The following is a 56,168-nucleotide window of genomic DNA, read 5'->3' on the forward strand; positions in this document are numbered from 1 at the left end:
TTGGAATGATGGCTTTTCGCGCGAGTCGGTGAACTGGCCATCCTCTCACATCACGCCGCCCGACTGCGCATCCATTGATTCAAACCCGCGCACAACACGAGCAGCGAAGCGGTCACGAAAAATACCGGTTGCAGGCCGATGTGCGCGCCGATACTTCCGCCGATCAACGGTCCGACGACTTGCCCGGTGAATTGGGCCGATTGCAGATAGCCCAAGGTCGTGCCGGAGCTGTGTTCGTCGACCGAATGGCGCACCAGCTTCGCGATTGAAGGCAACAGGCCGGCGATCGTCATGCCCATGACGCCGCGCAGCGCGGCCAATTGCCACCAGTGGGTGACGAACGCTTGCGGCAGCATCGCCAGCGCCGTGGCGATCAGGCAGCCGATAATCACATTCCAGCTGCCGATCCGGTCCGCGAGTGCGCCGAGCCGCGACGCGGTCAGCATGCTGCCGAACGCCGAGCACGCCATCACGATGCCGGCCACGCGCGCGAGATGCGCATGCGGCACGCCCAGGCCGCCGATATACACCGTGATAATCGGCTCGATGGACATATTGGCGAGCAGGACCATCATCGCCGTGACGAGCAGCGCGGGAATCACCGCGCGGTTCGGCTTCGCGCCGGACTGTTCTTTCGCGACCGGCTTTGCTTTTGCGTCCACGTCGCTGTTGAAATTTTCGCGCACCAGCGCGATCGTCGCGACGGCCGCCACGGCAATCATCGCGCCACCGACGAAGAACGTGCCGCGAATCCCCACCCACGTCGGCAGAAAGCCGCCCACCAGCGGCCCGATCAGGTTACCGGCCAATGCACCGGTCGACAGCACGCCGAGCGCCCAGCCGGCGCGCTCGCGCGGCACCTGGGTTCCGATCATGACGATCGAAGCCGACGCGTAGCCGCCGATCAGCCCGGCCGCGAGTCGCAATACGACCAGCTCCGTTACGTTGTGAGCGAGGCCGATCAGCGACATCACGACCGCCATGCCGATCGCGGCACGCACGAGCATCGGCTTGCGGCCATAGCGGGTAGCGAGACGCCCCCAAAGCGGCGCGGTGATCGCGGTGCCGAAAAACGTCGCGCCGAACGCCACCCCCGACCACTGGACGATCGCGCCCGGCGCATGGACACCGAGTTGCTCGACGTACAACGGCAGAAACGGCAGCAGCATGCTCAAGCTCACCAGCGTCGTGAACGATCCGAACACGCAGACCACCAGGTTGCGTTGCCAGTAGGCGCCGTTGCGCGCCGCGTAACTGTGGGGATCGGAATGCGGCGACGCTGCGTTGAGGGCGTTGGCAGGAATGGACATGGTGTGGTTCCTCGGGAGTGCCGGGATGCGCGGGCGGCGTGTTTCGGTCGAAACCGTCCGTCTGCGGTGTTCCCAATGCCTGCAGCATACGCACGACCATCCATCTAGAAAAATGAATTTATCTGATTGGAACATTCCTTTTTTCGGATACCTGGATGGCTGCGCCGCGGCATGAAAATCGTCGCTGTTGATTGGCGACGACGCCGAACTTCCCGCGCTTAAAACTGACCAATAGCAGGTCAGCGGTGGAGAAGAGTTCGGTATGGCAAGTGTTCTGCTGGTGGATGATGATCTCGAAGCGTTAGCGGCATGGAGCGCCTGCTGCGCCGCGGACGGATACGAAGTAACGACGGCGAGCAACGGCCAGTTGGCGTTGGCTCGGTTCATCGATTTCCCCGTCGATATCGTGGTGGCGGACTGGCGCATGCCGGTCATGTCGGGTAGCGAACTGTGTCACCGGTTGCGCACGCTGCCGGACATACCCGACGTCGCGTTCATTCTCGTTTCCGGCGAACCGAGTCCGCCCGCCTTCGTCAGCTATGACGGCTTCCTGCGCAAGCCGGTGGAGGGTCCACTGCTGCTTGCCACCATGCGACGGCTGATCGCCGACCACGCGTCTCATCGACAGTCGCCCGGTCGAGACAAACCCGCCTGAAATGCGGGCCGGCAATCGCTAGCATCTTCAATGCCCGCTTCGGCTGCATCGACAGGAATCCCGGCAATGCGACAGTGCCGCGGACCTGCTCACCTTGATAGCTACGTGACCCACGCAAGCTGTCTACATTACGTCGGCGACAGCGTGATTCCGCGATGTCCACGCTGTGACGGTCTTCGATCCGCGCGCCCGTTCGAGCCTGAATCACGCTTCCGCTGTCGGCTCGCGTAATGTGGGAAACGCTTTTTTCCTGGAGAAACACATGGCTCAGCAAGGCGTATTCAATCTCCCTCCCAACATCCGTTTTGGTGTGACCGGCTTCGCTAATTCGTCCGGCGTTCAGACGATCCAGGTCTTCGTCGACAACGAGGTCCGCGCCACGTTCAACGGTCAAAGCACCGACAACAAAGTCATCGGCACGCAAGTGCTCAATTCGGGCCACGGCGCCGTGCAGATCAAGGTATCGGTCAACGGCCGGCAGTCGGACCTCGTGTCGGTTCAGACAACGCTCGCGAACAAGCTGAATTTCGCGCTGGTAGGCTCGGAGGACGGTAGCGACGGCGACTATAACGACGGCATCGCCGTGCTCAACTGGCCGATCGGCTAAGCGGCGCGCCAGCAGTGACAAAACGCGGCGCTGGCCGATGCTGTGCAGCATGGCCGGCGCCGCGTTTTCGTTTTGAACGACCGTGATCGGTACGGGCATGCCTGGCACCGAACGTTCGCCTCGACTCGTTCAGCTCGTTCAGCTCATTCAGGAATCGCGCCGCTGTCGGCCAGCAAGACCTCGGTCACCGCTTCGGAAAACCGCCTCGCCCGACCTTCAATAACAACTCGCTCTGGATCCGCCGGATCTTGCGCCACTGAAGGAAGTCCGTGAGCTTTGAGAGCGCGGGCACAGCCAATCCAATCTCGATTGCCGGACTCGCCCGACCCGTCCGGCTCGCCAAGCGAAGCCCAGGACAGCGTGCCGAGCACGTCGTCGCCAAAGCCGTGGCGTTCGCGCCAGCTCGCGCCGTGAGCGAGCAGAAACGCGGTCAGCTCCGCGTTGCCATGAAAGACGGCGTGGTTGAGCGCCGTCGCATCCCAGTCTCCGCCACGCGCCGCGATCGGCCAGCCGAGTTCGACCATGACCTTGACTGCGGCGCTCGATCCCCATGCCGCGGTGTCGGGCATTAACCTGAGCTGATCGTCCGATAGCGAGCCCGGCAGCGTGGGATGGCGTACCTGAATCCGACGCGCTTCGACGGCATCGGCGCGGCCACAGGCGGCGATGAAATCGTCTTCCGCGGTGAGGTTTTCTTGCACGCCGTGGGCACGCAGCAACTCCGTGACCTCTTTTAGCCCCACTTGCATTGCCAATCGATAAGCACTGATGCCGGCGCCCGTTTGCGCGGTTGCATCCGCGCCGGCAGTGAGCAACGCGGCAATATGGCCGCGTGATCGGCGCACCGCGATCGCGCGCAGTAACGGCGTTCGCCAGGCGTGCGTCACGCCAGATCCCGCCGGCTCGTTGGCGTCGCCGCCGTGAGCCAGCAGCAGTTCGAGCGCGGCCGGATCCGGCATGTCGAGCGCTCGCCACACGGCATTCGTGCCGGCGACGCGCGCGCCACGTTGCAGCAGCAGACGCGTGCAGTCGGGATTTTCCAGCGAGTGATAGAGCGATTCGCCGTCGTCGGGATCGGCGCCGGCCGTGAGGAGCATCTCGGTGAGAACCGGATCGCGGAGCACACCCGCCGCGCCGTAAAGGGCGGATAAGGGTTCCGTGTCGTCAGGCGTTGCGAGGGAAGCCGGTGGCAAGCGGTTGCCGATACGCTGATTCGGATGAGCCCCAGCGCGAAGCAGATGCTGTGCGCATTCGCGCAGTCCCGCAGCAAATTCCGGCAGCCGTCCCAGGCACGAGTGCGTTACCGCGACGAGCGGCGGAAGCTTGAGCGCCCCGCCCGCGCGGTTGATCCAGTGCGGATCGGCGGTCGTCGTTTGCGAGATCACGTCGAGACGTCCCATCGCGCAGGCCGCGTACGGATCGCTGGCGAGAAGATCGGCGTGGTCCCTTAAGAGTTGCGCAGCGACGCGTGGCCGTGCCGCGTCGTAGCTGCCGGTCACGTCGCCGCCATAGGCCAGACTCAGCCAGCGGCGTATCAGCACCGCCTGTTCCTGATACGCGAAAGCGCTAGCCTCGACATAAGGGGCGAGATCCGCCCAGGAAGAAAAACCATATTCGCGTGCGATGCAGGACTGCGCATCGTGCAGGCGAAGTTGAAGCGCCAGCACTTCATTCTTCGTGCGGCGCGCGGCGGCGGGAAGATGAGTGACAAAGCGTGCGATGGCGGCGGCGTCGCCATGGCGGTAGAGTCGCAACAACTCTTTCGCCTGCTTCTTCAGATGGTCGAGATTGGCCTTGGGAGGCAACGTGTTCATGACGGATCCTCGTGCATTGAATGGCCGAAGGTCCGCAATACCGCCAGCACAAAGGATGGGGAGATCGTTGAAGCGCTCCTACAGGTGGGTTCAACCCTTTCCGCGGACCCGGAAGCGGCCTGCACCGCTAACCGTGATGCTATGCGATGGGGTGCGGGGGCGTCAACCTGGGGGATGAGGTGCGTTCGACAGCGCCGCCGAGGTCGTCAACAATCCGATATCCGCCGAACCACGCCTGTTGCATTCAGCTCGCAGTCACCGACACGGGCGTCGATCCGCTTGTGTGTCGCTATCAGGATCAACGTATGACCCGCTCCGAACGTCTCCTCAACCTCCTGCAACTATTGCGGCGTTACCGACGCGCCGTGAGTGCTCAGGTATTGGCCGATGAACTCGGCGTGAGCATCCGCACGCTGTACCGGGACATCGCCAGTTTGCAAGCGCAAGGCGCCATGATCGAAGGAGAACCGGGCGTGGGTTATGTGATGAAACCGGGGTTCATGCTGCCGCCCATGATGTTCAGCTCGGAGGAACTCGACGCGCTGGTTCTTGGCATGCGCTGGGTCGCCGATCGCGGCGGCAAGACCCTGGCGGCCGGCGCGCTGAGCACACTGGCGAAGGTTGCCGCCGTGCTGCCCACGGAACTGCGCCGCGAACTGGAGGAATCGTCGCTGCTGGTGGGGGCGCCGCTGAAAAGACCTGCCCACAAGGTGTCCACCGATCTTCTGCGTGCCGCGGTCCGCGCAGAGCAAAAGCTCAACATCACCTACGTGGACGGCGGCGGCATTCTTTCACAGCGTGTAGTTTGGCCCTTTGCACTGGTCTATTTCGACCAGGCGCGGGTGCTGATGTGCTGGTGCGAGCGTCGGGCGGATTTTCGGCATTTCCGCTCGGACCGGATCTCCGCCGTCGAGCCGCTGGAGGAGCGCTACCCGAAAAGACGATCGACGCTGCTTCGCGAGTGGCGCAAGGCCAACGATGTGGCGAGTCGCACCATACTGCCAGAATCTGACAGTGTCGGCCTTTAAGCTGAGTCTCCTTTCTTAATCAGGAGCTCACCATGAAATTCGCATCTGTTCGCGTCGTTACCCGGAATCTCGAAGGGCTGGTCGAGTTTTATCAAAGGCTTTCCGGTATCGAGGCCGTACGGCCGGCCGATGGGTTTGCCGAAGTGCGTTTCGAAGGAGCGGTGCTCGCGATTTCGTCCGAGCAACTGATCCAACGCTTTAATGTCGGCGCGGCGATTGCGGCGGCGAATCGGTCGGCCATCCTGGAGTTCGAAGTGGCGGACGTCGACGCCGTGTTCGAACGGATGAATACGCTGGGGACACCGGTCGTGATGCCGACCACATTGATGCCGTGGGGAAATCGCTCGCTGCTGTTGCGTGACCCGGATGAGAATCTCGTCAATGTGTTTTCCCGGGCTTGAGTGTTGGGGTGGCTCGGATCGGGGTGATCTTTTTTGTTGGACTTCAGGTTTTTATCCCGGCCGTGTGGCGCTTTCATTGTGGGGCGCCGGCCGGTTGAATTGGCGGTCGCGATCGGTCTTTCGGCGGACTCTCGGGTGCGCACAGGCCGGACGCGGCCTCGCGATCGCGCGTTTCGTTTGCGCCCGGTGTGCCCGCCGCACACGACTTGAGCGCTACATCGTCGCGAGTACGGCACCCCAGGTGAAGCCGCCGCCCACCGCGTTCATCAGGACGTGCTGGCCGGCACGGATGCGGCCGTCCCGCACGCCCGTGTCGAATGCGAGCGGGATCGATGCCGCGGAGGTGTTGCCGTGCTGGTCCACCGTGACGAGCACCCGTTCGTCGGGAATACGCAGCCGCTTCGCGGTGCCATGAATAATGCGGATGTTGGCTTGATGTGGAATCAGCCAGCTAAGCTCGTCCACGGTGATCGACGCGAGAGCGAGCGTGTCGCGCGCCACCTGTTCGAGCACTTCGATACCGAGCTTGAACACGGTGCGGCCATCCATGTGCAGAAAGGGCGCATCGATCAGCGCACCGTTGCGAAGACTGCCGGGTATGCACAAAATGTCAGCCTGCCGGCCGTCGGCCTGCATCTTCGCCGAGCGAATCCCGGGCTCTCGCGAAGCCGACAGCACGAAGGCGCCGGCGCCATCGCCGAACAGCACGCAAGTACTGCGGTCGTTGAAATCGAGCAGCCGCGAGAACACTTCCGCGCCGATCACCAGTGCGTTGCGGTGCATGCCGGTGCGGATCAAACTGTCCGCGATCGACAGCGCGTAGACGAAGCCGCTGCATACCGCCGACACGTCGAATGCAGCACCGCCGTTGGTTATGCCGAGTTTTTTCTGGACGATGCACGCGGTACTCGGAAAGCCGCCCAGATGATCCGGCGTGGAGGTCGCGACAATGACGAGATCGATCTCGTCGGCGCGCAGCCCCGCCATCTCCAGCGCCTGCTGCGCGGCGCGAGTGGCCAGGTCGCTGGTCATGGTGTCGGCGTCGGCATAGTGGCGCGCCGAAATGCCGCTGCGCGACACGATCCACTCGTCCGATGTCTCGATACCGCGTTGCGCGAGCATCTCGGTGATGTCGTGATTGGTCAGCCGGCGCGGCGGAAGGCAGCGTCCGGTTCCGGTGATTCTGCTGTGCAAAGTCATATTGAATGCGCTCGACAAAGTGGCGATCCACCCTCTGCTCCTGCTGCGGAACGGAGGGCGGCCAGATCCGCGCGCCGGCCGTGGAACGCACGATAGCTGCCGGCAAAGCGGTGCTGCATTGTTATGTGAGCGCCATGATCAAGCAACTTCCAATGCCATGCGCATAGCGTCGGCCGGCAGTTTCACTAACGGCCGACGCGGGCGCGCCGGGCGACATCGAATCGAACTAGGCAGCAACGACCGTAAATTCAACCCCGGACTCAAAGCCCAGTGTCGTGGTCGAAAAGCGCGGATTGCCTTCAAGATACTGCTTGTAGTACCAAACGGCGTCCTCGGCGGTGTACATGTTGTCGGCGAGAACGATCGAGCCCGGACGCAGCAGACGCTCGATGTCCCGGAACAGATCCAGATACGCGTCGGCCCACACGTCCATGAACACCATGTCGAACGGTCCGTCCAGTTCGGCAACGGTCTGGAATACGTCGCCTTCTCTCAGATCGACGTAAGCGTCCACACCCGCCGCTCTCACGTGGTCCCGAAGCTGTGCGCACTTCCCAGGATCAAGTTCGGTCGCGACGACAACGCCGCGGCCTATCCTGCGAAGGGCGTCGGCGAGATACAGCGTGGACACGCCACAGGAACTGCCGAGTTCGAGAATTCGAGCCGGCCTGTGCGCAAGCACCATGTTGCGTAAAAACTCCCCCATTGCCGGGCTAATCGCTAACGACAGCGCAGCGCCTGGGGAGGATTCGAAGTCTTCGGTAGTCAGGCCATGCGACTCGAGAAATCGTCCGCGCAATCGAGGGGCGAGCATGTCGTATTCGTCGGCGAGTGCCATGAACTCCTCACTCGATCCGTGGAACTGCGACCGCGCGCGGGCCATGATTTCTGTCAGGCTCTGTTCGTGAAGTCGCTGCAGAAGCGCCGTGGTGGTTGACGTCATAGGTTCTCCTTGGGCTCAATCTCGCGGATGAAGTATCCGGACCCTGGGGAGACGTTTCAGAAGCGCGAATATTTTGGCTGACTTCGAAAAATTTTTGCTTCAGCGGCGGTGCGTTTCCTCAGGTGGACTCACGCCTCCGCGGGTTCACCAAACCATCGCGACACCGCCTGAGCGACCTCGTCATGATCCGTAGTAGCCTCACCGACCCACGCGACGAAACCGTCAGGACGCACGAGTACCGCACTCAAGCCGAGCCGATCGTTGACGTCGCTGCCGACGTACGCAATCCGGCCACCCCAGCGGCTCGCCAGTGCCTGAAGCGCCGGACGCGACTCAAAGTCCAGCAACAGGCCGCCGCCACTCACGAGAAGCTGGCCGAGCGTCGTCCCGTCGATCAACTCGAAATCGGGCGCGCTGCGGCCCACGAGCGGATGATTACCGCCGAGGTCGTAGCGCAGCGCCGTGCCCCAAACGCGCTCGGCGAAGTAGGTCGCGCCATCGCGCGTGTCGATGAGATCGCGAATGATGGCTTCGAGCGCGCGCGAACTGCGGCTCGGCCGCATGAGCGCAACCTGGGCGCGCGACCAGTCGAGAACCTGCGCGCCCACCGGATGCCTTTCATTCGTATAACTGTCGAGCAGACCCGCCGGCGCGTCGCCGCGAAGCGTAGCGGCAAGCTTCCACGCAAGGTTCATCGCGTCGCCGAGACCGAGGTTGAGGCCCTGCCCGCCTAACGGCGAATGGATATGCGCGGCATCGCCCGCGAGCAACACGCGCCCTTTGCGGTAAGTTGTGGCGTGATAGGCGCGATCGGTCCAGGTCGTGGCGAGTTGGAGCGCGGTCACGGTGACATCCGTGCTGGAGACCCGGCGCAACACCGTCTGCACCTGATCGAGCGTAATCAGCTCGGTGCGATGAAAAGCGCCGCCGTCGAAATCGACCATCGCAATGGTGCCGGGCTTCTGATAGGTGTACATGCCCGCCGGCGTGTAGTGACGGCCTGCCTTGAGCTGATCCGGATCGGCCATCTCGACCTGAACGGAATAACCGGTGAATTCTGGATCAGTGCCGACGAACTCAAACCCACCCACCTTGCGCACGGCGCTGCGGCCGCCGTCACAACCCACGAGCCATCGTCCGTGAAAAACTTCGCTGCCCGCGCGAACGGTCACGCCTTCTTCCGACTGCTCGAAACCGTCGACGCCGACACCGCGTCTGATCTCCGCCCCCAACGCGGTGGCGCGGGTGGACAGCACGGATTCGAGGTACGCCATCTCCACCGCCGTGCTGGTGCCTGCCGGCGTTGGCAGACGGTACTGCCACGTCGACGTGTCGATGTTGTCGTGAAAGAACTGAATGCCCGCGAAATGTCCGCCGGGCCGGCGCGCCTGTTGCGCCCAATGCGCGGCATTCGGCACGCTGCTGCCCGCGCTATCTTTCGCGCGCTGCGGCGCTTCAATGTCGTTCAGTAAGCCGCGCCGATAGAAGGCGTCGAGCGTGGGCGCCGACAGGCCGCGCAATCCGAACGGCAACCGCTTCAACGGAGAGGCTGGGTTTTCGGCCTGCTCCAGCACTAACACCGAGAGACCGGCAAGGCGTAACTCACAGGCCAGAAAACAGCCGACGGGGCCGGCACCGGCAATCACTACATCATGGATCAACGTACAAACTCCTCAAGCGCGCTGGCCGCCACCGTGACCGTCGCATCGTCATGACAAAACCGCCCGGCCAGCGGCCGGGCAGTCTTGACGGATTCAACCTAGATTTCAGCGTAATCGATACCCGTGAGCGGGCCCAGATGAGCCACCGTGGTGAAGTGCGACTCCTCGTTCGTGTCGATATCCAGCTCGCGCACATTGCCGCCCAGATCGGTCACGAATGCGCGCCGCCCCTGCGGGTCCAGCGATACGCCGATACCTTCTTTCAACTCGCGGGCCAGGACTTCGCGATCGACCAATCCCGCCGCCGTGATTTTCGCGCGATTGAGCGTATTGCCGTCGTGCGTATCGTCGCCGCGGTCGGTCCAATAAAGCACGCCGTCGTGGTGATCGAGATCGAGATCGATCGGCTCGGGCAGATCGGCTAGCAAACATTCGACATCCGGACGCTGATCGGGTCGCGCGCCGGCAGGCAGTTCGATGCCCGCTCTGAAGATGCGGCCCTTGCCTGCATCCGGCGGTCCCTTCTGCGTCCAATAGACATGCCCGTTGGCCTTGTCCAGGACGATGCCGACACAATGGCGGGTTGCGTCGGCCGTGTCGTCGGGGAAATTCCCCGTGCGCACGAGTTCCGTCACCTCCGTCCCATCCAGCCGCGCGCGCATCACGCGCATGCCTTCGCGATCGCACCAGTACAGGTGGCCACTTTCCTTGTCGAGCACGAGTTCTTTCGGTGTGCCGGCCTGCCCGGACGGCACCAGCACGCGATGCTCGCTGCCGTCGAGCTTTGCGCTTTCGATCGTGCCGTCGTTCGGCGGCACCGCGCCGGAAGCCGGATCGCCGTCGATCAGATGGATGCCGGTTCCCATATTGGTCCAGTAGACCACCTGGTCTTCGGCATCGACCTTGATGCCGTCGGGTGTGCGCGTCAGGTTCGCGAGAACGACTTCGTGCGAACCGTCAGGCGACAAAGCGATGATCGCAGGCGGACGTGCCTGCAGGACATACAGCGTACCGCCGTTCTTCGTAGCCACAGTAAGTACCCTCCATCTGGTCACTGAAAACGTTGCCATCAAGCCGGAATCGATCCGTCAGCTCGCTGCTGCTGGATCGCTTGCGAAAGACTACCTTAGGTTGCCGGCTTCTGCGCTGAACGGTGGCTTGATTGGCGGGCACGCGGTGTCGGCGGGTTCTCACTCTTCCCCGGCGTGGCACTCGCCCACTCTTCATCATCGCGATCCCAGGGAGGGACGCCGCCAAACGCTTCGACCAGATAGTCGATCATGACGCGCACTCTCGCGCTCATGTGCCGACGACTCGGGTACAGGGCGAGTATGTCGATCTCGGGCAGACGATACTCAGGCAACACGTGAACGAGTTTGCCGGTACGCAGATCGTTGCCGATCAGGAAGGTGGGTTGCCAGATCACGCCTTGCCCGGCGAGCGCGGCGGCGCGCGCGGTATCGCCGTTGTTGGTATGCATATGACAGTCGACCCTCACCGCATGCGTCTTGCCGTGACCGTCGATCAATTGCCACTCGTCGCCGGTGGCCGCATAGGTGTAGCCGATACAGCGATGTACGGTCAGATCCGTGGGCGCGCCCGGATACCCGGCGCGTGCCAGATAGTCCGGCGACGCGCACAGAATGTTTTGCGACGTCGCCAGCTTGCGCGCCGCGTGGCTGGCCGAGCCGGCGCGTGAAATGCGAATCGCGAGATCGTAGCCTTCATCGACGATATCGACCACGCGGTCGATCAACGCCACGTCGAGTTCAATGCCAGGATGCCTGCGCATGAACGCCGGCCACAGCGGCGCGAGATACCGAATGCCGAAGCTCACCGGCGCATTGATGCGCAGCCGTCCACGCGGCTCGACCGACGCGGACGATACCAGCCCCTCCGTGTCCGCGACATCGTCGAGAATGGACTTGCAGCGGGCGTAAAGCGTCTCGCCGCCATCGGTAAGAGAAAGCGTACGTGACGTGCGATTCAGCAAACGCGTGCCCAGATGCGCTTCCAGTTCGTTCACGTAACGGGTGACGTTGGCGGGCGACGTGCCGAGTGCTTCCGCTGCGCGCGCAAAGCCGCCTCGACTCACTACCGTGACGAAGACCTCGAAAGCGCGTAGGCGGTCCATATCTTTCTCCATCATTCACAAAAACTGAACGATAGAACCATGTTTTAGGTCTTTCGGCAATCAGAACTGAAGCCTATATTTCTTTCACGGCCAAGGCATCGGGCACTGGCCAACGCAAAACACACCGGAGAATAAACATGCAACGCTTGACAGGAAAAGTCGCCATCGTCACGGGCGCCAGCTCAGGAATTGGCCGTGCCACGGCAAAGCTGTTCGCGAAGGAAGGCGCCAAGGTCGTCATCGCGGCGCGTCGTGAGACGGAACTCGAAGCGCTGGTTGCGGAGATCGTCGGCGAAGGCGGCGAAGCGGCGTATCTGGCCGGCGACGTGCAATCGGAAGACTTCGCGAAGGCACTCGTCGCATTCACCGTGAGCCGTTTCGGGCGTCTGGATATCGCCTACAACAACGCCGGCACGCTCGGCGAGATGGGCCCCACCACGGGCATTTCCGAAGCCGGCTGGAATGCCGCGCTGGCAACCAATCTGACCAGCGCTTTCCTGGGCGCGAAGCATCAGATTCCCGAAATGTTGAAGCAAGGTGGCGGCTCAATCATCTTCACGTCGACATTCGTCGGTTACTCGTTCGCCTTTCCCGGCACCGCGGCCTACGCGGCGAGCAAGGCTGGGCTGATCGGCCTGACCCAGGCCCTCGCCGCCGAGTACGGCGCGCAAGGCGTGCGCGTCAATGCGGTATTGCCGGGCGCCGTGGACACGGAGATGTATCGCGGCATGAACGACAGCCACGAATCGCAGGCTTTCGTGACCGGACTGCATGCGCTCAAGCGGGTGGCGAAGCCGGAAGAACTGGCGCGCTCGGTCCTTTATCTCGCGTCGGACGACTCGTCTTTCGTGACCGGCACGGCTTCACTGGTCGATGGCGGCGCATCGATTACGCGGACCTGAACAAGGCGCTCGCGCACAAGGTGACCGGACCCGCGCGAGCGTCAAGGAAGTCGCCTCTCCGTTCCGGCGGAACCTTAGTCGAGATAGGCGGCTTCGCCGTGCAATTCGGTATCGAGTCCGCGCTCCTCGGCAGCGGCGTGGACCTTGACCGGCGTTGCGCGATCGATCAGCCACAACATGGCCCAGGTAAACGCGAACGCCCAGACACCGGATACGACCACCGCCACGCACTGTTTGAAGAAGAAATCCACGCCGCCGAGCAGAAGCCCGTCGGCGCCGTTCGGATTCCACGCCTTCGACGCGAAGATCCCCAGCATGATCGTGCCGATCAAGCCGCCAACGCCGTGTACGCCCCACACGTCGAGTGCGTCGTCGAGGCCGAGGCGGTTTTTCAGGGCAACGGCGTAATAGCAGACCAGACCCGCGGTAATCCCGATGATAGACGCCGTGCCGAGCGACACATAGCCGGCTGCGGGCGTGATCGTCGCCAGGCCCGCCACCGAGCCTGTCAGCAAGCCGATGAACTTCGGTTGCCGGGCATTCAGCCATTCGATCACCAGCCAGGTAATGGCGGCAAACGACGCGGCGACGTCGGTATTGAGAAACGACGACGCCGTGATCGCATCGACACGAAGTTCCGAACCGGCGTTGAAGCCATACCAGCCGAACCACAGGAGGCCCGTGCCCAATGCAATGAGCGGCACGTTATGGGGTTTGTGCGTCATCACGTGGCGACGGCCCACGTAGAGCACCGAAGCCAGCGCCGCAAAGCCGGCGGTGTTGTGCACCACGATACCGCCCGCGTAGTCGAGTACGCCCCACTTCGCGAACAGGCCATCCGGACTCCAGACCATGTGCACGAACGGAAAGTACACCAGCACGAGCCAACCGGTGAGGAACAGGAAATAGGCCTTGAAGGTCACGCGGTTGGTAAATGCGCCGGTAATCAGAGCGGGGGTGATGATGGCGAACATCATCTGATAGGCGACGTGAACCACGAGCGGGATACCGGCGTCGTTGCCCGTGTACATGGTCTGCAAGGTCACGCCGCGCAGGAACGCGTAATAGGTCGGATCGCCGATGATGCCGTGCCAGCTCGGTCCAAAGCACATGGAGTAGCCGAACGCGAACCAGAGCACGGTTGTCCATGCGAGCGAGATGAAGCTCTGCATCATGATCGACAGCACGTTCTTGCGCTCGACCAGGCCGCCATAGAAGAACGCGAGCCCTGGCGTCATCAACATGACCAAACTCGCGCAGAGCAGCATGAATGCAGTATTGCCGACATTGATCGGCATCGTTCCGGAAAGCACTGATCGTCTCCTTGATTGTCGTTGCGACGGCGGACCGGATCGTGGGCCGCCACTGCACCTTTCGCTGCGACGCCGAGCGTTCGTCATCGGGCGCTAACGGCTGCCGAAAAATATTCCCGCATGAGTCGAGGCGCAATACGCGTGAGCGCTATAGTGGGATTCGCGTGAAGGTTATGGCGACCGCCCGACAAGACGCCGCGAGATTGGCGCGCGGGTAAACGACGAGCCGGAACGACTTCGAATAAAGCGCGTTGAAAGGCGTTATTCGAAGGGGCGTAAGGGAAAGGAATGATCGCGCGTAATCTTCAGATCGTGCGCAACGACAGCACGGCCACCGGACGGGCAGTTCCTGCCAATCGTTGCACGGTGTTTATCGGCGATGTTCTGGCGAGCGCCACGCATTGCCACTGGACCAAAGTCATGATCCGCAAACCCGTACGCATTCCGTGGGTGGCTGTAGCAGCGGCGGCTTTGTCGGCTTGCGTGCAGACCGGTCCAACGTACTCCGTGCCGGCGCCGCAGCAGGTGATCGGCGGCAATGACGCGGCACAGTCAGACGGCGACCGCGCTCTCTCGAAGGCCGTCCGGCTGGCGCTGGCTAGGGCGCCCGGTTTCAATGTGGCCGGTGTGTTTGTCCGTGCGCGCGACGGCGCGGTGTTCCTGAGCGGGACGGTGCATAGCGCCGATCAGATCCGCCAGGCCGAGCAGATTGCGCGGACCGTGCCGGGCGTCCTTGTCGTGTCGAACAAGCTGACGCTGTGGCACGGCGGAAATGGTTAGGCGCCAGCGTAGCGCTCTTTAGCGAAGCGCCGCCGCCACCGCCTCGTCGATCTGCAGCGCAAAGCGCGCTTCGACATTGGGCACCGCGTAGCCAATCGACAGCTCCAGATACGCGTCGCCCAACACCAACTGAACGAATGTCGCCGAGCGCAATGCGGCCGTCGATTCATCGAATCGACTGCGCAGAATTTTTGCCGCGAAGGCGCGCACGACCTTCGCCCCGTTTTCGTAAAACACCTGACCGAGTTCCGGCAGACGCTCGGCCTCGGCGACGATAGCCCGGTAAAGCCGCAGATAATCCGGCTCGATCAGGATTTGTGCCAACACCCATCCCAGCTCGCGCAACGCGACCTCGGGCGAGCCGTCGGATTGCTCGTCCAGCGCACCGACAAGCACGCCACCCACCTCGGCGCACATCGCGCTCACCAGACCCACGAAGAGCGCCTCTTTCGACTTGAAGTGGCGGTAGACCGTCTGTTTGCCGACGCCGGCGGCCGCGGCGACATCGTCCATCGTGGCGAGGCCGAAACCCTGCCTTAAAAAAACGGTTTTCGCACCGTCGAGGATGGCGGACCGCTTTCGGCGCTGCAGCGGGCTCAGGTCGGGGAGAGAGGACGTGTTCATCCCCCTATAAGTAACAGATCGTTCGGCAGTTGACAAGACTGGCCAGTCTCGTTTAGATTTGCGGAAACGAGACTAACTAGTCTCGTTATTCTGACTTATCGACTTCGCGGACACTCATCGAGGAAAACGCTATGGAACTGTTCATGACAGGTGGCACGGGCTACATCGGGCAAGCGGTCGCGCGCAAGGCAATCAGCCTCGGCCATCAGGTGACGGCGCTGGTGCGCGACGAGAGGTCGTCGGCTGCGAGCACGCTGGCACGTCTCGGCGTGAAACTGCATGGCGGCGACTTGCGTGAGCCGCAGTCTTTCGCAGCGACTGCCGGGAACGCCGACGGCGTGATGCACATCGCGTCGACCAACGACGCCTCCGCCGCCGCTGCTGACAAAGCCGCCGTCGAGGCGATGCTTTCGCATTTGCGGCCGGGCGCGGCGTTTGTCTATACGTCGGGCACCTGGGTCTACGGCCATACGATGGGCGAGCCCGCGACTGAAGCAGCGGCGTTGAACCCGACACCGCTCGTCGCCTGGCGGCCCGCCGTGGAGCAACACGTCTTGGCGCTCGCGGCACGCCGCTCGATTGCCGCGGCGATCCTCAGGCCGGCGATGGTGCACGGGTACGGCGGCGGCGTCTTCGGCATGCTTGCCGGCATGGCTCGTCAGACCGGCGGTGTGAGGCTCGTCGGCGAGGGTCGCAATCACTGGCCTGCCGTGCACGTCGACGATCTCGCCGCTGCCTATCTGAGCGCGGTGGAGCGGCTGGCGAACGGAGACGATCAAGTCACGGGACAAATCCTCAATGTGGTCGCGGAAGAGGCCGTTGCCGTCGCCGACATGGGCGAAGCGATTCGGGCCTCGGTCGGTGCCGAGCGCGTCGAATGCTGGCCGCTCGACGAGGCTCGTCTATCGTTTGGGCCATTTGCCGACGCGCTGGCGCTCGACCAGACGGTAAGCGGCCAGCATGCCCGGCAAGTTCTTGCGTGGGAACCTCGCGGCCCCGGCCTGATTGCGGATCTCTCCGCGCAGAACTTTCGGCAAGACAACGGAGCATGACGATGGCATTCAACACTGCATCTTTCGAATCGATTCTCGCGACGATCGCAGCGGTGCTGTTCGCGATTGCCGGAGTGGTCAATCTCTCGGGACGCGGCGCGGTGAAGCATGACTTCGCGCGTTGGGGTTACCCGGCATGGTTTCATTTGCTCTGTGGCGCGCTCGAACTGTTGAGTGCAGCGCTTCTTTTTGGACCACAAACCAGAGTTTTAGGCCTGCTGCTGGCCGGTGCGATCATGCTCGGCGCGCTCGTCACGTTGCTGCGAAATCGGGAACCGTTCGGGCATCTCGCGCCGGCGCTGATCTTCGCGGCTGTCGTGGTGGCGACTGCGGTGGTGCGTAGTTGAGGCGCCGTCGCTCGCTGCGCGAGTGAGCGACGGACGCCAGGCCTGGAACCGCCATTTCACATCGAAATGTGCGATCGCGATTTATCAGGCGAACTTGACCAGGTCCTTAAAAATCAGGTGACCCCAGCTATTCCCGCGCCCCTGCACCAGCAGTCCGCCTTCCGAAAGGCCGCCAAGTTCGATCGGTGAAAAGCCGAGATTTTCCGCAAGCGCACCGATCTCCGCAGCGGCGCCGTCGTCGTCGCTCGCCAAAAACACGACGCGCCTGCCGCCGTGTACGGCTGGATCCTGACCAAGGACGGTCGCGCCCAGATGATTGAAGCCCTTAACCAGTCTGCCGCCAGTGAAGGCCTGCGCGACGACCTTGGCCGACGGTTGTCCCCCGAGTTGCTCAGGAGGCACGCCGTAGGCATTGGTCACATCGACAATGATCTTGCCCTTCCATGTAGGCAGCGCCTTCGCGACATCCCCGTGCGCCTCGAAACGGACCGCCAGAAAGACGATGTCCGCGTTGACCGCTTCCGCCAGCGTTTTGGGAATGACCCCGGGTCCGATCGCGGCTGCGGCGGATGCAAAGCTTTCCGGATCGCGAGTGGTTGCAACGGATACGTCGATGCCGCTTCGGGCAAAGGCCTTGGCAAGCGCCTGGCCGATCTTGCCGAAGCCAATAATTGCGTAGTTCATCTATTTTCCTTCGGTGTGCCACGCCCTACCGGCTCCGGGTATCGAATGGAGTGACCGGCCGGGCGTAGCGTGTCAGAGTTGCGCAAGGCCGCCGTCCACGGCGAGCTCGCTGGCGGTCATGAAACTGCTGTCCGGCGACGCCGGCCGATGCCGGTCGCGCCACCGGTGATCACGGCGGTTTTTCCATTCAGTCTGTTCATGTCATGCGTCCTTCGTTAGCGTTGTTCCGAGCGACAACACGATTCTGAAGGTCTTGATTCATGAAGCCAATTGACTAAATATCTATCCTTACCATCTATTCTTTGGATATGTATGCTCGATAACGTCACCATCAATCAGCTTCGGGCCTTCGTGGCGGTGTGTGACCAGGGAAGCTTTTCCGGCGCTGCACGGGAGCTCAGACGCGCGCAGTCGGCGATCAGTCACGCGATCGCCGCGCTCGAAAGCGCCTTCGACGTGATGCTGTTCGAACGCAACGCTCGCAAGGCGACGCTGACGGCCGCGGGCCGCAGCCTTCTGCCCGATGCTCGTGGGGTGATCTCACGCACCGAGGAAATGAAGATGCGCGCGGTGGCGATTGCCGAAGCCGGCGTACCCCAGGTCTCGATTGCAGTGGATACCTATTTTCCGCGCGCGCACCTGATTGAATGCCTGCGCAGCCTGCAGTCGGACTTTCCAACCGTTGCAATCAATCTGCGCATGACGACCATGCAAGGCGGCGAGCGTCTGGTTCTCGACGGCACGTGCGCGTTGGCGGTGACCATCGCCGACGTGCCGGAGCTGAGCCCAGCTACGATTGAAAGGCTGCATTTATGTGAAGCGCAAATGGTGACCGTCTGTGCGCCGTCGCATCCGCTGGCCGCCATCGCGGGGCCGATCCCGCGTGAGGAATTTGGCCGGCACATCCAGCTCGTCGTAACCGACAATCAACCCGATGCGGAAAAGACACAACAGGGGGTCGCCGGTGAACGCCAGTGGCTGGTGAATGACCTCGGCGCGAAGCACGATTTGCTCAAGGGAAGCTTATGCTGGGGGCACATGCCGCATCATGTCGTGGCGGAAGATCTCGCGAATGGAACGCTGGTCGAACTTCAACGGCGCGCATGGCACATGCGCGCCCTCACGTTCATGATCTCGCAGCGGCGCGGCTACTCGTTTTCCGAAAGCGAGACACGGCTGGTCGAGCTCCTTGGCAATCGTCATCGCTTCTCAAAGAATGCCGGCAAGCGCTCGGTCTCACGCAAAGGCAAAAGAGCGTGACGTGTTGCAGGAATGATAGGAATCAGTTATAAAAAAGTGTCCGGGCCACAAGCTGGATCAGTTGTTTTCTCCCATCTACCTTAGGAGGATGCTATGTCACCGTTAAACGTAACGACCCGCTGAACGCCGCCACGGCGCTCCTGTATTCCTGTCGTTCCCGCCTCATGCGCCTGTGTCGCTGCGCACAGTTTCATTCAAACGCCTCTGCCATACCATCCGGCCAGTTCGTCGCCGGTTCTCGTTGCGACCTCTTCCCGCCGTCGCCCGATATTGCCTCCGCTTGCGGCATGGCACGCGGTTTCCCACTGGCAAACCGCATTCCCGGCAAACCGAAACTCGAAGGGATTGAAGAGCGCTGGACCCTTCAATGGGAAAACGAGCGCACGTACGCGTTCGATCGCCTTGCTGAACGTAACGCCGTTTACTCCATCGACACGCCGCCCCCCACTGTTTCGGGTTCTCTGCACGTCGGCCATGTGTTCAGCTATACGCATACGGACATCATCGCGCGCTTCCAGAGAATGACGGGCAAGACGGTTTTTTATCCGATGGGTTGGGACGACAACGGCTTGCCTACGGAGCGGCGTGTGGAGAACTACTACGGCGTCGTTTGCGATCCGGACGCGGCCTATGATCCAGACTATTGCGCGTCCGCTGTCGCGCCGTCCCAGCGATCGTCGTTTGCGCGGATTAGCCGGCGCAATTTCCTCGAACTATGTCATCGGTTGACGAAGATCGATGAAGTTGCGTTCCGCGATCTGTTCATCCGTCTCGGCATTTCAGTCGACTGGCGCCTCACCTATGCGACGATCGACGAACGCGCACAGCGCGCCAGTCAGCGAGCGTTGCTGCGAAATCTGCAACGCGGCGAACTCTATAGCCAGCAGGCTCCATGTCTTTGGGACGTGACGTTTCAGACGGCCATCGCACAAGCCGAACTGGAAGATCGCGACGTTGCGAGCGCCTATCACGATCTTCGTTTTGTCGACGCCGACGGCAACGGCGTGATGGTGTCCACCACGCGGCCGGAACTGCTACCGTCCTGTGTCGCGCTGATTGCGCATCCCGAGGACGAGCGTTATCGCTCATTAATCGGCGGGCGGGTCCGCTGTCCGTTATTTGGCATGGACGTGCCCGTGATGGCCCATACCCTCGCGGACCCTGCCAAAGGAACAGGGCTCGCGATGACCTGTACCTTTGGTGATCTCACGGACGTGATCTGGTGGCGGGAACTGAATTTGCCGACCCGCGCCGTGATCGGCAAGGACGGTCGCCTTGAGCGCGCTGCGCCGGACTGGATCGAACGGCCGGCGGGTCGCGCGTCGTACCTGCAAATCGCCGGCTGTACCGTCGCGGAAGCACGTCGCCGGATCGTCGACATGCTGACATCCAGCGGCGATTTGATGGGTTCGCCACGTCCGCTGACGCACGCCGTCAAGTTTTTCGAAAAGGGTGACCGTCCGCTCGAGATTATCGCCACGCGTCAATGGTATCTGCGCAACGGCGGCCGTGACGCGGCGCTACGCGATGAACTGCTGAGGTCTGGTGAGGCGCTTCGCTGGTATCCCGGTTTCATGGGGAGCCGGTACGCGAACTGGGTCGGCGGTCTGAACGGAGATTGGCTCATCAGCCGTCAACGGGTTTTCGGCGTGCCGATTCCGCTGTGGTATCCGCTCGATTCGCAAGGTCAGCCTGACTTTGGCGCCCCCATCTGTCCGGACGAGTCGACGCTGCCGATCGACCCGCGGTCGCATGTTCCGCCGGGATTCGCCGAACATCAGCGGGGGCAAGCCGGCGGATTCATCGGCGAAACCGACATCATGGACACGTGGGCGACAAGCTCGCTGACGCCCCAGATCGCAGCACGCTGGGAGGAGGCGGACGGCTGCTTCGAGCGTGTTTTTCCCATGGATCTCCGCCCGCAGGGGCACGACATCATCCGGACATGGCTGTTTTCGACTATCGTCAGATCGCGTCTGGAAACGAAGCAGTTGCCGTGGAAAAACGCGATGCTGTCGGGTTGGATTCTGGATCCCGACCGGAAGAAAATGGCGAAGTCGAAGGGCAACGTGGTGACGCCGATCGCGCTGCTCGACGCATACGGCTCCGACGGTGTGCGCTATTGGGCGGCATTGGGACGTCCGGGTATGGACGCGGTCTTTGACGAAACGCAGATGAAGAACGGCCGGCGGCTGGCGTTGAAACTGTTGAATGTGTCGAAGTTCGCGCTAGGCTTTGCGCATACCTCTGTCGGCAGTCTCACCGAGTCGTTGGACCGCGCAATGATGGCGCGTCTCTCGAAGATCGTCGAACTCGCTACCACGGCGCTTGCCTCGCTCGACTACAGCAAGGCGATCGAGCAAACGGAAGCCTTTTTCTGGTGGTATTGCGACGATTATGTGGAACTGGTGAAGAGCCGGGCACATGGCACGGGAAGCGGCGCGGCGTCCGTTCATCGGGCGCTCGCGGAATCCCTTTCGGTCCTGCAGAGGCTGTTCGCGCCGTTTCTACCGTTTGCCGCGGAGGAATGCTGGTCATGGTGGAACGGACAGTCCATTCATCGCGCGCCGTGGCCGGACGTTCGCTCGATCGAGGCGCACGCCGGGCCGGCGGAGTCCGTTGCCACGGTCGACGTTGTCTCCGATGTTTTGCGGGAGATTCGCCGAGTCAAATCAGAATCGAGGCTGTCGATGAAAGCGCGTGTCGCCCGGTTGAGCGTCAGCGATTGCGCGCAGCGGCTGGCGCTTTTACGATCCGCGGAGCACGATTTGTGTAGTGCCGGGCAGGTTGACTGGATGGAAATGATTGCATCGGATTCGTTTCGGGTCAGCGTAACCATTGCCTAGCGGTGAGTCACACCATCACCGCCCGACCAAAAAAACGGCACCTTCATCCGTCATCAAGACACCATCAAGGTTTCGGCACCCGGATCCGACTGATCATCAACGAACCGGACAGACCGAAAAGCAGTGTCAACGGATGGAGCGTGCCGCCAGGCAACTGAATTTTGCCGAACCACATGTTCGAGCCGATCGCATCGAACCATGCAGCAACGACCAACATCAGCACGAGAACAATCGACGTGGGAATAGGCGTGCCCTCGAAATAGGACACTTTGCCGGTTTCGAGCGATAGGTCTTCCGCCGTCACGTTATAGCGGGCCAGTCTCGACACGCCACAGGCCACAAAATAGACGAGCAGGAATCGATCGTACAGTCCTCTCATGCCGCACCCATAACCGATGATGGCGGGCGCTACGCCGAACGAAATCACATCGGCCAGCGAGTCCAGCTCGCGTCCCAACACCGACGACTTCTGTCGCCAGCGGGCGATTCTTCCGTCGAGAACGTCGAAAACCAACGCGGCGAAAATCAGAGCCGCGGCGTAATACACGTGCAGGACGTCGGCGCTTGCAATGTATGAAATGATCGAGAAGAGGGCACTGGTACCGCACACCGCATTACCGAGTGTGAACCAATCAGCCAGATGAAATTCGCGGATCATCGAAAAGCGCCGGGCAGGTCGTGTGGAGTTCATGGCGGTCGATCAGGTTTGGAAGCCGTCATGCTATCAGGCGGGTGGCCGCCCTCCGCGTCATGCTCACCAACTCCTCGACAAGTTCTGCAACACAACCCGAATATTTCCACGGGTTACGCCCGATGACAGCACTCACGGCACAAGTCCACCCACCTTACCGCCTCCGTTACGCCCGAAACATTCTCCAATAATCGATCCATTGCTGCGCCCTGCCGTCGCTGCTGTAATACGCCGCTAACAAGAGACACCGGGCGGCGAGATGGGCGATCAGGCAGGCAGCGACGACGCAGCGATCGCCCAGTGCATGGCAGACGTGTACGGTGAGCGCCCGCTGCGACTCGAGCGCCAGGCGTTCGCCCACAGCGGCAATGCGGTGTACCGCGCCCATATGCCTGGTGGCCGTTCACTGGCCTTACGTGTCAGCCCCCACGCACAAACGTTTCTGCACACCGGTTCGAATCTCGCCGCACTGCACGACCTCGGCCTGCCGGTGCAGACCGTGCTGTCACAAGGCACCACGCCCGCCGGTGGAGATTTCGTCGTGCTCGACTGGCTGCCCGGCCGCGATCTCTTCCACGTGTTCGACTCGCTCGATGCCAGCCAAGCCCAACGGATTGCCGAAGCCGTGATCGCATTCCAGTGCCGCGTGGCGCAACAGCTGCCCGCTGCCGCGCAGGGTGGTTTCGGCTGGACCGCGATCGGCGCGCGTGCGCCTCGGGCACGCTGGACTGACATCTTCGACGAGCCTACGCCAATTGCATCTCACGTCGCGACACTCGCGCGCCCGGACGCTTCGCCGCTCGACCGGTTTCGCGCACGACTCGGCCTCGTGCGCGCCTCGCTCGAAGACTACTTCGATACACTGCGCCCGGTCTGCTTTCTCCACGATCTCACGATCAAGAACGTCCTCGTGGACGACAACGAACTAAGCGGGCTGATCGACTTCGACTCGGTGTGCTACGGCGATCCGCTGCTCGTGCTGGGCACGACGCTCGCGCACATCGACACGCTGGTCGGAGAACGCGGCCGCCTCTATGCCGAGGCACTGCTGCGCTGCTGGGCGCCGCAAGGCGAACGCCGGCGCGCGACGGGGTTCTATGCGTCGCTCTGGGTTATCGGCTTTCTTTCTGCCGCGATCGAACAAGGCAACGCCGTGAGCGTGCACTTTCTCACGCCGGTTCTCGATCAACTGTTGAGAGTGGCGGAACGCGCGTGAACGCCCAAGCTCTGATGCCTGACGCGGTGCATGTATAGAAGCTCCAGGCGTCGCACCGTGTCGCTCGCTTCATTTGCCGCCGGTGACATCGAGGAACGTACCGGTGACAAACGAAGCCTCGGCGCTCGCCAGCCATAGAATCGCCTGCGCAACCTCTTCGGGTTGACCGCCACGTCCCATGGGGATCGAGTCCTTGACGCGATCTACCCGTCCCGGCTCTCCGCCGCTAGCATGCATGTCGGTGTAAATGTGTCCGGGGCGAATACAGTTAACGCGGATTCCGTCTCGCGCGACTTCTTTGGCGAAACCGATGGTGAATGTCTCAAGCGCACCCTTCGACGCGGCATAGTCGACATACTCGTTTGGACTACCGAGTCGGGCCGATGCCGACGAGACGTTGATCACTACGCCGCCTCGACCATTGTGACGACGCGACATCCGCTTCGTCGCCTGCTGTGCACAGAGAATCGGGCCGATCGAATTGACCGCGAAAATACGCTGCATCCGCGCTAATTCGAGGTCCTCCAGCCGCGACTGCGGTGCAATGATCGCGGCGTTATTCACCAACACATCGATCCGGCCGAATTTCCGGTCGATCGCGGCGAATAGCTGAACGACCTGCTCCGGATCTGCACTATCCGCACGCATGGCTAAGGCGCGCCGCCCGGCGGCTTCCACATCAGCCGCGACAGCAAGGGCGGCCGATTCGCTGGAGACGAAGCTTATCGCCACATCGTAGCCCCGCGCGGCAGCGAGTCGCGCAGTCGCCGCGCCTACGCCACGAGCGCCACCGGTTATGAGAATCAACGGGGACTGCGAAACAACATTCATTGGAACCCCAGACACACCGCCCCAGCCGCGACGACCACACACGCGAGCCAGCGCTTTGCGCTGACCGTCTCCCGCAAAAACATCCGGCCGATCAGCACCGCGAAGACCACGCTGGTTTCGCGCAATGCCGATACCGCGCCCATCGCACCCGAATCCAGCGCCCAGATCACGATGCCGTACGCCGCGATGGAAACTACGCCACCCACCAGCGACGAACTCACCGACCAAGGCTCCGCCCTCATTGGCGCCCACAACGCCGCTAGTCCTCGCATCGCGACGAACAGTACCGGCATCAGCCAATAGAACAGAAACATCCACGCGGTGTACGCGAGTGTCTGGCCGTCGGACAGACGCACGCCGATGCCGTCGATCACGGTATAAACGGCAATTGTCGCGCCGGTGGTCAATGCGGCCAGCACACCGGCGCGCGACACGCGACTCCCGTCCAGCGCGATCGCCATGATGCCGCCCGAAATCATCACGATCCCCAACACGTGCAAAGGCCCGATCGTTTCGTGCGCGAATAGCGCCGCACCTAGCGAGACGAGCAACGGCGATGAACCACGCGCGATCGGATACGCCTGCCCCAGATCGTTACGGCGGTACGAGCGCACGAGCGTGATGTTGTAAAGGGTATGCACGAGCCCCGATGCAATGATGTACGGCCACGCCGCGCTGGCCGGCCGCGGTGTAATGAACACCACCGCGAGCGTGGCGACCGTCGCGATCGCAATACTCATCCACGTCATCGAGAGAAAGCGGTCGCGATTGCCGTGCAGCATCGCGTTCCAGCTCGCGTGGAGCAAGGCGGCAAAGAGGACGAAGCCGCCGGTATAACTCAGCATGCGAATTCCAAGCCAGAAAAGAAGGGATAGATTGAGGCCAGTAAATAGAATATCTATCTTGCGATACGCGAACAACCCAGATAAATTCGCAGTTCACGTTAGATAAACTACTGCGAATGAAACGGCTATTGCCTCCGCTCAATGCTCTGCGCGCTTTCGAAGCCGCGGGTCGGCTCGGCAGCTTCAAGGAGGCCGCCGCCGAATTGCACGTCACGCAAGGCGCGGTGAGCCAGCAGGTGCGTCTGCTCGAGGAATGGCTTGGTGCATCGCTGTTTGAACGGCACAACCGGCGCGTGGCATTGACTCCGGCGGCCGTGGCCTACCTGGCGGAAATCGGCCCGCTACTCGAACGCATCGCGCAAGCAAGCGCGAAATATGGTCTGCCTCAACCAGTCTCGCGAACACTCTCCGTGAACGCGCCTGCCACATTCACGTTGCGTTGGCTCGTGCCGAGACTGGCGACATTTCGCGCCGCGCATCCCGATGTGGACGTCAAGGTAGAAACGTCGAATGAGCCGGTGGAAAGCTTGCCGGGGAGCGATGAAGTCATCATCCGTGGCGGTCCGGACACGTTCTACGGCTATTCGATGCGGCCATTCCTGGCCGAAGAGCGGATCCCGGTCTGCAGTCCGGCGCTGTTGCAGCGCCTGCCGCTGCAAACACCTGAAGACATTCGGCAGCACACGTTGCTGCATACGTCGAGCCTGCCGCGTCTCTGGCCGGACTGGCTGGCGAGGGCGAACATTGCCGCACTCACGCCGGCTGCGGCGCTGACCTTCGACCACTTCTATCTGACGTTGCAAGCCGCGGTCGACGGAATCGGCATCGCGATGGGGCCGACCGCGCTGATCGCCGACGATCTCGCCGCCGGTCGACTTGTCATGCCTTTCGCGGGCCCTCGCCTGGCGTCGCGCAGCTATTGCACGTACGTGCCGGATGAGAAGTCCGCCGATGAACTGGTGACGCTGTTTCGCACATGGCTCGAATACGAGGGTGCGGATTCACGCGTCTGGGCCTCCGCAAACGCCGGAGTCGGATCTCGTGGCCGGCGCGCTGGCACTTCCGGGAAAACATAGGCATGGTGCCGGCAGACTGTCACGTCACGCCCACCGTGGCCGGCACCGGCAACCGCTCTCTCATCATTGCATTGCCCGATGAACATTGTGTCGCCGAAGTGCGTTCAGATTGTCCGGCGAACCGCAATCCGAAACACCGCACCTCACCGCTTCAACCTCGCACCGGAAAAACCCATGACAGACCGCGAATTGATCATCCCGCCGACGATGCAAAACATCGTCGACCGTGCAGGCTATGTCCCCGCCGTGAAAGTCGGCGCGACGGTTTTCTGCGCCGGCCAGGTCGGCCGTACTGCAGATCTCGACGTCATCGCCGATCCCGAGGCGCAATTCCTGGCCTGCTGGGAAAACCTGCGCGTAGTACTACAAGCGGCCGGCTGTACGTTCGACGACGTTGTCGACATGACGACGTACCACGTACAAATGAGCACCCATATGCCCGTATTCCGCGAGGTCAAGAATCGCGTGTTTCCGCGAGGCACTTATGCATGGACCGCCATCGGCGTGTCCGAACTCGCCCGCGCGGGCTTGCTGGTCGAGATAAAGTGCGTCGCGATCAAGCGAGACGCGGCGAGACTCGACTTTCCGTAAATCAGGAACTCGACACACGGGATCGTGTCAGCAAAAGAGCCAACTGTCTCGAACAATGTGGACCTTTGGCACCTGCTTCGAAACCAGTCGATAGTGCGAGTTTCTACAAGGAGAGTGCAATGGCCGAGCTAGTAACATGCCTGTGGTTCGATCAAGGCAAAGCACGTGAGGCGGCGGAATTTTATGCCGCGACCTTCCCGGATAGTCATGTCAGTGCAGGCCATCCATCCCCGATACCGGGCGTGGGCCAGGGCGCGGATCTGACGGTCGAGTTCACCGTGCTCGGGCGGCGCTTCGTGGGGCTGAACGGCGGCCCCCACTACAAGCCGAACGAGGCAATCAGTTTCATGGTCGAGACAGAGACCCAGGAAGAAACCGACCGCTATTGGAACGCCGTTGTCGGCAACGGTGGCGCGGAAGCGCCTTGCGGATGGTGCAAGGACCGCTGGGGCTTTTCGTGGCAGATCACGCCCAGGCGTTTGCTCGAACTCGTCACCGGGTCCGATCGCGAAGCCGGCAAACGCGCGATGGAAGCCATGATGACCATGAAAAAAATCGACATTGCCGCGATAGAACGCGCAGCAGCAACGAAATAAACGTCACGTCGTTTTACCGAACCGTCATTGCCAATCGGCCCATTTCCGCCCGGTCGGCAATGACGGTTTATTCATTCAAAATCGCGTGGCATTTGACCGCCGGCAATCTGCTAATCACCCTCGCCGCGACCCACACACCTTGTTATAATTCTCTCATCAAACCGTACAAAACATAACTATCTTCCACATCGCGCGACAGGACCTCCATGCTGAAACCCTATCGCCTCCGCGCCCTCGCCGAAGCGCTGGCCAAGCAGAATGTGATGCGCTTGCGCGACGCAGCAAGCCTGCTAAACGTTTCGGAAATGACTGTCCGCCGCGATATTGCCGGCAGTCCCGAACGGTTCACCTATCTCGGCGGTTACATCGTCAGCGCGACCGACGTGCCGAATAACGCCGGTTACTCGCTCGAAGAAGAGAAAGATCATTTCGCGCAGGCCAAAGCAGAAGCATCCGCCGTGGCGGCGGGTCTTATTGGCGACAACGAAACGCTGTTTATCGATTGCGGAACGACGCTCACCACGTTGGCGCGGCTGATTCCCGTTGAACGCCACGTGACCGTGGTGTGTTATTCGCTAAACGTCGCGGAGATTTTGCGGCGCAAGCCGAATGTGCGCATGATTCTGCTAGGTGGCGTCTACATTCCTTCTTCGGATTCATTCGCAGGCGAAGAAAGCCTGGAAATGCTGCGCCGCATGGGTATCAACAAGGCGTTCATTTCAGCGGGCGGCGTGGACACCGCGCGCGGCGTCACCTGCTGGAATTTCCATGAAGTCGCACTCAAACAGGCCGCAATGGCGAGCGCCGTGGAAAGTCATCTGGTGGTGGACAAGAGCAAGTTCGGCGTCGTCAAGGCCGTGCGTTTCTCGCAGGTCGACGACTTCGATTCAATCATCACCGAAGCCGGTCAAACGCCGCGCAAACGTAAATAAGCCGTTTGCCACGCGGCGTTCAAACCCCGCCGCATTCAGTTCTTGCGCTGAAACGCGAACAGCGTGCCGGCGATCAGAATGAACGCGCCGATAATCACCTTCTGCCACGTACTCGGCACCCCCACCAGAATCAGCACGTTGTTGATCAAGGTCACGAGCACCACGCCGAGCAGCGTGCCCGCCACCGTCCCCGTGCCGCCGGTAATGCGCGCGCCGCCCAGAATCACCGCGGCGATCACGTCGAGTTCCGAACCCACCAGGTCGAATGGATTCGCGAGCCGGTTGTTCGATACGTGCAGAATGCCCGCAATGCCGGCCAGCATGCCGGTATAGCCGAACACGAACAGATGGATTGCGCGCAGGTTGTAGCCGAGCCGCTCGGCAATCGCGAGACTGCCGCCCATCGCGTAGACGCCGCGCCCCATCATCGTCCGGTTCAGCAGCCACCACGTCAGCAGTGCAGCCGCCACCAGCGCCACCACCGAAACCGGCAACACCGCGCGCAAGCCATCCGCCGTTTGATAAAACATCAGCGGAATGCGGCCAAAGCGATCCATGCTGTGCGGAATGTTCATGAAGAACGACGTGCCGATGAAAGTCAGCAACAGCCCGCGATACAGGTACTGCGTGCCGATCGTGACGATCAGCGAGGGCGCTTTCAACCGATGCACCAGCAAACCGTTGATCACGCCCAGCATGACACCGCCAATCGCGCCGGTAATCAGGATCAGCGCAAACGGCGCATCGGGCCACCAGGCGAATACCGCCTTCGTGATGCCGTACATGGTCAGCGCCGCAATGGCGGTGAACGACACGTCGATCCCGCCGGACGCGAGCACGACCAGCGTGCCTAGTGCGAACAGCGATGTCGTGGTAGCCGAATGCAGCAGATCGAACAGCGTGGCCAGTTGAAAGAAGCGCGGATTGATTGCGCCGACAATCACGCACGTCACCACGATCAGCCCGACGGTGAACCACTCGGGATTGCGCGCAAGTTTGGCCCGCAAGCTCGGCGGCTTGACCTCCGGTGCGACTTCGACGACGGTCGGTGTGGTCATGGTCTGGTTCATGCGCGAATGGATGCGCGAGTTCATGAGTAGGACGTCCTTTCTGCAGCGTGTGTGCTTAAGCAGCAGCTTCCGACAGCAACGCGTGGTACAGGTCCGCTTCGCTCAACGTGTCGGCCTGATATTCGTTCGCCACGCGGCCCTTCTTCATCATCAGGATGCGGTCGCAGTTCTGCAGCAGTTCGGGCAAGTCGTCGCTGATCAGAATAATGCCGATCCCGCGTTGCGACAAACGCTGCATGATGCGATAGATGATGTCTTTTGAACCGACGTCGACACCAACGGTCGGCCCATGCAGAATCAGCACGCGCGGATCGATGGCGAGCCAGCGGCCGATCAGCACGCGCTGCTGATTGCCGCCCGACAGCGACTGCACGGGCTTATCGACTCCGGGGGTCGCGATCTGCAGATCCTTCACCGTCTGTTCCGAGAGGGCCATCGCACGCGTTCGGTCGATCTGGCCAAAGCGGTCGCGCAAACTGGAGATCATCGCGGTAATCACGTTGTCGCGAATCGGCTTGTCGAGGAATAGCCCTTCATTCAGGCGATCTTCCGGCACATAGCCGATGCGATGATTTTTCGCGTCCGAAGGCGTGCGTAACGTAATGCTCTTTCCGTCGAGCACCACTTGCCCCGTTTGCGCCGGCGCCACGCCCGCGAGTGCGCGCGCGAGTTCGTTGCGGCCGGAATCGAGCAGACCGGTGACGCCCAGAATTTCACCGGCGTGCAGCGCGAACGAGACGTCGCTGAACTGGCCGCTACGCGCAAGACCCCGTACCTCCAGCACAACGTCTTGCCCCACCGCACCCTCGCGATAACGCTCGGTGGACAAATGGCGGCCGGTCATCAGCTCACTGATCTGCGCCTTGGTGAATTGCGCGATTTGTCCTTGCGCCATGGTCTGTCCGTCGCGCAGCACGATCACTTCACCGCCTATCGCATAGCACTCGTCGAGCTTGTGGCTCACGAACAGCACCGTCACGTCCTGTGCGCGCAGATTGGCGAGCACCGCGATCAGGTTGTCGACTTCCTTTTGTGTCAGCGACGTGGTCGGCTCGTCCATGATGACGAACTTCGCCTCGCTGGCAATCGCGCGAGCAATCGCCACGAGTTGACGCGTGGCGAGCGGCAGTTGTTCGATCAGCGTCGACTGGAATCCGGCGTCGCCGGGCAGGCCGACCGATTCGAGCGCACGCGCCGCCGTGCGCGCAAGCGCGCGGCGGTCGAACGTGCGGGCGAGTTTGCCCGCGTGCCCGGCCAGCTCGGCGGTCAACGCGACGTTTTCCGCCACGCTCATATTGGGCAGCAGCGAGAGATCCTGATAAACGGTTTCGATGCCGGCCGCGAGCGATTCGAGCGCCGAGAGCCGCGCGTGACGAACGCCTTCGATCACGAGTTCGCCTTCGTCGGGCGGCTGCGCGCCGGAGATGATCTTGATGAGCGTGCTCTTGCCGCAGCCATTTTCACCCAGCAGGTGATAGATCTGACCACGCTCGAACGACAGGCTCACACCGCGCAAAGCATGCACGCCGGTAAAACGTTTGTGTACGCCGATCACCTGCAAAAACGGCTGCGCGGCGTGGGAACGGGCTGAAGTTACGTCTTGATTCATGGTGCGATTCGTCGTGACGTGAAACTGTTGCGGCGTCCCCGCGGGAAATCCCTTGAGGACGCCGTGACCGACCCGGCAAACTGCGCCACGCGATCAGAACGGATACTGCTTGTAGTTCGACTTGTCGACGTTCACCCAGCCCTGACCGCGCACGATAATGCCCTTACCCGGCCCTTTCGCGACGGTGACCTTCGTGTAACCCGGAATGCCGAGATCGGCACCGTTTTCGACCGTCTTGCCATCGATCAACATCTGCGCGATCTTGTTCATCGCAATGCCCGCCAGTTTCGGATCCCAGAACGCAATGCCGTTGATCGCACCGCTTTCGAGGAACTTGCCCGCTTCCGTCGGCAGTCCCGTGCCATACACGCAGATCTTGCCCTGCATGCCGGCTTCCTCGACCGCGCGGCCAATGCCGATCACGTCCAGCGACGACGAACCCTGGAATCCCTTCAGATCCGGATGCTTGCGCAGCACTTCTTTCGCGACTTCATAGGCGCGCTCGCCGTCGTTATTGGTTTCGAGCTTCGGTTCGACCAGATCCATTTTCGGATACTTGGTCTTCGCGTTGCCGATCCCGCCATCGGCCCACTGCACCTGCGAACGGCTGCCGAGCGAGCCGACCAGCACGGCCCATTTGCCCTCGTCGTGCATGCACGAAGCAAGCCGTTCGTTCAGGCCCGCGCCGTACGCGGTGTTGTCGAACGCTTCGATGTCGACCATCGTGTTCTTTTCGTTGTCGGCCTCATGCGTCACCACCTTGATGCCGCGATCCATCGCCTTCTTCAGCGCGGGTTCGAGGGTGGGCGGATCGTAGGGCACCACGGCAATGGCCGTGACCTTCTTCGCGATCAGGTCTTCGATGATCTTGAGCTGCTGTGCCGCATCCGCGCGGCCCGGACCGGTCTGATAGGCGGTCACGCCCGGATTGTCTTTTGCGAATTGCTTGACGCCGTCGTCCATCCGGTTGAACCAGTTGATGCCGGTCACCTTGACGACGGTCACGATCGTCTCATTGGTCGCCGCATGTGCCGCCGCGATCACGCCTACCGCAAGCGCGCCGGCTGTCAACGCGGCGCTCAGTCGAGTCAGTTTCATGCCAAGTCTCCTTTATTCGTTCGATGTCGCCCACTTAATCGCGACGGACAGCCAGGGCTCGTTGTCCGCTGTGTACTGAATCCCTGATCGAGCGCGCCGGCGCTCGCTAACGTTTCTGCGCGGCGCCTGGGGCTGGCGCTGAGCCGGCACTCGCCGCACCCGTCCCGCCGCCACCGAATCCAAAAATCGCCCGCACCCGCTCGCCCCCCGCAAACGCGAGCGACAACAGCAACAGAAAGCCCCATGCGCAATCGCCGAAGAACTGCGATACGCCCATCAGATTGAACAGGCTCGACAGAAATTGCAGCACGGTCGCGGCAAAAAACACGCAGATGATGCGGCCATGACCGCCGGCCGGATTCACGCCGCCCATCACCGCGATCAGAATCGCGATCAGCAGATAGGAGTTGCCGTAGTCCCATTTCGCGCTGGACGTATGCGTCGCGCTGATCAGTCCAGCCAGCGACGCGAGCACGCCGCACATGGCATACGTGGTGATCAGCATGCGCGCGCGCGGAATGCCGGCGTAGAACGCGGCTTTGGGATTGGTGCCCATCAGATAGAGACGCAAGCCGAACGGGCTGCGCCTGAGCAACCAGCCGAGCACGATCACGGCGGCGATAAAGATGCAGAACGCGATCGGTACCTGAAACACCGTACCGTTACCGATATCCGACAGCGGATCGACATAGTCCACATGCACCGAGGCGCCATTGCTGAGCACCACCGCGAAACCCGTGAACAGCAGTTGCGTGCCGAGCGTGCAGAGAATCGGCGTGAGCCTGAGCCGCGCGATCACCACGCCGTTCAGCAGTCCGCCGAGCAAACCCATCACCACCACGATCACGCAGAACAGCGCGGTGTAGAGCGCGGGCGAATCGTCGCCATTGACGAAATGCGGCACGATCAGCGCCGCGACCATGCCGGACAGGTTCGCGAGTCCGACGCCGGACAGATCGATACCGCCGTTGCCCGACACCATCGAGAGCATGATGCCTAGCGCGAGCAGGCCGAGCTCGGGGAGTTGTCCGCCCATCGACTGAAGGTTGTCGATATCGACGAATTGGCCATGCGAGAGCCACGTCGCGAGCAGCACGACAAGCACGTTGACGATCAGCAGAAAATTCAGTTGCCGGTCGCCGAACAGTTTTCCTGCGGTGAACGAGGACTTCATGGTGACGACACTCTCCTCATGCTGCACTAACTTCACGGCCGTAAAAAGCAAGCCCCCGGTCAGGATGCCTGCGACACACTGGCCGACTGATTCAATACGCGATTCACTTCGTCCAGCGTCGGCATGGAAGGCGCCGTGCCCGGACGCGTGACCGAAATACCGGCCAACGCGCAACCGAACCGCAGTGCCGCGATTGGATCGTCGCCCCGCGCCAGCGCCGCGGCAAAACCGCCGGTGAAGCCGTCGCCCGCGCCCGCCGTTTCCACCACGCGGCCACAGTGATAAGCCGGCACGAAGACGGATTGCGTCGCCGAATGCAGCAGCGCGCCGGCCTCGCCGAGCGTCACGATCACCGTGCCGACACCTTTGGCGAGCAGGACGTCGGCGGCACGGCGCGCGTCGTCGGCGTTCGCGATCGGCACGCCGGTCAGCGCGGTGGCTTCGGTTTCGTTCGGGGTGATGTAATCGCACAACGGGAAGATGTCGTCGTCGAGCGGCAACGCGGGCGCGGGATTGAACACGGTGATGACGCCATGACGTCGCGCCACTTCGAGTCCGCGACGCGCGGCCGGGAGCGGCTGCTCCAGCTGCGTGACGAAGACACGCGCGGCGGCGATATCCGCTTCGATCGCGTCGACGTCGGCCGCATTCATCGTGCCGGCCGCGCCGGACGCGACGATAATTGCGTTCATACCGCTCGTGTCGTCGACGAAGATATGTGCCGCACCGGTCGACACGCCGTCGATCACCGACGCGCGCGCCGTGATGCCTTCTTTAGCCCATGTTGCGCGGGCGATTTCACCGAACGCGTCGTTGCCGAGACGCGTGCAGAACACCACGTCGGCACCGGCGCGCGCGGCGGCCACCGCCTGATTCGAGCCCTTGCCGCCCGGCCCCATCGCGAATGCGGAGCCGGCGATCGTTTCACCGATCAACGGCATACGCTCGGCGCGAAACGTCAGGTCGGTGACGTAAATGCCCAGAATCACGACGCGGCCGCGCCGTTCAATCAAATTGTCGTTGCTCATGCGCGCTCCCCTTGCGTGGCTCGTGCTCGGCTCGGGGACACGTATGCGGACACCTGACGTGCGCACGGCACGTCGGCATCGAGTAGCAGTTCCAGATTCTTCAGCACGTTGTCTCCTCCATTTTCTGGTTGGCGTGCGGATCGTTTTTACGCTTGACGAACGCTATTTAACGAGACCGTCCGTCAATCGCCATAAGGTATCCAGATGTTCTTCACCTGCACGGCCTGACGCAGAAACGGCCGGCCTTCGCTCGAACGGTCGTACCAGTCGAACTGGCGGCCATGATCGACAAAGGTCCGTTTCAGATTGCCGACCGATTCACGTTCGACCAACATCGAGTCCGCCGCGCTGCCGAAGCACCAGAGCGCGTCGACATCGTCATGGCGGGCAAGTGCCGGCAACAGTGCGGCACGCTCGCCCGTGACGATATTCAGCACGCCGCCGGGAATGTCCGACGTCTCGGCCACCTGATAGAAATCGGTCACCGCCAGCGGACAGACCACGCTCGGCAACACCACCACACGACTCCCCATTGCGAGCGCTGGCGCCATCAGCGAAACGAAACCGAGCAACGGCGCTTCATCCGGACACGCAATGCCGATCACGCCGAGCGGTTCATGCATTGCCAGCGCGACGCCGCGCAGCGGCGGCGTGTGCACGGCACCGTCGAACTTGTCGGCCCACGCCGCGTAGGTGAAGAGGCGCGTGACCGATGCATCGACTTCGGCACGCGCCGCGGTTTCCGTTGCACCGTTGCGCACCATGAGCTGCCGCACGAATTCGTCCGCGCGAACCGCGAGGTTCTCCGCCAGATAGAACAGCACCTGAGCGCGGTTATGCGCACTTGCCTGCGACCACTTCTGCGCGGCACGCGCCGCTTCGACCGCGTTGCGAATGTCCTTGCGATTGCCCTCGCCCACTTCGCCGACCACGGTTCCATCCGGCGCGTGGACCGGCAACGAATAACCGCTGTCCGGCCGCACCTGCTTGCCGCCGATAAAGAGCTTCGCGGTACGGTCGATCAGTGCGACATTCGAGGTCGGCTCGAAGCGGCCTGCGCCGGCCTCGCGAACCAGCGTCTGACGCTCGCCAAGGTTGAGCCACGCACGCGGTTTCAGATATTCGTAAATGCCCTCACGGCCGCCTTCGCGTCCGTAACCCGACTCGCGATAACCGCCGAAACCGACCGCTGCGTCGAACAGGTTCGTCGCGTTGATCCACACCACCCCGCAAGCGAGGCGCGGCGCGATGTCGAGCGCACGTCCAATCGTTTCGCTCCAGACGCTCGCGGCCAATCCGTAGCGTGAGTTGTTGGCGAGTGCAACGGCTTCGTCGGGCGTGCGAAAGCTCATTGTCACCAGCACCGGCCCGAAGATCTCCTCCTGCGCGAGCGTCGAAGCCGGCGCCACGCCGGTGACCAGCGTCGGCGGATAGAAACAGCCGCTGGCGGGCAGCGACGTGTCGGCCGCTTGCCAGATCGCACAGCCTTCGCGCCGCCCGGCTTCCACCAGCGACTGAATCCGTTCGAGCTGCACCGGATCGACAATCGCACCGATATCGATGCTCTTGTCCAGCGACGTGCCGACGCGCAACGTCTCCATGCGCCGCTTCAGCTTTGCGATGAAGCGCGCTTCGATACCTTCCTGCACGAGCAGCCGCGAGCCCGCGCAACACACCTGGCCCTGGTTGAACCAGATCGCGTCGACCACACCTTCCACGGCGCCGTCCAGATCCGCGTCGTCGAACACGATGAAGGGCGACTTGCCGCCCAGTTCCAGCGTTAGGGATTTGCCCGTGCCTGCGGTGGCCGAACGGATCAGACGGCCCACTTCCGTCGAACCGGTGAAGGCGATCTTGTCGACCTGCGGATGCTCGACGAGCGCCGCGCCGGTGCTGCCGTCGCCGGTGACGACGTTCAGCACGCCCGCCGGCAAACCGGCCTGATGCGCGAGTTCGGCGAACAGCAGCGCCGTCAGCGGGGTGTATTCGGCAGGCTTCAACACGACGCAGTTGCCCGTTGCAATCGCCGGCGCGATCTTCCACGCAAGCATCAACAACGGAAAATTCCACGGCACGATCTGGCCGATGACGCCCAGCGGCGCATAGTCGGCAAACTCGCTGTCCTGCAGTTGCGCCCAGCCCGCGTGATGCAGAAAATGCCGCGCGACCAGCGGCACGTCGATATCGCGTGTTTCGCGGATCGGCTTGCCGTTATCGAGCGCTTCGAGCACGGCGAACAGGCGGCTATGACGCTGCACCATGCGCGACAGCGCATACAGATGCCGCGCGCGCCCCGCGCCGCCCAGCGCGAGCCAGCCCGGCTGCGCGACACGTGCGGCGGCGACGGCCGCGTCGATATCGGCGGCGTCGCCTTGCGCGACTTCGGCGAGCACTTCGCCGCTGGCAGGCGCATGCGAAACGAAGCGCTCGCCGGCCGCGGGCGCATGCCACGCACCGTTGATGAAGTGCCCGAAGCCCGCCTCATGGCGCGCCAGCCAGGCGCGCGCGGCTTGATCGTCCTCGGGTGCGGGACCGTACTCCATCGATGAAAAATACTCGGCTACGCTCATGGGATCGGTCTTCTGTTCAGGCTACGGGGTGACGGTTGAAAGCGGAATAACGGCCGCTCACGTGGTGTTCGAGTTGGCGTTCGATATCGGCAAGCAAGCTCGATGCGCCGATCCGGAACAGCTCCGGCTCGAGCCAGGCACGGCCCAGCTCTTCCTTCATCAGGATCTGATACGCCAGCACGGTCTTCGCATTCGACACACCGCCCGCCGGCTTGAAGCCGATCGGCACGCCGGTGCGCTCCTGGTACTCGCGAATCATCCGCACCATGACGAGCGACACGTCGAGCGTGGCGTTGACGCCTTCCTTACCGGTCGACGTCTTGATGAAATCGGCACCGGCCATCATGCAGACCATCGACGCGCGCGCCACGTTGGAGAGCGTCTTGATGTCGCCGGTCGCGAGGATCGTCTTCAGATGGGCGGGACCGCAGGCCGCGCGGAAGTCGCGCACTTCGTCGTAGAGCGCCTGCCAGTTGCCGGTGAGCACGTATTCGCGTGTCACCACGATGTCGATTTCCATCGCACCGTCCGCGACCGACGCCTCGATCTCCTTCAGCTTCAGCGGATGCGGAATCAGACCGGCCGGAAAACCGGTCGACACGGCCGCCACCGGAATGCCGCTGCCTTGCAACGCATCCACGGCGGCCGCGACGAAGCGGTGATACACGCAGACCGCACCGGTCGTGATGCCTTGCGGCGCGATGCCGAGCGCTTCCAGCAGATCGGCGCGCACCGGCTGACGCGCTTTCGCACAAAGGCGCCGCACGCGGCCCTCGGTGTCGTCGCCATTGAGCGTGGTCAGATCGATGCAGGTCACGGCCTTTAACAACCACGCCGCCTGGGCGTCTTTCTTGACCGTGCGGCGCGTGGCCAGCGTCGCCGTGCGCCGCTCGACCGCGGACTGGTTGACGCGCAAGCCGTCCAGCCACGACGCATCGAACGGCGTGCCGGGATTGCGCACGGAATGAACGAGCGGCCCGCCGCGCAGCGCGACGACAGACGAAGACAACGAAGGAGCTTCAGGCATAAGACATCCGAAAATTTGGCGCAGCGCACAACGGCCGCTGACAATTTGTTCGCACTTATGCTACAACGATTGATAGAATCATAACAAGTGTTACGAGCAAATCTTCACATGAGCGGGTCAGAACGACCGTTTTGATGCGACGAATGTTATTGACGCACCAAAATCATGGTGCGAGCATCACAACTCGGAGTTTTCCGAGCGCACGACACAAAAAAGAAAAGCGTCGACATTGACGAAGGAGACATGCCAGATGAGTGAACCGGTTGCGGTCGCGGCCGCGTCATCGCCTCAGGTTCCATTGATCCGTGTAGCGGGCGTCACCAAACGATTTGGCGGCGTGCAAGCGCTGCGCGGCGTCAACCTCGACGTGCTGCCCGGCGAGGTCCATGCGTTGCTCGGCGAGAACGGCGCAGGCAAATCCACGCTGATCAAGATTCTCAGCGGCGTGCACGCTTACGACGAAGGCGTCATCGAAATCGACGGGCAGAAGGTGGCATTCGACTCGCCGGCGCGATCGCGCGAGGCGGGCGTCGCCGTGGTCTATCAGGATCTGAGCCTGGTCGAATCGCTATCGGTCGGCGCCAATCTGATGCTGGGGCGCGAGCCTCGCACGCGACTCGGCTTTGTGAAGAACCGCCAGTTGATGGCCGAGGTCGGCGAATTTCTGCGCTCGCATGGCATTCCGCTCGATCCGAAGACGCCCGTCGGCGCATTGCCGTTCGCGTACCGGCAAATGACTGAAATCTGCAAGGCGTTGATGGGCCATGTGCGGGTACTGATTCTCGACGAGCCCACGTCGGCGCTTACAGGCGGTGAAGAACAGATCCTGTTCGACGCGATTCGCGCGGTGACGGATCGCGGCGTGGGCGTGATCTATGTGACGCATCGGTTGAATGAGGTATTCCGGATTTCGCAGCGCGTGACCGTCTTTCGCGACGGTGCGAACGCCGGCATGTTCTTGACCGCGCAGACCGATATGAAGCAACTGGTCGCGGCGATTGTCGGTCCGAAACATGCGGCGTTGCAGGCGAAGGCGGGGATTGCTGGCGACGACATTTCTATTGCCGTGCCCGCTACGAATTCCGATGTCGCCACCGCTGAGGTGCTCAAACTCTCTGGCGTGAGCAACGACCGGCTCCGCAATGTCGATCTCGTTGTCGAACGTGGCGAAATTCATGGGCTCGCGGGATTGATCGGCAGCGGACGCACCGAGATTCTGCAGACCGTTTTTGGACTGAGAAGCGTTGAAACCGGGATGGTCGAAATCGACGGCCTTGCTCGCTCCCGCCTCTCACCCGCCGACGCGATCCAACTCGGCGTGGCGCTCGTGCCGGAAGATCGTCACCTCGAAGGACTCGTGCTCGAACATTCGATTGAACGCAATCTGACCTTGCCGCAATTACCGCAATTTTCCCGCTGGGGATGGTTGCGCAGTCAGGCAGCCGAGCATCAGGCGAAACGCTCGATGAAAGAACTCGCCGTGAAAGCACCGGGTTCGTCGACACCGGTCAAGTTTCTATCCGGCGGCAATCAGCAGAAAGTGGTCTTCGCCAAGTGGAATCATCCGCGCCCGAAATTGCTACTGCTCGACGAACCGACTGTCGGCGTCGACGTCGGCGCGCGCGAGGAAATTTACGGCGTGGTGCATGACGCCGCGCGGGCGGGCACCGGCGTGCTTGTCGTGTCGTCCGATCTCGACGAGTTATTGCGCCTGTGCGACCGGATTTCGATCGTCGCGGACGGCAGCATCGTCAAGACCGTTGCACGCGCCGAACTCGCCAATGCCGAAGCGTTGCATCACCTGATTCAACTTTCCCGTTCTTCTTTCGAGTCCCATGCAGGGACTGCCGCCGGAGCGCACGCAACATGAATGAATCTGTCTCGCCGCTGACGGCCGAACGGCAAGCCACCCTGCCGCAGAAAAGCCGCGCCCGGCGCATCGCGCAACTTCTCCTGCAAGGCGACCGCCCGTACGCGCTGTACGGCGCGTTCGCGATTCTGCTGGTGGTCTTCAGTTTCGCCTCGCCGTGGTTTCTCTCCATCGACAACTTCCTCAATATCGGCCGCCAGACCGCGCTCGTTTCCATCATCGCGATCGGCATGACCTTCGTGATCATTGCGCGGCAGATCGATTTGTCGGTGGGCTCCACGCTCGCGTTGTCGGGCATGTCGGCAGCCCTGGCCATGGCGTATGTAGGCGATAACTGGATCGTCGGCGCGATTGCGGGTATCGGTACCGGAGCGATAGTCGGCGCGCTGAACGGCGTGGTGACCACGCGGCTGAACATCCCCTCCTTCCTGGTCACGCTCGGCACCTTGAGCGCCGCACGCGGTCTCGCGCTGATGGTGACGACGACCCATCCCGTCATTATCAGTAACGACTCGTTCATCGCGATCTTCGGCGAAGGCGATATTTTCGGCGTACCGGTGCCGATTATCTGGACCGTACTGGCGGTGATCGCCGGCATTCTGCTGCTGCACTACAGCGTGTTCGGGCGGCAGATCTATGCCGCCGGCGGCAATCCGACGGCCGCGCTCTACTCCGGTATCAACACGCGCCGCGTGACCAAGCTGGCGTTCATTCTCACCGGCATGCTGGCCGGACTCGCCGCGCTCGTGCTGTCCGCGCGTTCGCATGCGGCGCGGCCCGACGTGGTGCAAGGACTCGAACTCGACGTGATCGCCTCGGTGACGCTCGGCGGTTGCAGCCTGTTCGGCGGCCGCGGCTTCGTGCTGGGCACGCTGCTGGGCAGTCTCATCATCGGGACGCTGAATAACGGGCTGGTGCTGCTCGGCGTCAGTTCGTCGCTGCAACTGGTGATCAAAGGGGCAATCATCGTCGCGGCGGTGGCATTTACCAGGAAGTGACGAGGGCACGTCGACCCCATGTGCCCGCGTGTTGTTCGTGAATGGCAGGAGACAGGCAAAGCCGTACTACAAACGTGAAGACCAACGGAGGAGAATCATGAAGCAATATCGTCGTGGCTCGAACAGGGTATTAGGTGGCGTCCTTGCGGCAGCCGCCGTTGCAACGCTGGTTTCGTCGGGGGCTTACGCGCAATGCGTGACCAGCCTGCCGGTCGGTTCGATCGGTCCGAAGACGATTGTCGGCCAGGGGCCGAACGGCGAGAAAGCCGCTTCCGTGGACGCCGTGCAACTGAGCGCCGCCGACGTCGCCAAGATCAAAGCCGGTAAATTCAAGGTCGGCATTTCGATGCAGACCATGAACCTCGACTGGTCGCAATTGCAGGTACAAGGGATTACCGACACGCTCAAGAAATACGGTGTGGAAGTGATCGGCACGGCATCCGCCGAATACCAGGTCGACAAGCAGATCGCCGATATCGAGAACACGATTCAGCGCCATCCAGATGGGATCATTTCCATTCCGGTCGACGGCACTGCCACGGCCGCCACCTACAAGAAAGTGTCGGAAGCCGGCATCAAGCTCGTGTTCATGGACAACGTGCCGACGGGGTTGAAGCATCCGGAGCAATACGCGTCGATGATTTCGGCGGACAGCGAAGGCAATGGCCAGATCGCGGCGAAGGTGCTGGCCTCGTGCGTGCCGAAAGGGTCGACTATCGGGCTCGTGAATTTCGGGGTGGATTATTTCAGCACGAAAGAACGCACCAAGGCTGTGAACGACTGGATGAAGAAGAACCGTCCGGACCTCAAGATCAAGCAGGTCGATTTCACCGATCCGTCGAAAGTCGGGCAGATCGCGGGGGACTTTCTGACGGGGAATCCGGACGTGAAGGGTTTGTTCGCCGTTTGGGATCAGCCGGCGCTCGACACGCTGACGTCGATGCGCGCACAGGGCGTGAATATTCCGGTGACGACGGTCGACCTGGGTCTGCAATCCGCGATCGAAATTGCCAAGGGCGGACCGCTTAAGGCCACGGGCTCGCAACGTCCGTACGACCAAGGCGTAGCCGAAGCATTGGCGATGATGAAAGCGCTGATCGGACAGACACCGCCGGCGTGGATTGGCGTGCAGTCGTTGCCGGTGGTGCAGTCGAACGTGCTTGAATCGTATAAGACGGTGTTCAAGAAGGATCCGCCGCCGCAACTTGCGGATGCATGCAAGAAGGCGAAGCCGGCTTGCGGTTGAGTTGCGGGTGAATGGAGTGAGTCAGGCGAAGCACTTGGGTGATTGGTATGCGTGCTTCGCCGGCCTCGACATGCAACGCACGCCGCCGGGAGACTCGCGCCACCGTGCCGTCCGGTGCCGGGTCTCGCTTGCCGTTCAAGACAGGTCAGTACCTCAATGCCCGTTGCAATAGACGGCCGTGAGCAGAAACGGAATCACCTCGTGAACGGTCGCCTCGCTTCCCGCGCGGCGCACGCTCGCTTCGACCGACGCGGCGGGAGCGGTGACCACCACGCCGTACGTCGACGGTTTGACGGGTTGACCGCTTCCCCGCTTGAACATCGGCTCGTCCTGCTCGTAGCCGAACACCGCGTACACGTGAAAGCCGAACGCGCTCAATTTGGTCCCGTGCGTCGGACGAAACGAGTTGACCGAGTTGGCTTCGATGCGCATGGGTTTCGGGTCGATGGACTGGTTGTCCAGCAGCGCGCCGATAAATTCGTGCGGGCTCGAGGTGCAGTCCATTTGCCGATCGAGTTCGTCGGCGTAGCACGGCAGCGGGGAAAAAGTGACCCCCAGCGACGCAATGGCCGCCAGCGTATTGAAAACGGTCGATTTCATCGTCCTACCCCGACGAGTCGTTCATGTCTTACTGTGCCATGTTTGGCGCCGATCGTTCGTGCGGTGGCAATCAATGCCGGCGATATGGTGCACTGTGTCGGTGCGTGCTTTCCAACTCACGCCGTTGCCGCGACAGCGCGCGGAAATGATCGAGGTCGGTGCGCGGTATGCTGTTTGACGCCGAGCTACGGCTCGATAAACAACGGTCGGACACGCCTGTTCTGATGGGCGACGTATTCACGATCGCCAACGCTTATCTGTTCGCGCTGACCGGTTGGGGCAAGGTCGCGTGGATGAGATCGGTGTACAACGCCGACATCGATTTCACCCCACTCGCACACCTGCATGCCTGGCACGAGCACGTGCGGAAGCGGACCGCCGTGCAGCGGGTTTTATGCAACGAAGGTTTGTCGAACGAGTAAAGGGGCGTCCCCATCGAAGCGACGCCCTTCATGCTTCCTGTCACGCAGCTCACTGCCCGATCTGCCGGCTAACCTGATTTTCCTGCTGATTCAAAGCGTGTTGATCGGTCCGCGTGATGTGACTATTGTCCTGAGACGCCATATCGCGTTCCTCCTGGCGAATTTGCCGATCGTCGTGATGCAGGGTCTGCGCCTCGCCCTTCGACATCTGGCCATCCTTCACTTCCCGATGAATCCGGTTGTTCTGATTCGCGAGACGGCTATTGACCTCGACGCGCCGCGGATGATTCGCGGCCCATTCACCCGCTTGCGCCGTCGAGGCGGTAGCGATCGTTCCGGCGGCAGCGGCCATCAGGCTGAAAAGAAGCGCTTTGTGATTGAACATGATGTATCTCCCTGTCGAGTTAGGTTGGGCGGCTTCGATCCGCTTACCTTCTTAAACGAGGGAGTGCTACACGTCCTGTCGCCTCTCTGTGTAAGGACGTGTAACGTGAAGCAGGTGCTTACTGCCATCCGCTATAGTCGGCGGGCTGCACCGAATAGCCGTATCGAACCGGACGCGGTTGCCGATAAGGACGCGCCCAATAAGCGCGCCGATATCCCGCGTAGGCCTGCGGGCGGCGGACCATCATGACCGGCTGAACCAGGACCTGCGGAGGCGGCTGCGGCACGTACGCCTGTTGTTGCGCAACCATCGCCACATACTCGACACGCTGCGGCGCTTGAGGCGGAGGACCGTAGGCCTGCGCGACATACGCGGGCTGCTGATACTGCGGATACTCGTCCTCCGCTTCAGCGTATGCCGGCGCTTCGGCGTAGTTCTGCGCCTCCGTGTATTCCGGTGCCGGCTGATACTGCATGGCCCGTGGCGGCGCATATTGCGGCGGCTGATACGCCTGGCGATATTGCGGCTGCGGTTGCGGTTGTGGTTGCGGTTGTGGTTGCGCCGGCAACGCACGCTGCGCTATCTGCGGCTTCTGTACGGAAGTCACCTGCGCCTCCTCGTCGCCCGGCATGCCTTCGGGAAGCGGCGGCATCACCTGCGCCGCGGCGGCCTTCGGCGGATGCTTCAATTGCTCGCGCAACGAGGTGTACGTCTCGGCGTCTTCCTTGGCCCGCGCGTTGTAGCCGTTGTGATAGGCATCGCTCAGATCTTTCAGGCGCGCGTTGTTTTCTTCGTCGGCCGTCATGCGCTCTTCGCCCGGGTCGAGCGAGGCATCGGTCGCGCCCTTTCCATAAGCCGATGCCGGCCCGTCGGCGCGCGCGGACACGGGATGTAACAGCCCGGCAAAAGACACCAGCGCCACCGAAATACCCAGCAGCAGTTTCGTTCCCATGGTTTCACCTCGATAGGCAACGCGACAACGGACCTGTGTGATCGACGGCGATCGAATCCGCTCCACTGAAGAACGTGATGTCGACGCCGGCATGTCTCTACGTTATCGACGCTTTGCGCGAGGTCCTAAAGGGTAAAACGGAGCAAAACGCACCAGGGAATATCCGAAGCGGCACGGGCGAATCCATGCAACGCACGATCGCAACGCCGCATGCTTACGAATCAGAAACTCGCCGCTTACATGACCCTCACCGTGCACGCGCAACGGCTCGCTGTTGGCGCAAAATCCTGACAAAGTTCAGCACGGTCGGCGACTTTTCGCGCGGCCGGTGAATCAACGCAATGCCCGTCGACAGCGGATTACCCTGCAACGCGTGATACGACACGCTTTCCACCTGGATTTGCCGGATTGACGCGGGAACCACGGCGACGCCGAAGCCGGCCGCCACCAGATTCGCCGCCGATGAAATCTGCGGCGACTCCATGCCGATTGCCGGCGCGAAGCCGGCCTCCTGGCAGGCGGCAATGATGGAATCGTAGAGATCCGGACCAATGGGTCGCGGAAAAAGAATAAACGGATCAGCCGCCAAGTCCGCGAGAGGGATACGCCGGCGTCGGCTCAAACGGTGGTTCGCCGGCAACACGGCCAGCATGTCTTCGTCCACGAGCGGTTCGACGACCAGATCCCGGCAGTTCAGTGGCATACGCACCAGCGCGGCGTCGAGTTGCCGCTCGGCGACTTTATCCAGCAGCAGCGAACTATTGCTCTCCTCGCAACTGATCGACACACGTTCGTACGCATGCCGATAGCGTTGCATTGTCGTCGCAACGGCCGGATGAAACACCGTGGACCCGGCGAAGCCGAGCGAAAGCCGCCCCGTCTCGCCCCGGCCCGCATTCTGCACGTCGACGAAAGCCTGCTGCGTATCTTCAATGATGCGTCGTGCGCTCTCGCGAAACAGCCGCCCCGCCTCGGTCAGTTCAACGCGGCGTGGATGCCGGATAAACAGCGGCGTGCCGATCTCCCGTTCGAGCTTCAGGATCTGCTGGCTCAAGGGCGGTTGCGCAATCCCCAGATGGGTCGCGGCGTCGGTGAAATGCAGATGCTCGGCGACGGCGAGGAAATAACGCAGCTGGCGCAATTCCATATGTTTTTCGTCTCCAAATAGCAACTTCGAGATATTGGACTAATGACCGGGCTGATTTTAACCTTCACGTCAACCTGATGCGCTCAAAGGTCGCAGCCCAAACCATCGGACGAAATCGATGCGCGTCATACCCAACACCTATGAGGAGAAGTCGATGTCCGCAGTGCACACGCCGCCAGTCGCCGCCCGGGACGATGCCGCTCTAACGTTGATCGCGGAGCTACGCGCTATTGTCGGCAAAAAGCACACCTTGACCGACGACGCCGCGACCCGGCGCTTTCGCACGGGCTTCCGTTTCGGCGCAGGCAAGGCGCTCGCGGTAGTCCAGCCCGGCACGATCGTCGAGCAATGGAAAGTGCTGCAGGCGTGCATCGCGGCGAACGTGATCGTGATCGCGCAGGCATCGAATACCGGCCTCACCGGCGGCTCGACACCCGACGGCGACGACTATGATCGCGACATCGTGATTGTCAGCACGAGCCGAATGAAGAAGGTGATGGTGATCGAAGGCGGCAAGCAGGTGGTCTGCCTTCCTGGCGCCACGCTCGATCAACTGGAAAAAACGCTGAAGCCGCTTGGCCGCGAGCCGCATTCGGTCATTGGTTCGAGTTGTATCGGCGCGTCGGTATTGGGTGGTGTCTGCAACAATTCGGGGGGCGCACTGGTGCAGCGGGGCCCGGCTTATACGGAAATGGCGGCATTCGCGCAGGTGGATAGCACCGGCAAGCTGCAATTCGTGAACCATCTCGGGATCGAACTCGGCGGCACGCCCGACGATATCCTGGACCGGCTGGAGCGCGGTGCATTCTCGGACGCCGACGTCCGGCACGATGCGGGCGCCGGATCCGACCATGGCTACGCGAGCCATGTGCGCGAGATCGATGCCGACACGCCCGCGCGATTCAACGCGGACCCGCAGCGCCTTCATGAAGCGTCAGGCTCGGCCGGCAAGCTGATGGTGTTTGCCGTGCGGCTCGATACGTTCCCGATCGAACAGAACGCGAAAGTCTTTTATATCGGCACGAACCGCCCCGACGAGTTCACCGAAATCCGCCGTCACGCGTTGCACGACTTTAACGCCGTGCCGATCTCGGGCGAATACCTCCATCGGGACGCCTTCGATATTGCCGAGAAATACGGCAAAGATACCTTTCTGGCGATCAACTATCTCGGCACGTCGCGGCTGCCCGCGCTGTTCGGAATCAAAAGCCGCTTCGACGCGCTATTCGATCGTCTCGGCTTTCTGCCCTCGCATCTCACCGACCGCGTGTTGCAAGCCGCCAGCCGACTGTTTCCGAGCCATCTGCCGCAACGAATGAAACAGTATCGCGACAGATACGAGCATCACCTGATGCTGAAAGTCGCGGCCGACAGCGTCGGCGAAACGCGCGAGTTTCTCTCGGAGTTTTTCTCGACGGCGACCGGCGGTTTTTTCGAATGTACCGACGAAGAAGGCACGAAAGCATTTCTGCATCGCTTCGCCGCCGCCGGCGCAGCGGTCCGCTATCGTGCGGTGCACAGCCGCGAGGTCGAGAACATCGTCGCGCTCGACATCGCGTTGCGCCGCAACGATCGCGAATGGATCGAGACGCTACCGCCCGCGATCGAGGAAACGATCGCCATCAAGCTGTATTACGGGCACTTCTTGTGCCACGTATTCCACCAGGATTACGTCGTCAGGAAGGGCAACGATTGCCTGGCTGTCGAACATGAGATGTGGACACTGCTGGACCAGCGCGGCGCCGAATATCCGGCGGAACACAACGTGGGCCACCTGTACCACGCGAAACCGCAGCTCGCGGCGTTCTATCGGCAACTCGATCCGTGCAACTGCTTCAACCCCGGGATCGGACAAACATCGAAATTTTCCAGATACCGGGAGACCTCGGCTTAGGTCCAGCGCTCGCGTTCCCGATGAACCGGTATTGGAACGAGTCAGTTATGAGCCGCCGCATCTTCAAGGCTGGCGAGTACCTGACTCCCGTCATTGCGTGCGGCGTCTTCGAGCGAAAAAGTACTCTCACTGAACGCAATCACTTTGAATCCGCTTCCCAAACCTCGCGGAATCGTAATGCCCCAATGCCAGCCACCGGCTTGTTCGAAAACATGCAGTACAGGGACGGTCGGAGTGGGTGAAGACTGAAGCGTCGTCATGGCGCATTCTCCCGTCGTAGCAAAACTGCCAGCGCACCGATGCGGGCGCTCAACATTGAGTCTATAGGCTGTTTGCTGCATTGCAATAAAAAACTGTGGTGAAAATGTCAAATCTTGGGGTGTCACAATTTTGAAAAATACTGCCCTCCTATTTGGATGTGCGAGTATGGATTCACCAGCTTCAGAACTTAAGATTGTGATCCACGGGGGCTCCATGAGTAGTCATTCACTCATTTGGGCAGCGGTGCCGCACAACAGCGACGGCGTCGTCTTCCAGGTTCGTATCGTCCACGGACTGCAACGTTTCTACGTCTCGCGCCGCGTGCTCGAGCATGTCTTCGATCTCGAGCCGAAAGCCACCGACGCAAGACAACTCGAACTCTTCTACAAGTGCCTGAAGCGCATTTTGACGCGCGCCGGCATCAAGCGTTCAGTTGCCGGTTTGGACACGGTCGCGCTCCAGGCAACGGATTTCATCGTACCGGGCAGGAGCGACAGCAGTTCGACGCAGCGATCGATCTCGCGAGCCACGATTTAAGCACCGCCGCCGCGTACGTCAAACGTCCAGCTTACGCGTGAACGTGCGCTGCGTGTGCTACCTGTGTAGCGTGTACCGCCTGGCTCGCCGTCGGCCAGGTGGTATGACGCGCCAACCCGTCCCCTTCTCGCCGGAGTAATGGCGCATACCCGTGCAAATCGCGCGGCGCGATATCGAACGCGCGACGAAATGCGCGGTTGAAACTGGATGCGCTGTTGAAACCGAGGCCCGCCGCAATGTCCTGCACTTCGAGATGGGGAAAGCGGACCAGTTCATCGGCCGCCATGCGCAGCCTGCGACTGGCGATATAAGTGGCGAGTCCGCCTTCATGTTCGAACAGACGGTACACGCTGGCACGCGACACATGCAGCGACGCCAATATCCGCTCCGTCGACAAATCCGGATCATGCAGATGCGCCTCGACATAGCGCCGCACCTGTCCATACACAGCGGCACGCACCGCTGCGCGAGCGTTGCCGGATAGGCCCGCTTGTCGGCTGAATGCGGCCGCCAGCAATTCGACCGCGGTGAGGAAGGACTGACGCGCGTCTTCTTTGCTCAGTCCGACGATCTGCCGATTGAGCGCGATCAGATGTGCTATCAACGCGCGCGTCAACGGCGTGGTCGCCTGGATCTGGCGGCCATGCAGAGAAGCGGCGTCAGGGAAAGCTTTTTCGACCAATGCGCGCGGCACGAAGAACAACAATATCCGGCCATGAAAGCTCCGAACCGCACATGGCTGATCCATATCCAGCGCAAGAATCGTCGGCACGGATGCGATGGGCGATGCATCGCGCCCTCGCCTGCCACTCACGAATTCACCCGGTCGGCCTTCCAGAAACACACTAAAGGAAACGTCGCGAATGTTCTCCGTCGACACGCGCCCTAATGACCGCACGGCCAGATTCGGGCCGGTGCGGAAATGGAAAAAGCTGAGGTCGTCGATCGAATAGCGGGACATTGCCGCGTCGAATGTTTCGTCGGCGCGCTTCGAAGCAGGCTGAATGTCATAGACCGGATTCATGCGTTCCTGCCACGCCAGGAAGCTATGACGGGCGTCGCCCTGCACGCTGAAATTGCTGTGCACGATTCCCGGTGCAAGCTGGGGCGGCTCGGCCGCTAACAACAGGTGGCTCAATGGCATACAGGCGGGCGGCGGATCGCGGGCTCGTTGGTGCGCACTGCTGGTGGGTGCCAGTTGCGTTCCACCTTAGCGGGCGCGTTTGCCTGCCGGGTCGGAAGGCCACTCCCGCGCACTTGGAGGGTGGCGAGGAAGCATAACGCGTCTGGGCTACCGGCGCTATCGGGCGATGCCAGCCACGCGACGCGCGGAGTGAAGGCGTCGCATCGCATGACGTTATCGGCGCGTTAGTTGTCCGCGCATCGATCCGAAAACCCGTGCTATTCCTGCGGACGCGATCCGAGCAACAGGATATCGACGAGCCTCTTGGCACTCTGCTGCCAGTCCGGCGCGGACGCGACATTTGAAACGCCGATGAGTGCGCGCAGCAGATCCAGCGGATCGAGATCCGCGCGGATATCACCGTTAGCCACGGCACGCGCAACCAGCGACTGGTTCGCGTCCATGATCTGGGCCCCGGACGATTCGAACAGTTTGGTCGTCCCGCCGACAATCGAATTCAACGCAGGCGCAATGATCTTCTTCGTCGCAATGTAGTCGATGAAAAGCGTCATCCAGGCGCGCAGCGCTTCGAGCGGCGGCAGCGAATCGGTCAGCTTGCGCGCCTCCTCCGCCAGTTTCTCCACCTCGGCGCGGTAGACGCTCTCCAGCAACGCGTCGCGCGTCGGGAAGTGCCGGTATAGCGTACCGACGCCAACGCCGGCCTGGCGGGCCACGTCCTCGAGGCTGATCTCGCCTTGCGCGTGGGTAAACGCCGTTTTTGCGACCTCGAGAATGCGCTGGCGATTGCGTAGCGCGTCGGCCCTGGGTTTGCGTTCTTTGGGTGTCGGTTCGTTCATCGATACGTTTAATTGCTTGCAAACGGAGGCTGGCTCCGTTTAGTATTGTTAAAAGCGGAGGCTCACTCCGTTTTATCCCGGGCAGGGAATGACGTCAACTCTATTGTGATGGAGTAGCAAAGATGACCGAGAAATTGGGTGCGACCACAACGACCGACGAGTTACTCGCGGGCGTGGACCTTCATGGCAAGCGAATTCTCGTAACGGGTGTGTCCGCCGGGCTGGGCGTAGAAACGGCTCGGGCGCTCGCCGCGCGCGGAGCGAGCGTGATCGGCGCGGCCCGGGACCTGAAAAAGGCCCAGCAGGCGACCGCCGACGCACAACGCGAGGCCACCGCGGCAGGCGGCAATATCGAGTTGATCGAACTCGATCTCGCGAACCTCGCGAACGTTCGCGCTTGCGCCGACAAGCTGCTGGCGCAAGGTCAACCGCTCGACGTGATCATCGCGAACGCAGGCGTGATGGCCACGCCGTTCGGCAAGACAGCGGACGGCTTCGAGACGCAGTTCGGCACGAATCATCTCGGGCATTTCGTGTTCGTGAATCGCGTGGCGTCGCTGATCCGTTCGGGTGGCCGCGTGGTCATGCTGGCGTCGTCAGGACACCGTTTCGCGGACGTGGATCTCGACGATCCCAGCTTCGAGCACACGCCCTACGATCCGTTCGTCGCATACGGTCGCGCCAAGACCGCGAATATCCTCTTTGCGGTGGCCTTCGACCAGCGCCATCGCGCACGCGGCGTGCGGACAGCGGCCGTTCATCCGGGCGGAATCATGACGGAACTGGCGCGTCACATGGGCGAAGGTCAGTTGACCGCCATGATGGAAAGCATCAACAGTCAGCTTGCGTCGGAGGGCAAGGGGCCGTTCCAGTTCAAGACGGTTCCGCAAGGCGCGGCGACCTCGGTATGGACCGCGGTGGTGGCCACAGCCGACGAGGTCGGCGGCCAATACTGCGAAAACTGCCATGTCAGCAAAATCGTTGCGGACGACGTGGTCATTACGCCGATTAGCGAAGGCGTTCGGCGTTATGCACTCGACACGGATCACGCTGCCGCGCTCTGGCGCAAAAGCGAAGAGATGGTCGGCGAATCGTTCTGACGCAACACGCTGAGCAACACAATCCATTACAAAAAAGCCGCCTTCCGACCACGATCCCGCTGGAATAAGTCGAACGACATGGGCGTTTACCACCCATGTGATCGTGTCGAAGGTGGTGCTTTGGGCGCTTGTTACGCTTGCTGCGCTTCACTCTCACGTGGTCTTCAGCCATTCAACACCGGGAGTGAATCCATGCAGTCGTCCAAGCGCGCCCCCTCGTATTCGAAGCCCGCCATGTTCTTCCATTGGACGACGGCGGTGCTGATCGTCGTGGGGCTCTTTGCCATCGAAATACGCGGGCCTAAAGGATCGGATAGCCGACTTTTCTGGAACGCCGTTCATATCTGGGCAGGCTCGCTGATTCTCGGCTTGTCGGTTTTGCGCTTGCTGTGGCGGCTCTGGCACGGTTCGCCCGCGGAGCTCGCGCACTCTCCGGTTCAGCTCTTCATGGCGCGCCTCACGCATCTCGCGCTCTATCTGCTGATATTCGTGCAGCCGCTGCTCGGCATCGCCATGGTCAACACCGGTGGAAATGCCGTGACGCTCATCGGCATGGGATGGCATATCCGCCTGTTTGGAGCCGATCCCGTCGCCCATCAATTCCTTCACAACGCGCATTTTCTGATCGGTAACGCCGCCTATTGGCTGATCGGGTTACACACGTTCGCGGCGCTCGCGCATCATTTCGTGTTTCAGGACGCCACGCTCACGCGTATGACCCGGCTTTCCCGCGATAGATAAAGTCAGCGCGGTGGCGTGTTCAATCCGCCGGCCGCGTCTCCTCTTCCCAGTTCTGGTGAACGGTATTGCGGCGCGGCGTAATCGCGATCAACACCGACGGTTCATGCACGATCAGGCGATGCCATTGCGCAGCCGGCACGACGAAGGCCGCTTGCGCAGGCAAACGCGCGGAGCGTACCGTCGGTCCATCGCGCACTTCCACCGAGAGCGAACCGGACGCCAGAATAAGAAGTTCATCTCCGTCAGGGTGCATTTCCCACGTTGGATAGTGCACATCATGCGGGCCGCTCACCTGAAACATGGCGAGCATGCGGCCGTCCGCCAACTCGGGATCGCTGCCCGATTTTCTCAGGATCTCGGCGGTTTTCGCATAAGAGCGTACGGTTCCATCTCGTGCCAGAAAGACACAGGTGTCGTTCAGGTGAAGCGCCGCCGAACCGTCATGAAGTGGTTGTGGATTCATTCTTCTCGTTCCTCTTATCGAATGAGTCATGTAGACAATTGCTCAGGCTGCACTCAGGCAACGGCTTCAAGAAAATCTGTCATGCGGTCCTGATTCGGCATGATGTTGTTCTTCAACAGCAGCACCCCTGCGTTGCCGCGATGGTAGGTACCGTGCAGGCAGACATGCAGAAGCATTTCGCCGCGTGTCATGCGGGCCGGCGTGCCATTGATATAAGCGAAATCCACGGTTTCCCCGGCAGCCTGCGCGGATAGCGTGTCGACATAGGAAACGTACCAGCCGTCGACCTCCATCGCGTCTTTAGCGAGTCGCTGCAGGTCGGGCATGACATCCGAACGCGCCGCCTGAAACCCGTGCGGCAGCCCCTGAAGATGATGCTGAAAGACCCGCTCGACAACGAAGATATGATCGAGAATACGCATGATGTTCGCGGCGTCCTCGGCGTTCAGTCGATCGATGTGATGGTCGACCACCTCATAGAGGCCACGGCTCGCCCAATGCTGATAGCGCACGAGCTGCGAATAGGGATTGGTGTTCATGACGTGATAGCGTGATGGGAGTGAATGGCGCCGCTGCGGCGCCCCGTGATTGCGTCCATCGAATATCGGACAAATCACTGGAATTGACTATTCGCTTTTCCCGAGCACGCTTATAATGCCGCCCAATGGACGTAAACCCAAGGAAAGCGCCGCGTCAAGCGCGCGCTAAAGCGACCGTCGACGCGATTGTCGAAGGCACTATTCAGGTTTTGCTGGACGAAGGCTATGAAAGCTTTACGACAGCACGAGTGGCCGAACGCGCCGGCGTCAGTGTCGGCACCTTGTACCAGTACTACCCGAACAAGGCGGCGCTGGCCGTGGCCGTAGTCGACCGCTGCTGCGACGAATTTGTGATCGCTTTCGAAACCGCGCTCGACGATAGTAAATGCATAACACTGGACGATTGCATACGCGCGCTCGTCGACTTCGCGTTCGTCTCACATCACGTGACACCCGAACGTCATCGTTGTGTAATCGAACTGGCGCCGCGGCTCGGCGTGGCGAACCGCACGGAAGTCGTCAGAAAGAGAGCGGTAAAAGTACTCGAATCCACGCTCAGAAAACATGCCGATGAAATCGCGCCGGACATCGATTTGAGCGTCGCCGCGACGATGATTGAAACCACCATGGAAGCGCTCGCTCATCGCGCGGTACTGACCGATCCGGCGCAAACTCAGAATGACTCGTTAGCCAAGGAAGCCACCCGATTGATCACGCTTTATCTGTCCACCAACAAATGAACGCTCGCGCATAACTCGTGCACGCCATGCTGATAGACTGCCGCAGCGTTTCAGCGACGAAGATATGCGTATTAAGCGAGTCGGCGTGAAGGCAATTCCTTTCGCATGGATTGTTCTGCTGCGCGGGCTGCATGGTCAAATCAAAACTCGGAGGGAGCTTCTGCCATGTCGTTATTAAAATTTCACGAAGGCCGCAGCATCCAGCGCGGCGTCGTGTCGTCGGTAAGTCTATGTTTCGTGCTGGCTTTGCTATCCACCCGCGCATTGGCCGACGACGCGCAGCAATGCGCCGCTAATGCAGGAACGCTGCTCGTCGGTCAGGTCGTGTCCGCCCCCACGTTCAAACACGGAATGTTTCGCAAAGGCGTCGAGCTGTCGCACACGCATTTAACACTGAAAGGCGACGCGGACGGAGCGGATTACGACGTCGCAATCGACAACGTCTTCGCGTCGGGTTATCAGCAGGGTGCAGCCGTCGTGCCGCCGCCGTTGAACAGCATTGCGGTGGGCGACAAACTCGAACTATGCGGCCTTCCTTTTCAAGGCGGCATTCATTGGGTTCACACCAATTGCGGCGATACCCCCACCGCACAAGATCCGAATGGATGGTTGAAAGAAATCGCGGCAGACGGCACCGTCGGCCCCAGTTTCGAGGACAGTCAGCAATACTGCTATCTGTGGCCGCATAACTAGAAAGAGTCTCAATCTGCGGCGGGTCAGAGAGAACGCTCGATCGCCTGCCGCAGCAGTGCCAGACCCAGGTCGATCTCTTCTTCGCGGACAGTCAGCGGCGGCGCGATTCGAAATACACCGCCCATTCCCGGCAATTGCACGATGTTCATGCTGAGCCCCAGATTCATGCACTCGCGGGTGATCTTTGCGCCGAGGCCATCCGCCGGTTCCTTCGTGCGACGATCCTTGACGATCTCCATTCCCAGCAACAGCCCGCGTCCGCGAATGTCGCCGATACAATCGAAACTTTCCATCAGATCCAGCAAGCCGCGTTTGAGTCGCGCACCCATCACGTTCGCGCGCTCCACCAGCCCCTCGCGCTCGACCACGTCCAGCACGCGCAGACCAACCGCAGCGGGCAGCGGATCGGACACGTGAGTCGTATAGAACAGGTAACCCAATTCGTGAGCGCGCTCTTCGATCTGCGCGGTGGTCACGACCGCCGCGAGCGGTAGACCCGCGCCGAGTGTCTTCGACAGCGTGAGAATGTCGGGCGTGACGCCGTCGCGCTGACACGCGAACATCGTGCCGGTACGTCCCACTCCGGTTTGCGCTTCGTCGAGGATAAGCAGCATGCCGCGCTCCTCGCATTTGCGCTTCAGCGCGGCCATATAGCCTTCCGGTAATTCGATGATCCCGCCCGAACTGAGAATCGGCTCGGCAATAAAGGCGGCGAGATTGCCGCTGGATTGACGGTCGATGAGATCGAACGCGTAGTCCAATTCCGCCAGGTAATCGTATTCGCCGTGACGCTCGAAACGCGGTCGATACGGAAACGGCGCAGGAATCGCGTAAGAGCCGACCGCTGCGGGACCGACGCCTTTTCGACCCGCGCTATAGGTTGCGGATGCGGCATTCCCCGTCATGCCGTGCCACGACTGCGCAAAACCGACAATTTCATATTTGCCGGTGACCAGCTTCGCCATGCGAATAGCCGCTTCGTTCGACTCCGCGCCGGTGCTGAGCAACAATGCACGGTCGAGTCCGTCGGGTGTGATGTCGGCGAGGCGCGTGGCGAGATCGACCACCGGACGTGACAGCATGCCACTGAACAGGTGGTCGAGCTTGCCGGCGTATTCGTTGATGACGGACACGATGTCCGGATGACTGTGCCCAAGCACCGCGCTCATTTGCCCCGACGTGAAGTCGAGGATCGCCCGGCCATCCGCGTCATAAACAAAGCTGCCCTGAGCGCGCTCGATAATCAGCGGCTCGAAAGTGCCGCCGTAGCGGATCAGGTGCTGCCTGGCGTTGCGCCAGAACGTTGCGTCGTCGTTGCGGGACACGGTGCTTCTCCTTGGCCGGGTGGCGGGAATAGCTTGCAGTCTAGAGGGCTCTCTGGTTTCATAGAAACGAATAGTTCTAATGGAAGCTAGAAGCGAGCCTAATATCTTGAGCCTCTCACTCGAAATCGATCTGCTGCGTTCGTTTGTCGTGATTGCCGAGGTCAGGGCGCTGAGTCGTGCTGCCAACCGGATCGGGCGGACCCAGTCGGCATTGAGTCAGCAGATGAAGCGCCTCGAAGAAATCGTCGATCAACCGCTGTTACAACGCACGGGTCGCGGGGTCGTGCTGACGAATCCCGGTGAACGGCTGCTGGTCCACGCTCAGCGCATTTTGCGACTGCACGACGAGGCGATGGCGGA

The 56,168-nt window shown here is 61.6% G+C and carries 55 protein-coding genes and 1 pseudogene (1 of these 56 cut by a window edge); 26 read left to right on the forward strand and 30 right to left on the reverse strand.

The features are described from left to right. Positions 1-50 precede the first annotated feature (50 nt). Entirely contained in the window at positions 51-1,310 is a 1,260-nt protein-coding gene (locus tag B0G83_RS18665; RefSeq protein WP_105508847.1) for an MFS transporter, read from the reverse strand. Between the two features lie 262 nt (positions 1,311-1,572). Here B0G83_RS18665 and B0G83_RS18670 point away from each other — a divergent pair, with 262 nt between their 5' ends. Beyond that, a complete protein-coding gene (locus tag B0G83_RS18670; protein ID WP_105508848.1) occupies positions 1,573-1,965 on the forward strand; it encodes a two-component system response regulator in 393 nt (130 codons plus the stop codon). A gap of 262 nt (positions 1,966-2,227) precedes the next feature. Next, entirely contained in the window at positions 2,228-2,572 is a 345-nt protein-coding gene (locus B0G83_RS18675) for a fucose-binding lectin II (RefSeq protein ID WP_105508951.1), read from the forward strand. A gap of 143 nt (positions 2,573-2,715) precedes the next feature. Here B0G83_RS18675 and B0G83_RS18680 read toward each other — a convergent pair whose 3' ends face one another. Further along, entirely contained in the window at positions 2,716-4,386 is a 1,671-nt protein-coding gene (locus B0G83_RS18680; protein WP_105508849.1) for an ankyrin repeat domain-containing protein, read from the reverse strand. A 305-nt stretch (positions 4,387-4,691) separates the two neighbouring features. On the opposite strand from B0G83_RS18680, the gene B0G83_RS18685 reads away from it, so the two are divergent. Next, positions 4,692-5,414 (forward strand): YafY family protein, encoded by a 723-nt coding sequence (locus B0G83_RS18685; protein WP_105508850.1) that lies wholly within the window; start codon positions 4,692-4,694, stop codon positions 5,412-5,414. Between the two features lie 32 nt (positions 5,415-5,446). Continuing rightward, a complete protein-coding gene (locus B0G83_RS18690) occupies positions 5,447-5,815 on the forward strand; it encodes a VOC family protein (RefSeq protein ID WP_105508851.1) in 369 nt (122 codons plus the stop codon). A 213-nt stretch (positions 5,816-6,028) separates the two neighbouring features. Here B0G83_RS18690 and B0G83_RS18695 read toward each other — a convergent pair whose 3' ends face one another. The 5 genes from B0G83_RS18695 to B0G83_RS18715 form a co-directional block, all read right to left on the reverse strand. Continuing rightward, complete coding sequence (locus B0G83_RS18695; RefSeq protein WP_105508853.1) at positions 6,029-7,015, reverse strand: beta-ketoacyl-ACP synthase III; 987 nt, start codon at positions 7,013-7,015, stop codon at positions 6,029-6,031. Positions 7,016-7,241: 226 nt separating this feature from the next. Then, entirely contained in the window at positions 7,242-7,958 is a 717-nt protein-coding gene (locus tag B0G83_RS18700) for an O-methyltransferase (protein WP_105508854.1), read from the reverse strand. Positions 7,959-8,086: 128 nt separating this feature from the next. Further along, positions 8,087-9,619, reverse strand: a complete 1,533-nt coding sequence (locus B0G83_RS18705) for an FAD-dependent monooxygenase (protein ID WP_105508855.1) — start codon at positions 9,617-9,619, stop codon at positions 8,087-8,089. A gap of 98 nt (positions 9,620-9,717) precedes the next feature. After that, on the reverse strand, positions 9,718-10,650 hold the full coding sequence (locus tag B0G83_RS18710) for a hypothetical protein (protein WP_105508856.1): 933 nt from the start codon (positions 10,648-10,650) through the stop codon (positions 9,718-9,720). Positions 10,651-10,745: 95 nt separating this feature from the next. Further along, positions 10,746-11,753 (reverse strand): LysR family transcriptional regulator, encoded by a 1,008-nt coding sequence (locus B0G83_RS18715; RefSeq protein WP_105508952.1) that lies wholly within the window; start codon positions 11,751-11,753, stop codon positions 10,746-10,748. A gap of 137 nt (positions 11,754-11,890) precedes the next feature. On the opposite strand from B0G83_RS18715, the gene B0G83_RS18720 reads away from it, so the two are divergent. Continuing rightward, positions 11,891-12,655, forward strand: coding sequence for an SDR family oxidoreductase (locus tag B0G83_RS18720; protein ID WP_105508857.1), 765 nt, complete (start codon positions 11,891-11,893; stop codon positions 12,653-12,655). Between the two features lie 74 nt (positions 12,656-12,729). Here the strand turns inward: B0G83_RS18720 and B0G83_RS18725 are convergent, their stop codons facing one another. Further along, a complete protein-coding gene (locus tag B0G83_RS18725; RefSeq protein WP_219849029.1) occupies positions 12,730-13,968 on the reverse strand; it encodes an ammonium transporter in 1,239 nt (412 codons plus the stop codon). A gap of 288 nt (positions 13,969-14,256) precedes the next feature. Here B0G83_RS18725 and B0G83_RS18730 point away from each other — a divergent pair, with 288 nt between their 5' ends. Then, entirely contained in the window at positions 14,257-14,748 is a 492-nt protein-coding gene (locus B0G83_RS18730; RefSeq protein WP_258167951.1) for a BON domain-containing protein, read from the forward strand. A gap of 18 nt (positions 14,749-14,766) precedes the next feature. Here B0G83_RS18730 and B0G83_RS18735 read toward each other — a convergent pair whose 3' ends face one another. Continuing rightward, entirely contained in the window at positions 14,767-15,408 is a 642-nt protein-coding gene (locus B0G83_RS18735; RefSeq protein WP_258167952.1) for a TetR/AcrR family transcriptional regulator, read from the reverse strand. Positions 15,409-15,503: 95 nt separating this feature from the next. On the opposite strand from B0G83_RS18735, the gene B0G83_RS18740 reads away from it, so the two are divergent. Further along, positions 15,504-16,424 carry an NAD-dependent epimerase/dehydratase family protein gene (locus tag B0G83_RS18740; protein WP_105508862.1) on the forward strand — a complete coding sequence of 307 codons (921 nt, stop codon included), beginning with the start codon at positions 15,504-15,506 and terminating at the stop codon, positions 16,422-16,424. A 2-nt stretch (positions 16,425-16,426) separates the two neighbouring features. Then, on the forward strand, positions 16,427-16,771 hold the full coding sequence (locus B0G83_RS18745; protein WP_105508954.1) for a DoxX family protein: 345 nt from the start codon (positions 16,427-16,429) through the stop codon (positions 16,769-16,771). 84 nt (positions 16,772-16,855) lie between these two features. On the opposite strand, the gene B0G83_RS18750 is transcribed toward B0G83_RS18745, so the two are convergent. Beyond that, the gene (locus tag B0G83_RS18750) at positions 16,856-17,455 is read right to left on the reverse strand and encodes an NADPH-dependent F420 reductase (RefSeq protein WP_105508863.1); all 600 of its coding nucleotides are present in this window, start codon (positions 17,453-17,455) and stop codon (positions 16,856-16,858) included. 312 nt (positions 17,456-17,767) lie between these two features. Here B0G83_RS18750 and B0G83_RS18755 point away from each other — a divergent pair, with 312 nt between their 5' ends. Together B0G83_RS18755 and valS are read left to right on the forward strand one after the other, a co-directional pair. Next, entirely contained in the window at positions 17,768-18,715 is a 948-nt protein-coding gene (locus B0G83_RS18755; RefSeq protein ID WP_105508864.1) for a LysR family transcriptional regulator, read from the forward strand. Positions 18,716-19,002: 287 nt separating this feature from the next. Next, positions 19,003-21,561, forward strand: coding sequence for a valine--tRNA ligase (gene valS / locus B0G83_RS18760; protein ID WP_105508865.1), 2,559 nt, complete (start codon positions 19,003-19,005; stop codon positions 21,559-21,561). A gap of 64 nt (positions 21,562-21,625) precedes the next feature. Here the strand turns inward: valS and pssA are convergent, their stop codons facing one another. Continuing rightward, positions 21,626-22,219, reverse strand: a complete 594-nt coding sequence (pssA, locus tag B0G83_RS18765; RefSeq protein WP_258167953.1) for a CDP-diacylglycerol--serine O-phosphatidyltransferase — start codon at positions 22,217-22,219, stop codon at positions 21,626-21,628. 292 nt (positions 22,220-22,511) lie between these two features. Here pssA and B0G83_RS18770 point away from each other — a divergent pair, with 292 nt between their 5' ends. Next, positions 22,512-23,468, forward strand: coding sequence for a phosphotransferase family protein (locus tag B0G83_RS18770; protein ID WP_105508868.1), 957 nt, complete (start codon positions 22,512-22,514; stop codon positions 23,466-23,468). Between the two features lie 69 nt (positions 23,469-23,537). Here B0G83_RS18770 and B0G83_RS18775 read toward each other — a convergent pair whose 3' ends face one another. Together B0G83_RS18775 and B0G83_RS18780 are read right to left on the reverse strand one after the other, a co-directional pair. Then, entirely contained in the window at positions 23,538-24,299 is a 762-nt protein-coding gene (locus B0G83_RS18775; RefSeq protein ID WP_105508869.1) for an SDR family oxidoreductase, read from the reverse strand. Next, positions 24,296-25,144, reverse strand: a complete 849-nt coding sequence (locus B0G83_RS18780) for a DMT family transporter (protein WP_105508870.1) — start codon at positions 25,142-25,144, stop codon at positions 24,296-24,298. Before B0G83_RS18780 ends, B0G83_RS18775 begins: the two co-directional genes overlap by 4 nt. A 116-nt stretch (positions 25,145-25,260) precedes the next feature. Between B0G83_RS18780 and gcvA the strand changes: the two genes are divergently transcribed. The 4 genes from gcvA (at position 25,261) to B0G83_RS18800 (ending at position 28,339) form a co-directional block, all read left to right on the forward strand. After that, positions 25,261-26,220: a transcriptional regulator GcvA gene (gcvA, locus tag B0G83_RS18785; RefSeq protein ID WP_105508871.1), complete on the forward strand. Its 960-nt coding sequence runs from the start codon at positions 25,261-25,263 to the stop codon at positions 26,218-26,220. 78 nt (positions 26,221-26,298) lie between these two features. Further along, complete coding sequence (locus B0G83_RS18790) at positions 26,299-26,811, forward strand: RidA family protein (protein WP_258167954.1); 513 nt, start codon at positions 26,299-26,301, stop codon at positions 26,809-26,811. Between the two features lie 119 nt (positions 26,812-26,930). Then, complete coding sequence (locus B0G83_RS18795; protein ID WP_105508872.1) at positions 26,931-27,407, forward strand: VOC family protein; 477 nt, start codon at positions 26,931-26,933, stop codon at positions 27,405-27,407. Positions 27,408-27,613: 206 nt separating this feature from the next. Then, on the forward strand, positions 27,614-28,339 hold the full coding sequence (locus B0G83_RS18800; protein WP_105508873.1) for a DeoR/GlpR family DNA-binding transcription regulator: 726 nt from the start codon (positions 27,614-27,616) through the stop codon (positions 28,337-28,339). A gap of 35 nt (positions 28,340-28,374) precedes the next feature. Here B0G83_RS18800 and B0G83_RS18805 read toward each other — a convergent pair whose 3' ends face one another. The 7 genes from B0G83_RS18805 to deoC all read right to left on the reverse strand — a co-directional run bounded on the left by B0G83_RS18805 (position 28,375) and on the right by deoC (position 37,915). Continuing rightward, complete coding sequence (locus tag B0G83_RS18805) at positions 28,375-29,433, reverse strand: ABC transporter permease (RefSeq protein WP_105508874.1); 1,059 nt, start codon at positions 29,431-29,433, stop codon at positions 28,375-28,377. A 31-nt stretch (positions 29,434-29,464) separates the two neighbouring features. After that, complete coding sequence (locus B0G83_RS18810; protein ID WP_105508875.1) at positions 29,465-31,018, reverse strand: sugar ABC transporter ATP-binding protein; 1,554 nt, start codon at positions 31,016-31,018, stop codon at positions 29,465-29,467. A gap of 93 nt (positions 31,019-31,111) precedes the next feature. Beyond that, entirely contained in the window at positions 31,112-32,116 is a 1,005-nt protein-coding gene (locus B0G83_RS18815; protein ID WP_105508877.1) for an autoinducer 2 ABC transporter substrate-binding protein, read from the reverse strand. Between the two features lie 106 nt (positions 32,117-32,222). Beyond that, positions 32,223-33,290 carry an ABC transporter permease gene (locus B0G83_RS18820; RefSeq protein ID WP_105508956.1) on the reverse strand — a complete coding sequence of 356 codons (1,068 nt, stop codon included), beginning with the start codon at positions 33,288-33,290 and terminating at the stop codon, positions 32,223-32,225. A 59-nt stretch (positions 33,291-33,349) separates the two neighbouring features. Beyond that, entirely contained in the window at positions 33,350-34,318 is a 969-nt protein-coding gene (gene rbsK, locus B0G83_RS18825; RefSeq protein WP_105508878.1) for a ribokinase, read from the reverse strand. A 182-nt stretch (positions 34,319-34,500) separates the two neighbouring features. Further along, entirely contained in the window at positions 34,501-36,888 is a 2,388-nt protein-coding gene (locus B0G83_RS18830; protein WP_105508880.1) for an aldehyde dehydrogenase family protein, read from the reverse strand. 16 nt (positions 36,889-36,904) lie between these two features. After that, positions 36,905-37,915 carry a deoxyribose-phosphate aldolase gene (gene deoC, locus B0G83_RS18835; RefSeq protein ID WP_105508881.1) on the reverse strand — a complete coding sequence of 337 codons (1,011 nt, stop codon included), beginning with the start codon at positions 37,913-37,915 and terminating at the stop codon, positions 36,905-36,907. A gap of 250 nt (positions 37,916-38,165) precedes the next feature. Between deoC and B0G83_RS18840 the strand changes: the two genes are divergently transcribed. The 3 genes from B0G83_RS18840 to B0G83_RS18850 all read left to right on the forward strand — a co-directional run bounded on the left by B0G83_RS18840 (position 38,166) and on the right by B0G83_RS18850 (position 42,029). Next, positions 38,166-39,785 carry a sugar ABC transporter ATP-binding protein gene (locus B0G83_RS18840; RefSeq protein WP_105508882.1) on the forward strand — a complete coding sequence of 540 codons (1,620 nt, stop codon included), beginning with the start codon at positions 38,166-38,168 and terminating at the stop codon, positions 39,783-39,785. Further along, positions 39,782-40,783, forward strand: a complete 1,002-nt coding sequence (locus B0G83_RS18845) for an ABC transporter permease (RefSeq protein WP_105508883.1) — start codon at positions 39,782-39,784, stop codon at positions 40,781-40,783. The genes B0G83_RS18840 and B0G83_RS18845 overlap by 4 nt, the downstream gene beginning before the upstream one ends. Positions 40,784-40,880: 97 nt before the next feature. After that, positions 40,881-42,029: a substrate-binding domain-containing protein gene (locus B0G83_RS18850; protein WP_105508884.1), complete on the forward strand. Its 1,149-nt coding sequence runs from the start codon at positions 40,881-40,883 to the stop codon at positions 42,027-42,029. Positions 42,030-42,182: 153 nt separating this feature from the next. Here the strand turns inward: B0G83_RS18850 and B0G83_RS18855 are convergent, their stop codons facing one another. Next, complete coding sequence (locus B0G83_RS18855; RefSeq protein ID WP_105508886.1) at positions 42,183-42,629, reverse strand: hypothetical protein; 447 nt, start codon at positions 42,627-42,629, stop codon at positions 42,183-42,185. A gap of 221 nt (positions 42,630-42,850) precedes the next feature. Between B0G83_RS18855 and B0G83_RS18860 the strand changes: the two are divergent. Continuing rightward, positions 42,851-43,051: pseudogene (locus tag B0G83_RS18860) on the forward strand (glutathione S-transferase); the annotation flags it as partial. Positions 43,052-43,100: 49 nt separating this feature from the next. Here the strand turns inward: B0G83_RS18860 and B0G83_RS18865 are convergent. The 3 genes from B0G83_RS18865 to B0G83_RS18875 form a co-directional block, all read right to left on the reverse strand. Then, entirely contained in the window at positions 43,101-43,436 is a 336-nt protein-coding gene (locus B0G83_RS18865) for a hypothetical protein (protein ID WP_105508887.1), read from the reverse strand. A 118-nt stretch (positions 43,437-43,554) separates the two neighbouring features. Further along, positions 43,555-44,388, reverse strand: a complete 834-nt coding sequence (locus B0G83_RS38680; protein ID WP_181156950.1) for a hypothetical protein — start codon at positions 44,386-44,388, stop codon at positions 43,555-43,557. Positions 44,389-44,635: 247 nt separating this feature from the next. Next, on the reverse strand, positions 44,636-45,535 hold the full coding sequence (locus B0G83_RS18875; protein WP_105508888.1) for a LysR family transcriptional regulator: 900 nt from the start codon (positions 45,533-45,535) through the stop codon (positions 44,636-44,638). 154 nt (positions 45,536-45,689) lie between these two features. Between B0G83_RS18875 and dld the strand changes: the two genes are divergently transcribed. Next, a complete protein-coding gene (dld, locus tag B0G83_RS18880) occupies positions 45,690-47,429 on the forward strand; it encodes a D-lactate dehydrogenase (protein WP_105508889.1) in 1,740 nt (579 codons plus the stop codon). Positions 47,430-47,470: 41 nt separating this feature from the next. Here the strand turns inward: dld and B0G83_RS18885 are convergent, their stop codons facing one another. Then, positions 47,471-47,689 carry a hypothetical protein gene (locus B0G83_RS18885; RefSeq protein WP_105508890.1) on the reverse strand — a complete coding sequence of 73 codons (219 nt, stop codon included), beginning with the start codon at positions 47,687-47,689 and terminating at the stop codon, positions 47,471-47,473. Between the two features lie 214 nt (positions 47,690-47,903). Between B0G83_RS18885 and B0G83_RS18890 the strand changes: the two genes are divergently transcribed. After that, positions 47,904-48,227 (forward strand): hypothetical protein, encoded by a 324-nt coding sequence (locus B0G83_RS18890; protein WP_105508891.1) that lies wholly within the window; start codon positions 47,904-47,906, stop codon positions 48,225-48,227. Between the two features lie 31 nt (positions 48,228-48,258). Here B0G83_RS18890 and B0G83_RS18895 read toward each other — a convergent pair whose 3' ends face one another. Then, positions 48,259-49,371 carry a helix-turn-helix domain-containing protein gene (locus B0G83_RS18895; protein ID WP_105508892.1) on the reverse strand — a complete coding sequence of 371 codons (1,113 nt, stop codon included), beginning with the start codon at positions 49,369-49,371 and terminating at the stop codon, positions 48,259-48,261. A gap of 257 nt (positions 49,372-49,628) precedes the next feature. Next, complete coding sequence (locus B0G83_RS18900; protein ID WP_105508893.1) at positions 49,629-50,207, reverse strand: TetR/AcrR family transcriptional regulator; 579 nt, start codon at positions 50,205-50,207, stop codon at positions 49,629-49,631. 122 nt (positions 50,208-50,329) lie between these two features. On the opposite strand from B0G83_RS18900, the gene B0G83_RS18905 reads away from it, so the two are divergent. Then, positions 50,330-51,307, forward strand: coding sequence for an SDR family NAD(P)-dependent oxidoreductase (locus tag B0G83_RS18905; RefSeq protein WP_105508894.1), 978 nt, complete (start codon positions 50,330-50,332; stop codon positions 51,305-51,307). 192 nt (positions 51,308-51,499) lie between these two features. Next, positions 51,500-52,048, forward strand: a complete 549-nt coding sequence (locus B0G83_RS18910) for a cytochrome b (protein ID WP_105508896.1) — start codon at positions 51,500-51,502, stop codon at positions 52,046-52,048. Between the two features lie 19 nt (positions 52,049-52,067). Here the strand turns inward: B0G83_RS18910 and B0G83_RS18915 are convergent, their stop codons facing one another. Then, positions 52,068-52,511 carry a hypothetical protein gene (locus tag B0G83_RS18915; protein ID WP_105508897.1) on the reverse strand — a complete coding sequence of 148 codons (444 nt, stop codon included), beginning with the start codon at positions 52,509-52,511 and terminating at the stop codon, positions 52,068-52,070. A 53-nt stretch (positions 52,512-52,564) separates the two neighbouring features. Further along, positions 52,565-53,050 carry a DinB family protein gene (locus B0G83_RS18920; protein WP_105508898.1) on the reverse strand — a complete coding sequence of 162 codons (486 nt, stop codon included), beginning with the start codon at positions 53,048-53,050 and terminating at the stop codon, positions 52,565-52,567. 125 nt (positions 53,051-53,175) lie between these two features. Here B0G83_RS18920 and B0G83_RS18925 point away from each other — a divergent pair, with 125 nt between their 5' ends. After that, complete coding sequence (locus tag B0G83_RS18925; RefSeq protein WP_105508900.1) at positions 53,176-53,790, forward strand: TetR/AcrR family transcriptional regulator; 615 nt, start codon at positions 53,176-53,178, stop codon at positions 53,788-53,790. A gap of 165 nt (positions 53,791-53,955) precedes the next feature. Next, positions 53,956-54,483 (forward strand): hypothetical protein, encoded by a 528-nt coding sequence (locus B0G83_RS18930; RefSeq protein WP_258167955.1) that lies wholly within the window; start codon positions 53,956-53,958, stop codon positions 54,481-54,483. Between the two features lie 23 nt (positions 54,484-54,506). Here B0G83_RS18930 and B0G83_RS18935 read toward each other — a convergent pair whose 3' ends face one another. After that, positions 54,507-55,808: an aspartate aminotransferase family protein gene (locus B0G83_RS18935; RefSeq protein ID WP_105508901.1), complete on the reverse strand. Its 1,302-nt coding sequence runs from the start codon at positions 55,806-55,808 to the stop codon at positions 54,507-54,509. A gap of 79 nt (positions 55,809-55,887) precedes the next feature. On the opposite strand from B0G83_RS18935, the gene B0G83_RS18940 reads away from it, so the two are divergent. Beyond that, positions 55,888-56,168, forward strand: the 5' end (the start) of a protein-coding gene (locus B0G83_RS18940; protein ID WP_105508902.1) for a LysR family transcriptional regulator. The gene runs 604 nt beyond the window's last position; the window shows 281 of its 885 coding nt (coding positions 1-281); the start codon lies at positions 55,888-55,890; its stop codon lies off the right edge, out of view.

Origin of the sequence: Paraburkholderia sp. BL21I4N1, from assembly GCF_002973525.1 — a bacterium.
Taxonomy (GTDB): domain Bacteria; phylum Pseudomonadota; class Gammaproteobacteria; order Burkholderiales; family Burkholderiaceae; genus Paraburkholderia.

Excerpts from the sequence above, each read along its gene's own strand:
- B0G83_RS18885 (WP_105508890.1), bottom strand. The coding sequence starts at position 47,689 with ATGACGACGCTTCAGTCTTCACCCACTCCGACCGTCCCTGTACTGCAT.
- B0G83_RS18920 (WP_105508898.1), bottom strand. The coding sequence starts at position 53,050 with ATGAACACCAATCCCTATTCGCAGCTCGTGCGCTATCAGCATTGGGCG.
- B0G83_RS18790 (WP_258167954.1), top strand. The coding sequence starts at position 26,299 with ATGAACATTGTGTCGCCGAAGTGCGTTCAGATTGTCCGGCGAACCGCA.
- gcvA (WP_105508871.1), top strand. The coding sequence starts at position 25,261 with ATGAAACGGCTATTGCCTCCGCTCAATGCTCTGCGCGCTTTCGAAGCC.
- B0G83_RS18700 (WP_105508854.1), bottom strand. The coding sequence starts at position 7,958 with ATGACGTCAACCACCACGGCGCTTCTGCAGCGACTTCACGAACAGAGC.
- B0G83_RS18685 (WP_105508850.1), top strand. The coding sequence starts at position 4,692 with ATGACCCGCTCCGAACGTCTCCTCAACCTCCTGCAACTATTGCGGCGT.
- rbsK (WP_105508878.1), bottom strand. The coding sequence starts at position 34,318 with ATGAGCAACGACAATTTGATTGAACGGCGCGGCCGCGTCGTGATTCTG.
- B0G83_RS18720 (WP_105508857.1), top strand. The coding sequence starts at position 11,891 with ATGCAACGCTTGACAGGAAAAGTCGCCATCGTCACGGGCGCCAGCTCA.
- B0G83_RS18795 (WP_105508872.1), top strand. The coding sequence starts at position 26,931 with ATGGCCGAGCTAGTAACATGCCTGTGGTTCGATCAAGGCAAAGCACGT.
- B0G83_RS38680 (WP_181156950.1), bottom strand. The coding sequence starts at position 44,388 with ATGGGAACGAAACTGCTGCTGGGTATTTCGGTGGCGCTGGTGTCTTTT.
- B0G83_RS18855 (WP_105508886.1), bottom strand. The coding sequence starts at position 42,629 with ATGAAATCGACCGTTTTCAATACGCTGGCGGCCATTGCGTCGCTGGGG.
- B0G83_RS18775 (WP_105508869.1), bottom strand. The coding sequence starts at position 24,299 with ATGAATGTTGTTTCGCAGTCCCCGTTGATTCTCATAACCGGTGGCGCT.
- B0G83_RS18770 (WP_105508868.1), top strand. The coding sequence starts at position 22,512 with ATGGGCGATCAGGCAGGCAGCGACGACGCAGCGATCGCCCAGTGCATG.
- B0G83_RS18675 (WP_105508951.1), top strand. The coding sequence starts at position 2,228 with ATGGCTCAGCAAGGCGTATTCAATCTCCCTCCCAACATCCGTTTTGGT.
- B0G83_RS18850 (WP_105508884.1), top strand. The coding sequence starts at position 40,881 with ATGAAGCAATATCGTCGTGGCTCGAACAGGGTATTAGGTGGCGTCCTT.
- B0G83_RS18730 (WP_258167951.1), top strand. The coding sequence starts at position 14,257 with ATGATCGCGCGTAATCTTCAGATCGTGCGCAACGACAGCACGGCCACC.
- B0G83_RS18805 (WP_105508874.1), bottom strand. The coding sequence starts at position 29,433 with ATGAACTCGCGCATCCATTCGCGCATGAACCAGACCATGACCACACCG.
- B0G83_RS18840 (WP_105508882.1), top strand. The coding sequence starts at position 38,166 with ATGAGTGAACCGGTTGCGGTCGCGGCCGCGTCATCGCCTCAGGTTCCA.
- B0G83_RS18695 (WP_105508853.1), bottom strand. The coding sequence starts at position 7,015 with ATGACTTTGCACAGCAGAATCACCGGAACCGGACGCTGCCTTCCGCCG.
- B0G83_RS18845 (WP_105508883.1), top strand. The coding sequence starts at position 39,782 with ATGAATGAATCTGTCTCGCCGCTGACGGCCGAACGGCAAGCCACCCTG.
- B0G83_RS18930 (WP_258167955.1), top strand. The coding sequence starts at position 53,956 with ATGTCGTTATTAAAATTTCACGAAGGCCGCAGCATCCAGCGCGGCGTC.
- B0G83_RS18915 (WP_105508897.1), bottom strand. The coding sequence starts at position 52,511 with ATGAATCCACAACCACTTCATGACGGTTCGGCGGCGCTTCACCTGAAC.
- B0G83_RS18890 (WP_105508891.1), top strand. The coding sequence starts at position 47,904 with ATGAGTAGTCATTCACTCATTTGGGCAGCGGTGCCGCACAACAGCGAC.
- B0G83_RS18670 (WP_105508848.1), top strand. The coding sequence starts at position 1,573 with ATGGCAAGTGTTCTGCTGGTGGATGATGATCTCGAAGCGTTAGCGGCA.
- pssA (WP_258167953.1), bottom strand. The coding sequence starts at position 22,219 with ATGATCCGCGAATTTCATCTGGCTGATTGGTTCACACTCGGTAATGCG.
- B0G83_RS18780 (WP_105508870.1), bottom strand. The coding sequence starts at position 25,144 with ATGCTGAGTTATACCGGCGGCTTCGTCCTCTTTGCCGCCTTGCTCCAC.
- B0G83_RS18810 (WP_105508875.1), bottom strand. The coding sequence starts at position 31,018 with ATGAATCAAGACGTAACTTCAGCCCGTTCCCACGCCGCGCAGCCGTTT.
- valS (WP_105508865.1), top strand. The coding sequence starts at position 19,003 with ATGGCACGCGGTTTCCCACTGGCAAACCGCATTCCCGGCAAACCGAAA.
- B0G83_RS18895 (WP_105508892.1), bottom strand. The coding sequence starts at position 49,371 with ATGCCATTGAGCCACCTGTTGTTAGCGGCCGAGCCGCCCCAGCTTGCA.
- B0G83_RS18800 (WP_105508873.1), top strand. The coding sequence starts at position 27,614 with ATGCTGAAACCCTATCGCCTCCGCGCCCTCGCCGAAGCGCTGGCCAAG.
- B0G83_RS18830 (WP_105508880.1), bottom strand. The coding sequence starts at position 36,888 with ATGAGCGTAGCCGAGTATTTTTCATCGATGGAGTACGGTCCCGCACCC.
- dld (WP_105508889.1), top strand. The coding sequence starts at position 45,690 with ATGTCCGCAGTGCACACGCCGCCAGTCGCCGCCCGGGACGATGCCGCT.
- B0G83_RS18815 (WP_105508877.1), bottom strand. The coding sequence starts at position 32,116 with ATGAAACTGACTCGACTGAGCGCCGCGTTGACAGCCGGCGCGCTTGCG.
- B0G83_RS18715 (WP_105508952.1), bottom strand. The coding sequence starts at position 11,753 with ATGGACCGCCTACGCGCTTTCGAGGTCTTCGTCACGGTAGTGAGTCGA.
- B0G83_RS18680 (WP_105508849.1), bottom strand. The coding sequence starts at position 4,386 with ATGAACACGTTGCCTCCCAAGGCCAATCTCGACCATCTGAAGAAGCAG.
- B0G83_RS18875 (WP_105508888.1), bottom strand. The coding sequence starts at position 45,535 with ATGGAATTGCGCCAGCTGCGTTATTTCCTCGCCGTCGCCGAGCATCTG.
- B0G83_RS18910 (WP_105508896.1), top strand. The coding sequence starts at position 51,500 with ATGCAGTCGTCCAAGCGCGCCCCCTCGTATTCGAAGCCCGCCATGTTC.
- B0G83_RS18740 (WP_105508862.1), top strand. The coding sequence starts at position 15,504 with ATGGAACTGTTCATGACAGGTGGCACGGGCTACATCGGGCAAGCGGTC.
- deoC (WP_105508881.1), bottom strand. The coding sequence starts at position 37,915 with ATGCCTGAAGCTCCTTCGTTGTCTTCGTCTGTCGTCGCGCTGCGCGGC.
- B0G83_RS18865 (WP_105508887.1), bottom strand. The coding sequence starts at position 43,436 with ATGTTCAATCACAAAGCGCTTCTTTTCAGCCTGATGGCCGCTGCCGCC.
- B0G83_RS18820 (WP_105508956.1), bottom strand. The coding sequence starts at position 33,290 with ATGAAGTCCTCGTTCACCGCAGGAAAACTGTTCGGCGACCGGCAACTG.
- B0G83_RS18690 (WP_105508851.1), top strand. The coding sequence starts at position 5,447 with ATGAAATTCGCATCTGTTCGCGTCGTTACCCGGAATCTCGAAGGGCTG.
- B0G83_RS18745 (WP_105508954.1), top strand. The coding sequence starts at position 16,427 with ATGGCATTCAACACTGCATCTTTCGAATCGATTCTCGCGACGATCGCA.
- B0G83_RS18750 (WP_105508863.1), bottom strand. The coding sequence starts at position 17,455 with ATGAACTACGCAATTATTGGCTTCGGCAAGATCGGCCAGGCGCTTGCC.
- B0G83_RS18665 (WP_105508847.1), bottom strand. The coding sequence starts at position 1,310 with ATGTCCATTCCTGCCAACGCCCTCAACGCAGCGTCGCCGCATTCCGAT.
- B0G83_RS18900 (WP_105508893.1), bottom strand. The coding sequence starts at position 50,207 with ATGAACGAACCGACACCCAAAGAACGCAAACCCAGGGCCGACGCGCTA.
- B0G83_RS18905 (WP_105508894.1), top strand. The coding sequence starts at position 50,330 with ATGACCGAGAAATTGGGTGCGACCACAACGACCGACGAGTTACTCGCG.
- B0G83_RS18755 (WP_105508864.1), top strand. The coding sequence starts at position 17,768 with ATGCTCGATAACGTCACCATCAATCAGCTTCGGGCCTTCGTGGCGGTG.
- B0G83_RS18925 (WP_105508900.1), top strand. The coding sequence starts at position 53,176 with ATGGACGTAAACCCAAGGAAAGCGCCGCGTCAAGCGCGCGCTAAAGCG.